Source organism: Streptomyces spinoverrucosus (genome assembly GCF_006539505.1).
Taxonomy (GTDB): Bacteria; Actinomycetota; Actinomycetes; order Streptomycetales; family Streptomycetaceae; genus Streptomyces; species Streptomyces spinoverrucosus.
Map to the genome: position 1 here is coordinate 223,313 of NZ_BJND01000017.1, position 57,671 is coordinate 280,983.

The 57,671-nt window shown below is 69.4% G+C and carries 49 protein-coding genes and 2 pseudogenes (1 of these 51 cut by a window edge); 34 read left to right on the plus strand and 17 right to left on the minus strand.

Annotation, left to right across the window (positions count from 1 at the left end; genetic code table 11):
• The first annotated feature begins 76 nt into the window (after positions 1-76).
• The 5 genes from rpsM to truA all read left to right on the plus strand — a co-directional run bounded on the left by rpsM (position 77) and on the right by truA (position 3,714).
• Positions 77-457, plus strand: a complete 381-nt coding sequence (gene rpsM / locus SSP24_RS12845) for a 30S ribosomal protein S13 (RefSeq protein ID WP_037858429.1) — start codon at positions 77-79, stop codon at positions 455-457.
• A 65-nt stretch (positions 458-522) separates the two neighbouring features.
• Entirely contained in the window at positions 523-927 is a 405-nt protein-coding gene (gene rpsK / locus SSP24_RS12850) for a 30S ribosomal protein S11 (RefSeq protein ID WP_003956432.1), read from the plus strand.
• A 143-nt stretch (positions 928-1,070) separates the two neighbouring features.
• Positions 1,071-2,093, plus strand: a complete 1,023-nt coding sequence (locus SSP24_RS12855) for a DNA-directed RNA polymerase subunit alpha (protein WP_003966937.1) — start codon at positions 1,071-1,073, stop codon at positions 2,091-2,093.
• Between the two features lie 85 nt (positions 2,094-2,178).
• The gene (rplQ, locus tag SSP24_RS12860) at positions 2,179-2,685 is read left to right on the plus strand and encodes a 50S ribosomal protein L17 (protein WP_141309634.1); all 507 of its coding nucleotides are present in this window, start codon (positions 2,179-2,181) and stop codon (positions 2,683-2,685) included.
• Between the two features lie 168 nt (positions 2,686-2,853).
• The gene (gene truA / locus SSP24_RS12865) at positions 2,854-3,714 is read left to right on the plus strand and encodes a tRNA pseudouridine(38-40) synthase TruA (RefSeq protein ID WP_141309635.1); all 861 of its coding nucleotides are present in this window, start codon (positions 2,854-2,856) and stop codon (positions 3,712-3,714) included.
• 8 nt (positions 3,715-3,722) lie between these two features.
• Here truA and SSP24_RS12870 read toward each other — a convergent pair whose 3' ends face one another.
• Positions 3,723-4,607, minus strand: coding sequence for a hypothetical protein (locus SSP24_RS12870; RefSeq protein ID WP_141309636.1), 885 nt, complete (start codon positions 4,605-4,607; stop codon positions 3,723-3,725).
• Positions 4,608-4,681: 74 nt separating this feature from the next.
• Between SSP24_RS12870 and SSP24_RS12875 the strand changes: the two genes are divergently transcribed.
• From SSP24_RS12875 to glmM, 4 genes are all read left to right on the plus strand, one after another.
• Positions 4,682-4,930 (plus strand): hypothetical protein, encoded by a 249-nt coding sequence (locus tag SSP24_RS12875; protein ID WP_141309637.1) that lies wholly within the window; start codon positions 4,682-4,684, stop codon positions 4,928-4,930.
• 284 nt (positions 4,931-5,214) lie between these two features.
• Positions 5,215-5,658: a 50S ribosomal protein L13 gene (rplM, locus tag SSP24_RS12880; protein ID WP_076087999.1), complete on the plus strand. Its 444-nt coding sequence runs from the start codon at positions 5,215-5,217 to the stop codon at positions 5,656-5,658.
• 42 nt (positions 5,659-5,700) lie between these two features.
• On the plus strand, positions 5,701-6,213 hold the full coding sequence (gene rpsI / locus SSP24_RS12885) for a 30S ribosomal protein S9 (RefSeq protein ID WP_129799256.1): 513 nt from the start codon (positions 5,701-5,703) through the stop codon (positions 6,211-6,213).
• Positions 6,214-6,420: 207 nt separating this feature from the next.
• Complete coding sequence (glmM, locus tag SSP24_RS12890) at positions 6,421-7,779, plus strand: phosphoglucosamine mutase (RefSeq protein ID WP_141309638.1); 1,359 nt, start codon at positions 6,421-6,423, stop codon at positions 7,777-7,779.
• Between the two features lie 104 nt (positions 7,780-7,883).
• Here glmM and SSP24_RS12895 read toward each other — a convergent pair whose 3' ends face one another.
• Both SSP24_RS12895 and coaA read right to left on the minus strand, forming a co-directional pair.
• On the minus strand, positions 7,884-8,825 hold the full coding sequence (locus SSP24_RS12895; RefSeq protein WP_141309639.1) for a DUF389 domain-containing protein: 942 nt from the start codon (positions 8,823-8,825) through the stop codon (positions 7,884-7,886).
• A 23-nt stretch (positions 8,826-8,848) separates the two neighbouring features.
• Positions 8,849-9,835, minus strand: a complete 987-nt coding sequence (gene coaA / locus SSP24_RS12900) for a type I pantothenate kinase (RefSeq protein WP_141309640.1) — start codon at positions 9,833-9,835, stop codon at positions 8,849-8,851.
• 171 nt (positions 9,836-10,006) lie between these two features.
• On the opposite strand from coaA, the gene glmS reads away from it, so the two are divergent.
• The 7 genes from glmS (at position 10,007) to SSP24_RS12935 (ending at position 26,904) form a co-directional block, all read left to right on the plus strand.
• Entirely contained in the window at positions 10,007-11,854 is a 1,848-nt protein-coding gene (gene glmS, locus SSP24_RS12905; RefSeq protein WP_141309641.1) for a glutamine--fructose-6-phosphate transaminase (isomerizing), read from the plus strand.
• 198 nt (positions 11,855-12,052) lie between these two features.
• Positions 12,053-22,573 (plus strand): LamG-like jellyroll fold domain-containing protein, encoded by a 10,521-nt coding sequence (locus SSP24_RS12910; RefSeq protein ID WP_141309642.1) that lies wholly within the window; start codon positions 12,053-12,055, stop codon positions 22,571-22,573.
• Between the two features lie 18 nt (positions 22,574-22,591).
• Positions 22,592-23,074, plus strand: coding sequence for an SMI1/KNR4 family protein (locus SSP24_RS12915; protein WP_141309643.1), 483 nt, complete (start codon positions 22,592-22,594; stop codon positions 23,072-23,074).
• 499 nt (positions 23,075-23,573) lie between these two features.
• Positions 23,574-24,044 (plus strand): SMI1/KNR4 family protein, encoded by a 471-nt coding sequence (locus tag SSP24_RS12920; RefSeq protein ID WP_244951792.1) that lies wholly within the window; start codon positions 23,574-23,576, stop codon positions 24,042-24,044.
• Between the two features lie 361 nt (positions 24,045-24,405).
• A complete protein-coding gene (locus SSP24_RS12925) occupies positions 24,406-24,876 on the plus strand; it encodes a hypothetical protein (RefSeq protein WP_176605069.1) in 471 nt (156 codons plus the stop codon).
• 45 nt (positions 24,877-24,921) lie between these two features.
• Positions 24,922-25,446, plus strand: coding sequence for an SMI1/KNR4 family protein (locus SSP24_RS12930; protein ID WP_141309646.1), 525 nt, complete (start codon positions 24,922-24,924; stop codon positions 25,444-25,446).
• A 1,110-nt stretch (positions 25,447-26,556) separates the two neighbouring features.
• On the plus strand, positions 26,557-26,904 hold the full coding sequence (locus SSP24_RS12935; protein ID WP_141309647.1) for a hypothetical protein: 348 nt from the start codon (positions 26,557-26,559) through the stop codon (positions 26,902-26,904).
• A 74-nt stretch (positions 26,905-26,978) separates the two neighbouring features.
• Here SSP24_RS12935 and SSP24_RS12940 read toward each other — a convergent pair whose 3' ends face one another.
• Positions 26,979-27,581: an SMI1/KNR4 family protein gene (locus tag SSP24_RS12940; protein ID WP_141309648.1), complete on the minus strand. Its 603-nt coding sequence runs from the start codon at positions 27,579-27,581 to the stop codon at positions 26,979-26,981.
• Between the two features lie 86 nt (positions 27,582-27,667).
• Positions 27,668-27,935, minus strand: a pseudogene (locus SSP24_RS12945) (transposase); the annotation flags it as partial.
• A gap of 219 nt (positions 27,936-28,154) precedes the next feature.
• On the opposite strand from SSP24_RS12945, the gene SSP24_RS12950 reads away from it, so the two are divergent.
• A complete protein-coding gene (locus SSP24_RS12950) occupies positions 28,155-28,817 on the plus strand; it encodes a response regulator (RefSeq protein WP_141309649.1) in 663 nt (220 codons plus the stop codon).
• A 143-nt stretch (positions 28,818-28,960) separates the two neighbouring features.
• The gene (locus tag SSP24_RS12955; protein ID WP_229864983.1) at positions 28,961-30,202 is read left to right on the plus strand and encodes a sensor histidine kinase; all 1,242 of its coding nucleotides are present in this window, start codon (positions 28,961-28,963) and stop codon (positions 30,200-30,202) included.
• Here the strand turns inward: SSP24_RS12955 and SSP24_RS12960 are convergent.
• From SSP24_RS12960 to SSP24_RS12975, 4 genes are all read right to left on the minus strand, one after another.
• Positions 30,177-30,401, minus strand: coding sequence for a DUF2283 domain-containing protein (locus SSP24_RS12960; protein ID WP_141309651.1), 225 nt, complete (start codon positions 30,399-30,401; stop codon positions 30,177-30,179). The genes SSP24_RS12955 and SSP24_RS12960 overlap by 26 nt on opposite strands.
• A gap of 24 nt (positions 30,402-30,425) precedes the next feature.
• The gene (locus SSP24_RS12965; RefSeq protein ID WP_189986250.1) at positions 30,426-31,220 is read right to left on the minus strand and encodes a DUF4258 domain-containing protein; all 795 of its coding nucleotides are present in this window, start codon (positions 31,218-31,220) and stop codon (positions 30,426-30,428) included.
• A gap of 278 nt (positions 31,221-31,498) precedes the next feature.
• Entirely contained in the window at positions 31,499-31,693 is a 195-nt protein-coding gene (locus SSP24_RS12970; RefSeq protein ID WP_141309653.1) for a DUF397 domain-containing protein, read from the minus strand.
• Positions 31,694-31,701: 8 nt separating this feature from the next.
• A complete protein-coding gene (locus SSP24_RS12975) occupies positions 31,702-32,538 on the minus strand; it encodes a helix-turn-helix domain-containing protein (protein ID WP_141309654.1) in 837 nt (278 codons plus the stop codon).
• Positions 32,539-32,761: 223 nt separating this feature from the next.
• Here SSP24_RS12975 and SSP24_RS12980 point away from each other — a divergent pair, with 223 nt between their 5' ends.
• Together SSP24_RS12980 and SSP24_RS12985 are read left to right on the plus strand one after the other, a co-directional pair.
• On the plus strand, positions 32,762-33,178 hold the full coding sequence (locus SSP24_RS12980) for an ATP-binding protein (protein ID WP_141309655.1): 417 nt from the start codon (positions 32,762-32,764) through the stop codon (positions 33,176-33,178).
• Between the two features lie 788 nt (positions 33,179-33,966).
• Positions 33,967-34,338 (plus strand): holo-ACP synthase, encoded by a 372-nt coding sequence (locus SSP24_RS12985; RefSeq protein ID WP_141309656.1) that lies wholly within the window; start codon positions 33,967-33,969, stop codon positions 34,336-34,338.
• Between the two features lie 21 nt (positions 34,339-34,359).
• Here SSP24_RS12985 and SSP24_RS12990 read toward each other — a convergent pair whose 3' ends face one another.
• A complete protein-coding gene (locus SSP24_RS12990) occupies positions 34,360-35,598 on the minus strand; it encodes a hypothetical protein (RefSeq protein ID WP_373306680.1) in 1,239 nt (412 codons plus the stop codon).
• Positions 35,599-35,757: 159 nt separating this feature from the next.
• Between SSP24_RS12990 and SSP24_RS12995 the strand changes: the two genes are divergently transcribed.
• From SSP24_RS12995 to SSP24_RS42810, 6 genes are all read left to right on the plus strand, one after another.
• The gene (locus tag SSP24_RS12995; RefSeq protein WP_141309658.1) at positions 35,758-37,197 is read left to right on the plus strand and encodes an NAD(P)H-hydrate dehydratase; all 1,440 of its coding nucleotides are present in this window, start codon (positions 35,758-35,760) and stop codon (positions 37,195-37,197) included.
• 272 nt (positions 37,198-37,469) lie between these two features.
• Positions 37,470-38,417, plus strand: coding sequence for a L,D-transpeptidase family protein (locus SSP24_RS13005; protein ID WP_141309660.1), 948 nt, complete (start codon positions 37,470-37,472; stop codon positions 38,415-38,417).
• A 70-nt stretch (positions 38,418-38,487) separates the two neighbouring features.
• Positions 38,488-39,750 carry an alanine racemase gene (gene alr / locus SSP24_RS13010; protein WP_141309661.1) on the plus strand — a complete coding sequence of 421 codons (1,263 nt, stop codon included), beginning with the start codon at positions 38,488-38,490 and terminating at the stop codon, positions 39,748-39,750.
• A 123-nt stretch (positions 39,751-39,873) separates the two neighbouring features.
• A complete protein-coding gene (locus SSP24_RS13015) occupies positions 39,874-41,121 on the plus strand; it encodes an alpha/beta fold hydrolase (protein WP_141309662.1) in 1,248 nt (415 codons plus the stop codon).
• A complete protein-coding gene (gene tsaE, locus SSP24_RS13020) occupies positions 41,087-41,599 on the plus strand; it encodes a tRNA (adenosine(37)-N6)-threonylcarbamoyltransferase complex ATPase subunit type 1 TsaE (protein WP_141309663.1) in 513 nt (170 codons plus the stop codon). Before SSP24_RS13015 ends, tsaE begins: the two co-directional genes overlap by 35 nt.
• Before the next feature lie 151 nt (positions 41,600-41,750).
• Entirely contained in the window at positions 41,751-41,918 is a 168-nt protein-coding gene (locus tag SSP24_RS42810) for a hypothetical protein (protein WP_167529574.1), read from the plus strand.
• A gap of 388 nt (positions 41,919-42,306) precedes the next feature.
• Here SSP24_RS42810 and SSP24_RS13025 read toward each other — a convergent pair whose 3' ends face one another.
• The gene (locus SSP24_RS13025) at positions 42,307-42,867 is read right to left on the minus strand and encodes a hypothetical protein (protein ID WP_141309664.1); all 561 of its coding nucleotides are present in this window, start codon (positions 42,865-42,867) and stop codon (positions 42,307-42,309) included.
• 184 nt (positions 42,868-43,051) lie between these two features.
• Between SSP24_RS13025 and tsaB the strand changes: the two genes are divergently transcribed.
• Genes tsaB through SSP24_RS13045 form a run of 4 tightly spaced genes read left to right on the plus strand, consistent with a single transcriptional unit; the run spans position 43,052 to position 45,549 of the window.
• Positions 43,052-43,705: a tRNA (adenosine(37)-N6)-threonylcarbamoyltransferase complex dimerization subunit type 1 TsaB gene (gene tsaB, locus SSP24_RS13030; RefSeq protein ID WP_141309665.1), complete on the plus strand. Its 654-nt coding sequence runs from the start codon at positions 43,052-43,054 to the stop codon at positions 43,703-43,705.
• The gene (gene rimI / locus SSP24_RS13035) at positions 43,702-44,211 is read left to right on the plus strand and encodes a ribosomal protein S18-alanine N-acetyltransferase (RefSeq protein ID WP_189986251.1); all 510 of its coding nucleotides are present in this window, start codon (positions 43,702-43,704) and stop codon (positions 44,209-44,211) included. The genes tsaB and rimI overlap by 4 nt, the downstream gene beginning before the upstream one ends.
• Positions 44,204-45,295 (plus strand): tRNA (adenosine(37)-N6)-threonylcarbamoyltransferase complex transferase subunit TsaD, encoded by a 1,092-nt coding sequence (gene tsaD / locus SSP24_RS13040; protein WP_141309666.1) that lies wholly within the window; start codon positions 44,204-44,206, stop codon positions 45,293-45,295. The genes rimI and tsaD overlap by 8 nt, the downstream gene beginning before the upstream one ends.
• Entirely contained in the window at positions 45,292-45,549 is a 258-nt protein-coding gene (locus SSP24_RS13045; protein WP_141309667.1) for a hypothetical protein, read from the plus strand. The genes tsaD and SSP24_RS13045 overlap by 4 nt, the downstream gene beginning before the upstream one ends.
• Positions 45,550-45,565: 16 nt before the next feature.
• Here the strand turns inward: SSP24_RS13045 and SSP24_RS13050 are convergent, their stop codons facing one another.
• From SSP24_RS13050 to SSP24_RS13075, 6 genes and pseudogenes are all read right to left on the minus strand, one after another.
• Positions 45,566-46,561 carry a hypothetical protein gene (locus SSP24_RS13050; RefSeq protein WP_141309668.1) on the minus strand — a complete coding sequence of 332 codons (996 nt, stop codon included), beginning with the start codon at positions 46,559-46,561 and terminating at the stop codon, positions 45,566-45,568.
• Positions 46,558-48,003, minus strand: coding sequence for a M48 family metalloprotease (locus tag SSP24_RS13055; protein WP_141309669.1), 1,446 nt, complete (start codon positions 48,001-48,003; stop codon positions 46,558-46,560). Before SSP24_RS13055 ends, SSP24_RS13050 begins: the two co-directional genes overlap by 4 nt.
• Positions 48,004-48,106: 103 nt before the next feature.
• Positions 48,107-50,413, minus strand: coding sequence for a beta-xylosidase/alpha-l-arabinosidase (locus SSP24_RS13060; protein WP_141309670.1), 2,307 nt, complete (start codon positions 50,411-50,413; stop codon positions 48,107-48,109).
• Positions 50,414-50,474: 61 nt separating this feature from the next.
• Positions 50,475-51,146, minus strand: a pseudogene (locus SSP24_RS13065) (carbohydrate ABC transporter permease); the annotation flags it as partial.
• A gap of 67 nt (positions 51,147-51,213) precedes the next feature.
• Positions 51,214-52,074, minus strand: a complete 861-nt coding sequence (locus SSP24_RS13070; RefSeq protein WP_229864992.1) for a carbohydrate ABC transporter permease — start codon at positions 52,072-52,074, stop codon at positions 51,214-51,216.
• Positions 52,071-53,417, minus strand: a complete 1,347-nt coding sequence (locus tag SSP24_RS13075) for an ABC transporter substrate-binding protein (protein ID WP_141309671.1) — start codon at positions 53,415-53,417, stop codon at positions 52,071-52,073. The genes SSP24_RS13070 and SSP24_RS13075 overlap by 4 nt, the downstream gene beginning before the upstream one ends.
• 161 nt (positions 53,418-53,578) lie before the next feature.
• On the opposite strand from SSP24_RS13075, the gene SSP24_RS13080 reads away from it, so the two are divergent.
• From SSP24_RS13080 to SSP24_RS13095, 4 genes are all read left to right on the plus strand, one after another.
• Positions 53,579-54,637 carry a LacI family DNA-binding transcriptional regulator gene (locus tag SSP24_RS13080; RefSeq protein WP_141309672.1) on the plus strand — a complete coding sequence of 353 codons (1,059 nt, stop codon included), beginning with the start codon at positions 53,579-53,581 and terminating at the stop codon, positions 54,635-54,637.
• A gap of 83 nt (positions 54,638-54,720) precedes the next feature.
• The gene (locus SSP24_RS13085; protein WP_141309673.1) at positions 54,721-56,097 is read left to right on the plus strand and encodes a glycoside hydrolase family 10 protein; all 1,377 of its coding nucleotides are present in this window, start codon (positions 54,721-54,723) and stop codon (positions 56,095-56,097) included.
• A gap of 73 nt (positions 56,098-56,170) precedes the next feature.
• Positions 56,171-57,229 carry an LCP family protein gene (locus SSP24_RS13090; RefSeq protein ID WP_229864993.1) on the plus strand — a complete coding sequence of 353 codons (1,059 nt, stop codon included), beginning with the start codon at positions 56,171-56,173 and terminating at the stop codon, positions 57,227-57,229.
• Positions 57,230-57,325: 96 nt separating this feature from the next.
• Positions 57,326-57,671: the 5' end (the start) of a WD40 repeat domain-containing protein gene (locus SSP24_RS13095; RefSeq protein ID WP_141309674.1), read on the plus strand. 3,002 nt of this gene lie beyond the right edge of the window; only the first 346 of its 3,348 coding nucleotides appear in the window; it begins with the start codon at positions 57,326-57,328; its stop codon lies beyond the right edge, outside the window.

A 57,671-nucleotide genomic window follows, 5' to 3' on the forward strand; every position in this document is an offset into this window, starting at 1 on the left:
GACCCAGTTCGTACCTGATACGGCGGCTGGGAACCGGTCCTGTGGAAGACCTCCGAAGATCACCAGGAGCCATTGAATGGCACGCGTTTCCGGTGTCGACATCCCGCGCGAAAAGCGCGTGGAGGTCGCCCTCACCTACGTGTTCGGCATCGGCCGGACCCTTTCGCAGCAGACGCTGGCCGCCACCGGCGTCGACCCGAACACCCGCGTTCGCGACCTCTCCGAGGAGCAGCTCGTCGCGATCCGCGAGTACGTCGACAACAACATCAAGACCGAGGGTGACCTCCGTCGCGAGATCCAGGCCGACATCCGCCGCAAGGTCGAGATCGGCTGCTACCAGGGTCTGCGGCACCGCCGTGGCCTGCCCGTCCGCGGTCAGCGCACCAGCACCAACGCCCGCACCCGCAAGGGCCCGCGTCGCGCCATCGCCGGCAAGAAGAAGCCGGGCAAGAAGTAGTCCGCAGCGGACCACCGTCCACGGTCTTCGCTGTAGGACCGACCACCTCCCGTAGGAGTTAAGAGATGCCCCCCAAGGGACGTCAGGGCGCTGCCAAGAAGGTGCGCCGCAAGGAAAAGAAGAACGTCGCTCACGGCCACGCGCACATCAAGAGCACGTTCAACAACACGATCGTTTCCATCACGGACCCGTCCGGCAACGTGATCTCCTGGGCCTCCGCCGGCCACGTCGGCTTCAAGGGCTCCCGGAAGTCCACGCCGTTCGCCGCGCAGATGGCCGCCGAGTCGGCCGCCCGCCGCGCCCAGGAGCACGGCATGCGCAAGGTCGACGTGTTCGTGAAGGGTCCGGGTTCGGGTCGTGAGACCGCGATCCGTTCGCTCCAGGCGACCGGTCTCGAGGTCGGCTCCATCCAGGACGTCACCCCGACCCCGCACAACGGCTGCCGTCCGCCGAAGCGTCGTCGCGTCTGACCTCGCTTCGCAGGGCTTTTCGGGCGGTACGGCTCTTCGGGGCCGTATCGCCCGTACCCTTGCAGTACCCGTCCCTTTTGCCGGGGACGGTCCCGTCGGGCGTCAAATAGCGGGCGTCCACGACAGAAGGATCTGATCCACACATGCTGATCGCTCAGCGTCCCTCGTTGACCGAAGAGGTCGTCGACGAGTTCCGCTCCCGGTTCGTGATCGAGCCGCTGGAGCCGGGCTTCGGCTACACCCTCGGCAACTCCCTCCGCCGTACGCTCCTGTCGTCGATCCCCGGCGCTGCTGTCACCAGCATCCGCATCGACGGTGTCCTGCACGAGTTCACCACCGTGCCGGGCGTCAAGGAGGACGTCACCGACCTGATCCTCAACATCAAGCAGCTGGTCGTGAGCAGTGAGCACGACGAGCCCGTGGTGATGTACCTGCGCAAGCAGGGTCCGGGTCTGGTCACCGCCGCCGACATCGCGCCGCCGGCCGGTGTCGAGGTGCACAACCCCGACCTCGTCCTCGCCACGCTCAACGGCAAGGGCAAGCTGGAGATGGAGCTGACGGTCGAGCGCGGCCGCGGTTACGTCTCCGCCGTGCAGAACAAGCAGGTGGGCCAGGAGATCGGTCGTATCCCGGTCGACTCCATCTACTCGCCGGTTCTGAAGGTCACGTACAAGGTCGAGGCCACGCGTGTCGAGCAGCGCACCGACTTCGACAAGCTGATCGTCGACGTCGAGACCAAGCAGGCGATGCGTCCGCGTGACGCCATGGCCTCCGCCGGTAAGACGCTGGTCGAGCTGTTCGGTCTCGCCCGCGAGCTGAACATCGACGCCGAGGGCATCGACATGGGTCCGTCCCCGACGGACGCCGCGCTCGCCGCAGACCTGGCGCTGCCGATCGAGGAGCTGGAGCTCACCGTTCGGTCGTACAACTGCCTCAAGCGTGAGGGCATCCACTCCGTGGGTGAGCTCGTCGCCCGCTCCGAGGCCGACCTCCTGGACATCCGTAACTTCGGTGCGAAGTCCATCGACGAGGTCAAGGCGAAGCTGGCCGGCATGGGCCTGGCCCTGAAGGACAGCCCGCCCGGATTCGACCCGACCGCTGCCGCCGACGCCTTCGGTGCGGACGACGACGCGGACGCGGGTTTCGTGGAGACCGAGCAGTACTGATCGGTCGTTGCCGGTGAGCATCCGCTCATCGGGTTCCTGACCCCGGTACCTGATACGGCCGGGGCAGACACACAGGAGAAGAACAATGCCGAAGCCCACCAAGGGTGCCCGTCTGGGCGGCAGTGCCGCGCACGAGAAGCTGATGCTCGCGAACCTCGCGAAGTCGCTGTTCGAGCACGGCCGTATCACCACCACCGAGGCGAAGGCCCGCCGCCTGCGCCCGTACGCCGAGCGTCTGATCACCAAGGCGAAGAAGGGTGACCTTCACAACCGCCGTCAGGTGCTCCAGGTCATCACGGACAAGGGCGTCGTCCACACGCTCTTCACCGAGATCGGCCCGCGCTACGAGAACCGTCCGGGTGGCTACACCCGCATCACCAAGATCGGTAACCGCCGTGGCGACAACGCGCCCATGGCTGTCATCGAGCTGGTCGAGGCGCTGACGGTTGCGCAGCAGGCCACGGGTGAGGCCGAGGCCGCGACGAAGCGTGCGGTCAAGGAGGCCGAGGCTGCGGAGGCTACCGAGGCTGCTGAGGACAAGGTCGATGTGACCAAGGCCGAGGATGCCGCCGAGGAGTCGAAGGACGCGTAAGCGTTCTGCCGGGGGCTGTTTCGTTGGCGGGTGCGGCTTTCGTCGTGGCTTGTCGCGCCCACGCGGCGGAGCCGCATATCGATGCAGTCCCGCGCCCCTTGAGGGCGTTGCGGGCCCGTTCCTTTTCGAGGAGCGGGCCCGCTCTTGTGTTGTTGAGAGGATCTGTACGTGAGTGATGTAGCAGCGCCCGGGTTCGTTCGTGTTCGGCTCGACCTGTCCTATGACGGCAGCGCGTTCCATGGGTGGGCCAAGCAGGCCGGTGGGAAGCGGACCGTGCAGGGGGAGATCGAGGACGCCCTGGCGACCGTGACGCGGTCGCGGCACACGACGTACGAGCTGACCGTGGCCGGGCGGACCGACGCCGGCGTGCATGCGCGGGGCCAGGTGGCGCACGTCGATCTGCCCCGGGAGGTGTGGGCGGAGCAGAACGGGAAGCTGCTCAAGCGGCTCGCCGGGCGGCTGCCGAAGGATGTGCGGGTGTGGGCCCTGCGGGAGGCCCCGGCCGGTTTCAACGCCCGCTTCTCGGCGATCTGGCGCCGTTACGCCTACCGCGTCACCGACAACCCGGGCGGCGTGGACCCGCTGCTGCGGGGCCACGTCCTCTGGCACGACTGGCCGCTCGACGTCGACGCGATGAACGAGGCGGCCCGGCGGCTGCTGGGGGAGCACGACTTCGCCGCCTACTGCAAGAAGCGGGAGGGGGCCACGACCATCCGGACGTTGCAGGAGCTGAGCCTCGTCCGGGGGGACGACGGGATCATCACCGCCACCGTCCGCGCCGACGCCTTCTGCCACAACATGGTGCGCTCGCTGATCGGCGCGCTGCTGTTCGTGGGGGATGGGCACCGCCCGCCGGACTGGCCGGGGAAGGTGCTCGCCGCCGGCGTACGGGACTCCGCGGTGCACGTCGTACGGCCGCACGGGCTGACGCTGGAGGAGGTCGGCTACCCGGCGGACGACCAGCTGGCCGCGCGCAACAAGGAGGCGCGCAACAAGCGGACGCTGCCGGGTGCGGCGGGGTGCTGCTGACCGGCGTCCTACTCGTTCGCCGCCGCCGACGCCTGTGCCTCGCCGCGCCTGCGGATCTGGCGGAAGGTGAACTCGGCCAGGTCGTCGCCGGTGGAGAAGACCGCCGTGTCCTTGGGGGTCACGTCGTTGCCGTTGGTGAAGCCGGCGATGGTGAAGTAGGCGTAGCGGCCGTAGGAGTTGGTCGTGGAGCGGCAGACGGCGGCGTTGCAGAAGGCCTTGATGCCGCCTCCGGACAGGGACTCCACGATGCTCTTGCTGTCGGCCTGCTCCTTGGCCTTGGCGGCCTGCGCCTCGGTGTCGAAGACGGCCACGCCGACCGTCACCGCGATGCCGTCCTTGGTGTAGGTGACGCGCAGCATGCGGGTGCAGTCGTTGGCGTTGAGGACCTTGGGGAGGGTGCCCGCGGCGGCCGTGGCGCAGCTCTTGGTGTCGGCCGTCGGGCCCTTCTTGTAGACCGTCTCGCCCATGGTCAGCTGGGTGCCGGGGAAGAGGCCGGTCACGCTGAGCGGGGCGGTGTCCTTGGTCTTGCTGGCGACGAAGTCCTTCGGGTCCAGCGGCGGCGGGGCGCTGGTCGGCGCGAAGGACGGGGCCGGGGCGCTGGACTCGCTCGGGATGTCGGCGGTCGCGGGCAGCTGGGAGGTCGGGTTGTTCGACGCCCGGCTGTTGCCGTCCGCGGAGACGACGGCCACCGCGACGGCGGTGCCGACCGCGACGGTCGCGAGCGCACCGCCGCCGATGAACAGCAGTCGGCGCCGCTTGTTGCGCGCCTCGGAGGCCTCGGCGAGCGCGGCCCAGTCCGGCGTCTGGTCGCTGCTGCCGCTGTTCCAGGGCTGCTGCGAATGCGGTTTCCAGGGATCCCACTGGGACTGGGGTCCCCCCTGCCCATAGCTCATGGGGCGCAGTTTAGACGGGCCGAGGGGTGTGCTGGTCCGTCTCAACCAGCCCTGGAACCCCTAGCGTTCGCTCCATGAGCACGGGCAAATACGGCATCTGTGGGTGGTTGGTACGAAGGGTCGCGGGCGGCCTGTGGGGGGTGCTCGTCGAGATCGCGGTGGGTGTGGTGCTCTCCGGGACACGGATGGCGGGTCCGTCGTACGACCTTCTGTTGCTGGTCGTGCCGCGTTGCTGCTCGGCGCGGGCGCGCCGGCGGGCGCGGCGGGCGCTCACGTTCTGTGTGGCGGCCGTGACCGTGCGGGGTGAGCGGGCGGGGCTTTGAGTGTGGCCCCGAACACGTTCGAAAGTGGGCCGTAAAATGGGGCGTGGAGCGGGTTCTCCGACCGTCGTCCACCCGTTTTGACCGGGTGGACACGCCCCGGGTATCCTGCTTCTTCGTTGTGTATTGGCTTGCTCATTCTCACGGGACGGGCCCTTACACCGGTCCACCGGGCCGATGACCAGCGACCAGCACGCGGTTTGCGTCACCGCTGTGCGGTCAGGGCTGTCGTGATCGTTTCGGTGACCTTGTCTAGGACCATTCACTCGAAGCGAAGGCTACGAACCGTGCGTACGTACAGCCCCAAGCCCGGCGATGTGACGCGCCAGTGGCACGTCATTGACGCTCAGGACGTCGTCCTGGGCCGACTCGCCACCACCGCCGCCACCCTCCTCCGGGGCAAGCACAAGCCGATCTACGCGCCGCACGTCGACGCTGGTGACTTCGTCATCATCATCAACGCCGACAAGGTGCACCTCTCCGGCAACAAGCGGACCCAGAAGATGGCGTACCGCCACTCCGGCTACCCGGGTGGTCTGCGCTCCGTCCGTTACGACGAGCTGCTCGACAAGAACCCCGAGAAGGCCATCGAGAAGGCCGTCAAGGGCATGCTCCCCAAGAACACCCTGGGCCGTCAGATGCTCTCCAAGCTGAAGGTCTACCGCGGCGAGAACCACCCCCACGCTGCCCAGCAGCCGGTTCCGTTCGAGATCACCCAGGTCGCGCAGTAAGTCCGGCCACCCCCTAAGACTGAAGAGAATCTGAGGAGAATCGTGGCCGAGACCACTGCCGAGCAGCCGCTCGAAGAGCTTGACATCGACAGCTACACCACCGAGTCCGAGGTCCCCGTCGAGGGCGAGTACACCTCGGAGTCCATGGCCTCCCGCTTCGGCGAGCCCCAGCCGGCCGCCGGCCTGGGCCGCCGCAAGAACGCCATCGCCCGCGTCCGGATCGTTCCGGGCTCCGGCAAGTGGAAGATCAACGGCCGCACCCTTGAGGACTACTTCCCCAACAAGGTGCACCAGCAGGAGGTCAACGAGCCCTTCAAGGTGCTCGAGCTGGAAGGCCGTTACGACGTCATCGCCCGCATCGCCGGTGGCGGTGTCTCCGGTCAGGCCGGTGCGCTCCGTCTCGGTGTCGCCCGTGCGCTGAACGAGGCCGACGTCGACAACAACCGCGGTCCGCTGAAGAAGGCGGGCTTCCTGCGCCGCGACGACCGTGCGGTCGAGCGCAAGAAGGCCGGTCTGAAGAAGGCCCGCAAGGCTCCGCAGTACAGCAAGCGCTAAGCGCGGGCCGTACTCCGAACGCCCCGACGGCACGCCACTGTGCCGCCGGGGCGTTCGTTTATCAACAGACACAGGCGTATAACGGCACAAGACGCTCAAAGTTTTGTGTGATCGGATGGTCAGGCATCGTATGCCTGAGACTCGGGAGCCGCATGCGCGGGCCGCACCCGCAGGGCTACCCGAACTGACGTTTCCTCAGGAGGACAAGTGGGACGACTCTTCGGCACGGACGGCGTGCGCGGTGTCGCCAACGCGGATCTGACGGCCGAGATGGCGCTCGGTCTGTCCGTCGCGGCGGCCCACGTACTGGCCGAGGCGGGCACCTTCGCGGGCCACCGGCCGACGGCGGTGGTCGGGCGGGACCCGCGTGCGTCCGGGGAGTTCCTGGAGGCCGCGGTGGTCGCCGGCCTCGCCAGCGCGGGCGTGGACGTCCTGCGGGTCGGTGTGCTGCCGACGCCTGCGGTGGCGTATCTCACCGGCGCGCTGGGGGCCGACCTCGGCGTCATGCTCTCCGCCAGCCACAACGCCATGCCGGACAACGGCATCAAGTTCTTCGCGCGCGGTGGGCACAAGCTGCCGGACGACATCGAGAACCGGATCGAGTCCGTCTACGAGGAGCACCGGCGCGGTGAGCCCTGGGAGCGGCCGACCGGGGCCGGTGTCGGACGGGTGCGGGAGTACGAGGAGGGCTTCGACCAGTACGTCGCGCATCTGCTGGGCGTTCTGCCGAACCGGCTCGACGGGCTGAAGATCGTCCTCGACGAGGCGCACGGCGCCGCGTCGCGGGTGTCACCGGAGGCGTTCGCGCGGGCCGGGGCCGAGGTCGTCACGATCGGCGCCGAGCCGGACGGGCTGAACATCAACGACGGGTGCGGGTCGACGCACCTGCAGCAGCTGAAGGCCGCGGTGGTCGAGCACGGGGCCGACTTCGGTATCGCGCACGACGGTGACGCGGACCGGTGCCTCGCCGTGGACCACACCGGTGAGGAGGTGGACGGCGACCAGATCCTGGCCGTGCTCGCGCTGGCGATGCGGGAGCGTTCCGCACTGCGCTCCGGCACCGTTGTCGCGACCGTGATGTCGAATCTGGGCTTCAAGCTGGCCATGGAGCGCGAGGGGATCCAGCTGGTCCAGACGGCGGTCGGGGACCGGTACGTCCTTGAGGAGATGAAGGAGCACGGCTACGCGCTCGGCGGTGAGCAGTCCGGGCACGTGATCATCCTCGACCACGCGACGACCGGGGACGGCACGCTCACGGGGCTGATGCTGGCGGCGAGGGTCGCGGAGAGCGGGCGGTCCCTGCGGGAGCTGGCCGGTGTGATGGAGCGGTTGCCGCAGGTGCTGATCAATGTGCCGGATGTGGACAAGTCCCGGGTCGGGAGTTCGGCCGAGCTTGCTGTTGCCGTTGCTGAGGCGGAGCGGGAGCTTGGGGCTACCGGGCGGGTGTTGCTGCGGCCTTCGGGGACTGAGCCGTTGGTGCGCGTGATGGTTGAGGCTGCGGATATTGATCAGGCTCGGTCTGTGGCGGGGCGGTTGGCGGATGCTGTGAAGTCGGCGTTGGGCTGATTTCCGGGTTCGGGGGTGGGGGTTCTGTTGGCGGCGGGCTGCGGGTTGTGTGTGGCTTGTCGCGCCCACGCGGCGGAGCCGCATATCAGCAGAGCCCCGCGCCCCTAAGCGGCGTTGCTCTGGCGGCGTCGTTGGGTTGACCACAGCCACTTCTGCGCCAGCAGGGTGAGGGTGCCGGCGAGGATGATGCCGAGCAGGTTGAGCAGGAGTTGTTCGGTGGAGCCGACCGTCTGGTTGGTGTCGCCGTAGCTGAGGGCGACCGCCGCGTTGGCGGCGGCCGGGACCGTGGTCACCGAGATGGCCACGCCCACCAGGGCACCCGACTTGGCGGAGGTCAGGGAGAGGGTGCCCGCCGCTCCCGCCAGGACCGCTACGACGAAGGAGAACGCGTCGGGGGCGTAGACGAAGCCGGTCTGCGGGCGGTCGGCCTCCAGTTGTGCCTCGGTGAACAGGCCCAGCGAGTCCATGAAGAGGCTGAAGAGCACCGTCACCGCCATCGCCACCGCGAAGCCCACGAGCAGCGCGATCAGTGAGCGCAGCGCCAGGCGGGGGCGGCGCTGCACCACCGAGGTGGAGATGCCCGCCAGCGGGCCGAACTCCGGGCCGACCGCCATCGCGCCCACGATCAGGATCGCGTTGTCGAGGACGACACCGCAGGCCGCGATCATCGTGGCCAGGGTGATGAACGCGAGGTACGTGATCGACAGGGTCGATTCCTCGTGCGTCGCGTCGGTCAGGTGTTCCCACAGCACCGCGTCCGCGGCCTCGCCCGGAGCCTCCTTCTCGGCCTTCTCGGCACGCTTGGACAGCGACAGGTCGATGTTCTCGACGGCGATCGAGCCGCTCACGTCGAGGCCCAACTCCTGCAGCGCGCTGATGAGTTCGTCACCGGCCTCGCGCGCGACGTCGCACATCACGACGTCCCCCGAGGGATTGCGGGCGGCGCCCGGCATGACGACGAGGTGCGTGGTGCCGACCGTCTTCTCGATCAGTCGCACCACGGCGTCCGTCCGGTCGGCCGGGGTGATCAGGCGCAGATGCAGCATGACGCCTTTTTAACAGCCCCGGGTTACAGCTTGCGCAGGCTCAGGCGCTGGACCTTGTGGTCCGGGCCCTTGCGGAGGATGAGGGTGGCGCGGCCGCGGGTGGGGGCGACGTTCTCCATGAGGTTGGGGCGGTTGATCGTACGCCAGGTGGTGCGGGCGTAGTCGAGGGCCTCCTCCTCGGAGACCTGGGTGTACTTGCGGAAGTACGAGGACGGGTTCTGGAAGGCGGTTTCGCGCAGTTTCCGGAAGCGGTTCAGATACCAGCGCTCGATGTCCTCGGGGCGGGCGTCGACGTACACACTGAAGTCGAAGTAGTCGGCGAGGCCGACCCGGGTGCGGCCGTCCTTGCCGGGGAGGGCGGGCTGGAGGACGTTGAGGCCCTCGACGATCAGGATGTCGGGGCGGCGTACGACGAGCCGCTCGCCGGGGACGATGTCGTAGATGAGGTGGGAGTAGACGGGGGCGGTGACCTCGTCCTTGCCCGCCTTGATGTCGGCGACGAAGCGGGTGAGGGCGCGGCGGTCGTACGACTCGGGGAAACCTTTCCGCGACATCAGGCCGCGGGCTTCCAGTTCCTTGGTGGGCAGCAGGAAGCCGTCGGTGGTGACCAGCTCGACGCGCGGGTGCTCGGGCCAGCGGGAGAGCAGGGCCTGCAGAAGGCGGGCGACGGTGGACTTGCCGACCGCGACCGAGCCGGCGACGCCTATGACGAAGGGGGTGCCGGACTGGGAGCCCTGTTCGCCGAGGAAGGTGTTGAGCGCGCCTCTGAGGCCGTCGGTGGCGGCGACGTAGAGATTGAGCAGCCGGGAGAGCGGGAGGTAGATGTCCCGCACCTCGTCGAGGTCGATGACATCGCCGAGGCCGCGCAGCTTCTCGACTTCCTCCGCAGTCAACGACAGCGGGGTCTTGTCGCGCAGCGCACTCCACTCGGCGCGGGTGAGGTCGACGTAGGGAGTCGCCTCCGGCCGGGGCCGGTGGGCGCTCCGCATCGGGGAGACCGGAGAGATCACAGTCCATTGTTACGGGAGTCTGAACGGGCGGTGGGGTGGGATGCGTCACGCGGGTGTGCCGGTCAGCGGCAGCGGAACTCCCCACCGATACGTTCGTACCCTCGTGGGAATTTCCGATTTCGGGCACGCGGAAGCCTTTTCGGGCGGCCGGCGGACCGTAGGCTGCCGCTCATGTGCGGAATCGTGGGATACGTGGGGTCGCAGTCGGCGCTCGAGGTCGTGACGGCCGGGCTGAAGCGGCTGGAGTACCGGGGGTACGACTCGGCGGGCGTCGCCGTGCTCGCGGACGGCGGGCTGGCGGCGGCCAAGCGGGCCGGGAAGCTGGTCAACCTGGAGAAGGAGCTGGCGGAGCGGCCGTTGCCGACCGGTTCGACGGGGATCGGGCACACGCGGTGGGCCACGCACGGCGGTCCCACGGATGCGAACGCGCATCCGCATCTGGACAACGCCGGGCGGGTCGCCGTCGTCCACAACGGGATCATCGAGAACTTCGCGTGTCTGCGCGCCGAGCTGGCGGAGCGGGGCCACGACCTGGCGTCCGAGACCGACACCGAGGTCGTCGCTCATCTGCTCGCCGAGGAGTTCTCCTCGTGCGCGGACCTCGCGGAGGCGATGCGGCTGGTGTGCCGGCGGCTGGAGGGCGCGTTCACGCTGGTCGCGGTGCATGCGGACGAGCCGGATGTGGTCGTGGGCGCGCGGCGGAACTCGCCACTGGTGGTGGGCGTTGGAGAAGGCGAGGCCTTTCTCGCCTCGGACGTGGCCGCGTTCATTGCCCACACGCGGTCGGCGATCGAGCTGGGTCAGGACCAGGTGGTGGAGCTGCGCCGGGACGGCGTGACGGTGACCGGCTTCGACGGCCGGCCGGCGGACGTGCGTTCGTACCACATCGACTGGGACGCGTCGGCTGCGGAAAAGGGGGGTTATGACTACTTCATGCTCAAGGAGATCGCCGAGCAGCCCAAGGCGGTCGCCGATACGTTGCTGGGGCGCATCGACGCGTCCGGCTCGCTGACGCTGGACGAGGTGCGGATCCCTCCGGGGGTGCTGCGGGAGGTCGACAAGGTCGTCATCGTTGCGTGCGGTACGGCCTTCCACGCGGGGTTGATCGCGAAGTACGCCATCGAGCACTGGACGCGCATCCCGTGCGAGGTGGAGCTGGCGAGCGAGTTCCGGTACCGGGATCCGATCCTGGACCCGCAGACGCTCGTCATCGCCATCTCCCAGTCCGGCGAGACCATGGACACCCTGATGGCGCTACGGCACGCCCGCGAGCAGGGCTCCAAGGTGCTGGCGATCTGCAACACCAACGGCTCGACGATCCCGCGCGAGTCGGACGCGGTGCTGTACACGCACGCCGGGCCGGAGGTCGCGGTGGCGTCCACGAAGGCGTTCCTGACGCAACTCGTGGCCTGCTATCTCGTCGCGCTGTATCTGGGTCAGGTGCGGGGCACCAAGTGGGGGGACGAGATCCGGGACGTGATCCGGGATCTGTCGCACATCTCCGGTGCGGTGGAGCGGGTCCTGGAGACCATGGAGCCGGTACGGGAGCTGGCCCGCACGCTCGCCGACAAGAAGACGGTGCTCTTCCTGGGGCGGCACGTCGGGTATCCGGTCGCCCTCGAAGGCGCGCTGAAGCTCAAGGAGTTGGCGTACATGCACGCCGAGGGCTTCGCGGCGGGTGAGCTCAAGCACGGGCCGATCGCGCTGATCGAGGAGGACCTGCCGGTGGTCGTTGTCGTGCCCTCGCCGCGGGGGCGGTCCGTGATCCACGACAAGATCGTGTCCAACATCCAGGAGATCCGGGCGAGGGGTGCGCGGACGATTGTGATCGCGGAGGAGGGGGACGAGGCGGTGGTGCCGTACGCGGACCATCTCGTACGGATCCCGGCGACGCCGACGCTGCTGCAGCCGCTGGTGGCGACGGTGCCGTTGCAGGTGTTCGCGTGCGAGTTGGCTACGGCGCGGGGGAATGAGGTGGATCAGCCTCGGAATTTGGCGAAGTCCGTGACGGTGGAGTGAGAGGGCGGCGGCGTACGGGCGGTGGCAATGGCAGCGTTTTACCGGTAAATGACCTGTGGTCATTATCACTTCACTAATGGACTTCTTGTGGACTCCATGTGAAGTTGCTTAGAACTACCTCCACTCTTGGTTCATGCGGTGGGGGGTTCCGTGCGTCCGGCACGTTCATTTGTCGTTGCTGTCGCCTTCGTGCTGGCCGTGCTGACTGGTACCGAGCAGGCTGCCCTGCCGCTCGGCCGGCCGGGCACGGGCTCCACGGCGGACGCACCCGAGCAGCGATGGGGTTCCGCCGCCGGGCGTAGCAACAGCGCGTCCGGGGAGGTCACGGACGCGGCCGCGAAGGGCGGCAACACCGAACCGCTGCCCGGGCGGGGAGAGTTGCCCGCCGACCGGGAGCCCGGTGTCACCCGGTTGCCCAGCACCTCCCGGCTGCCCGAGCCCGGTCCGGTCCGTCGGACCGACGCGCCGGAGACCTCCACGCCTCAGGGCTTCGACTCCAAGCGCAGCCAGGAGGTGAAGAGCGAGCGGAGCGAGCGGCAGCGGACGTACCGGAACCCGGACGGCACGTACACGACGCGGTTCTACACCGAGCCGGTCAACTTCCGCGCCGAGGACGGGGGCTGGCAGGCCATCGACAGCACGCTCGTGCCTCGGGAGAACTCGGGTCCCAGCACCATGAGCGCGGAGGGGGAGGGCTGGGAGACCAGCTCCACCGAAGCTCCGATCGAGTTCGCCGGGGCCGCCGACGCCGACCCGGTGGTCCGGATGGAGGTCGGGGAGGGCCTCGCGGTCGCGTACGGCGTCGACGGCGCCAGCTCCGCCGCCGGGCGGGCCGACGGCAGCACGGTGACGTACGAGGATGTGCGGACCGACTCCGACGTGGAGTTCATCGCGGGCAGCGAGTCGGTCAAGGAGACCTTGGTCCTCAAGGGCGCGGACGCCCCCACCGAGTGGCGCTTCCCGCTGCTGCTGGAGGGGCTCACGGCACGTATCGACGAGCACGGCGGCGTGGTGTTCAGCGACGCCGAGGGAGTGGTCCGTGCGTGGACACCCGCCGGGTGGATGCAGGACTCGAACTTCGCCCCGGACTCCAACGAGGGGGCGATCTCTTCCGGGGTCACCTACAGCCTGGCGGAGGAGGGAGGCCGTCAGGTTCTGGTCGTGAAGCTCGACAAGGCCTGGCTCACCGCGCCTGAGCGGGTCTTCCCGGTCCGTGTCGACCCGTCCGTGAAATCGGTCGACGCCACGTCGGGCACGTACGTCGAGTACCCGTACAACACGAACTTCGCTTCCGACACGGTGCTCAAGGTCGGCACGTACGACGGCGGCAGCCACAAGGCGTCGGCGTTCCTGCGCTTCGCCGGCCTGGAGACCACGCTCAAGAACGCGTGGGTGATCGGCGCCAACCTCTCCCTGTACAACTCCTGGTCGTACTCATGCACCGCCCGCCCGGTGACGGTGCACCCCATCACGTCGAACTGGTCGGAGACCACCACGTCGAAGTGGCCGGGACCGTCGACCGGTGCGTCGCTGGCATCGAAGCCCTTCGCGCACGGCTGGCGGCCATCGGGCTCCAGCAGTTGGTCGTGCGGCCCGGCCTGGGAGAGCATCAAACTCGGCTCGGCGGGCCGGGATTTGGTCGACGACTGGACGCATGGCCGGAAGAAAAACTACGGACTGGCGGTCAAGGCCTCGACCAGTGACTCCAAGGGCTGGAAGCACTTTGGTTCGGACGACTATCCGAACGGCAAGCCCAGCCTGGACGTCACCTGGACCAAGTACGGAGCCACCTACAAGCTCGGTGACTTCACCGCCCCGGTGACGGCCACAAGTGAAGGCGTGCAGAAGGTCACCGTAACCAACCAGGGGCAAGAGACCTGGCCTGCGGGCGGTAACTACAACCTGCGCTACAACCTGTTCGACTCCTCCGGCAAGGAGATCACCGAAAGCGCGAAGATCCGCTGGACGGAGATGCCGGAGGCGGTCTCGCCGGGCGAGAGTGTGACGCTGAACGCGCGGATCGCGCCACTCCCGCCCGCCACGTACACGGTGCAGTGGACCATGAACGACCTCGGTGTCAGCCGCTTCACGGCCGCAGGTGTACCGGGCCCGGCCGTGAAGATCGCCTCGGTGAACATACCGCCCCAGTTGACGGCGGAGTCGCCGGCCAGTGGCGTCACTGTCGACACGCTCACGCCGACGCTGTGGGCCAAGGGCACGGACGCCGATCGCTACCCGAAGTCGGCGCTGCAGTACACCTTTGAGATCTGCGAGGTCGAGGGCAACAACCTGCGCAAGAACTGCAAGTCGGGCACACGCGGCAGCGCGCAGCAGTGGGCGGTGCCGTCCGGCTGGCTTTCCTGGGGCAAGTCGTACGCCTGGTACGCGTACGCCTATGACGGCTCCGCCACCTCAACCCGCCCGGGTCCCGCTCTGCTGACCACGCAGGTGCCCCAGCCGACGGTCACCGGCCACCTGGGCGGTGCAGACGGCGGCAAGGAGATCGGCACCCGGGCTGGCAACTATGTAACTGCCGCGACGGACGCAGCGATCGCCACGGTCGGCCCCGAGCTGTCGGTCACTCGGACCTACAACTCCCTCGACCCGCGGCGTGACGGCGTATTCGGTGGTGGCTGGTCGACGCGCTGGGACATGCAGGTGCGTGAGGAGCCCGACACATCGACGGTCTTGGTGACGCTCGCGGATGGATCACAGGTGCGGTTCGGGCGTAACACCGACGGGACGTACACGGGGCCGACGGGTGGTTCTCTCACGCTCATCGAAGAGGCGGGGGAGGGCTGGACTCTCCGGGAGCGCTCCGGCACGACGTACCAGTTCATGCCCAGCGGTGTTCTCGCCCGGATCAGGGACGTGGCCGGTCGGACCCAGTCCGTCACGCACGAGTCAGAAGACGGCGGTCCGGTCAAGAAGGTCACCGACGACCTGTCGGGCCGCTCACTGACCTTCGGCTGGGCCGACGGACGCGTCGAGACGGTGACCACGAGTGCAGTCGACACGTCCGCGCCCGGGCTGACCTGGTCGTACTTCTACACCGAGGGTCGACTGACCAAGGTGTGCCCGCCGTCGTCGACGACCAAGTGCACGGTCTACGAGTACGCAGACGGCTCGGTCTACCGCAGCGGCATCCTGGATGCGGCGCCCACTTCGTACTGGCGTCTTGGTGAGCGAGAGGGCTCCGCGGCGGCCAGCGAGTCGGTCTCGACCACCGGCCTGAATGCGGCCGTCTACCGGGACGTGCAGCTTGGCACGGACTCCGCCGTCGCGGGGACTACGGACACATCGGTCAGCTTCGACGGCACGGACTCTGTGATCGAACTGCCCACCGACACGCTGAAAGGTGCTGCCTTCCCGGCCGTCGAGTTGTGGTTCAAGACGAGTACGCCGTCCGGTGTCCTCGTAGCCTTCCAGGATGCCGAGTTGGGTGAGAAGCCGACTTCATGGCGGACCACGCTGAACATTGATGGCGAGGGCAGGTTGCGCGGCCAGTTCTATCTGTCCGGTGTTTCCGGGGCGACGCCGATCGTGTCGCCGCAGGCCGTGACGGACGGCAAATGGCACCACGCGGTCCTGTCGGCGGGTGCCACCACCCAAACTCTTTATCTCGACGGTGCGAAGGTCGGTTCGCTGAGCGGTGCCCTCGCCGAGCAGGCCCGCGAATACGCTTATCTCGGCGCGGGCTACAGCAGCCCCGGTTGGATAGGCCTGCCTGCGGACATGTACCACTTCAAGGGCCAGATGGATGAAGTGGCCGTCTACAACCACCCGCTGGACGCCGCAACTGTCGCCGAGCACTACGCTTCGCGCACGGCGATCGGCCAGATGACGAAGGTGAACCTGCCCTCCGGCCGGGTGCATGCCACGGCCTCCTACGACCCGGTCAGCGGTCGCCTCACCGAGCACAACGACAACAACGGCGGCACCTGGAAGGTGTCGGCCCCCTCCTACTCGACCGCGTCCTCGTCCTACGCGGAAACGATCCAGCGCAGCGGCCCGACCGGATATTGGCGCCTGGGTGAGCGTGGCGGCGCTGAGGCCGTGAGCCCTCTTGGCGAACCGCTGACCGGCAGCTACCTGGACACCGTACGGCTGGGCAGCGCGGGCATCTTCGCCGACGGCGACGACACGGCGGCGAGCTTCACAGGCGAAGGCGCGGTGGAAGTGCCCGTCGAGTCACTCGGCACCGGTACGTCCATGTCGGTGGAACTGTGGTTCAAGACGTCCGGGTCCGGCGTGCTGGTCACCAACCACGATGCCGAGTTCGGTGAGGTTGCGCACGGACGTCCCATGCTGCTGATCGACTCGGACGGCAAACTACGGGGCAGATTCTCGAACGCGGCGGCGAGCATCTTCTCCCATGAGACCGTCACGGACAACAAGTGGCACCACGTGCTCCTCACCGGCAATGAGGGCATACAGGCGCTCTTCATCGACGGCCAGTACCAGGGCAGCTCGAACACCGGCGTCGAAGCGAGCCGCCACTCGCACGTATTCGTCGGCGGAGGCTTTTCCTCGCCCGGCTGGGACGGACAGGCCGACGGCTATCGCAACTTCACCGGTCAGATCGACGAGGTGGCGTTCTACGACAAGCCGTTGGCGACCTTCTGGAAGGTCACGAACGCCACCGGTGAAGAGAGGTGGGTGTACCTGCGCTTCCCGGTCGGCGCGGCGGACCGTCACGTCCAGGCCCGTACCGCCTTGGTCCGAGGCACGGGTGACCAGTACCAGGGCGTGGCCGTCGCGGACGCACCCGCTGCCTACTGGCGGCTCGGCGAGGAAGACGGCACGGTCCTGCGCAGCGAGGTCGGCGGTACCGGCATGAACGCGACGTTCCACCCGAACAACACAGTCGTGATCAATTCCGCGCTGTACAAGCCCGGCGTGTTCGGGCTCGGTGACGACCGGGCCCTAGGGGTCGCCGACGGCGGTCACGTCCAGGTGCCCGGCTCGATCCTCGCCGGTGCCACCGATCTGTCCGCCGAGATGTGGTTCCGTACCACCACACCGTCCGCCGTACTCCTGGGCTTCCAGGACAAACCCATCGGACAGACCCCGACCTCGTGGCGGCCGGTACTGAACATCGACGGTTCCGGCAAACTGCGCGGTGAGTTCTTCCGCTCCGGCTCCACTGCGACCCCCATCGTCTCCGCCCAGACGGTCACCGACGGTGCCTGGCACCACGTCGTGCTCTCCGGCTCCGGCACCACCCAGACTCTCTACCTGGACGGCGTCAAGGTCGGCTCCCTGGTCGGCGCCATCGCCGACCAGGCCCGCCCGTACGCCTACATAGGCGGCGGCTACACCAGTGCCGGCTGGAACGGACTGTCCTCCGGTACCTACTACTTCAACGGCCAGGTCGACGAGGTCGCCCTGTACCGCGGCGCGCTGACTGCCGACCAGGTCTCCGCCCACTACCGGGCGCAGGCCGAGGCGCCCGGCTCGGGCCTGACCGCCACCGTGACGGTCACGGACCCCGCCGGGCGCACCAGCACCGCCGGCTACGACGCGCTGCGCGGCCAACGGGTGGTGTCGAGGAAGGACGCGACCGGCGCGGTCACCTCGTACGCCTACGACACCGACGGCAACCTGCACACGGTCACCGACCCGAATGGGCATGCCACGGTCACCGGTCATGACGCGCGCGGGAACGTGGTGTCGACCACGACCTGCCGGGACGCCGACTCGTGCTGGACGAGCTTCTCCTCGTACCACCTCAACGCGAGCGATCCGCTGGACCCGCGCAACGACAAGCCGCTGACCTATCGCGACCAGCGGTCGAGGGACCACAAGGACGACCGCTACCGCACCGAGTACACGTACAACTCCCTGGGCCTGCCCACGAGTACGGTCCGGGCCGACGGCAGCACCGCCTCGACCACGTACACGGCAGGCACCGAGGCCGCGGTGGGCGGCGGCACTGTCCCGGCGGGGCTCGTGCTGACCCAGACCACGCCGGGCGGCGCGAAGACGGCGTATCGCTACTTCGCGAACGGTGACCTGGCCGAGGTCGCCTCCCCGTCCGGGCTCGTCACCGCGTACACGTACGACGGATTGGGCCGGAAGACTTCCGAAAAGCAGGTCTCCGACTCGTTCCCCAACGGCGTGACCACCACGTACGGCTACGACAAGGCCTCGCAGGTGGTGACCGAGACCGGCGACGGCGTGCGGAACGAGATCACCGGCACCACCCACACCGCGAAGATCACGCGCGGCTACGACGAGGACGGCAACCTGCTGTCCGAGACGACCGAGGACACCACCGGCGGCGACGCGGCCCGCAGCACGACGTACCACTACAACGCGTACGGCCTGAAGGACAGCGTCACGGACGCCAAGCAGAACACCACCGGCTTCGAGTACGACGCCTTCGGCCGGGTCAGTGGCATGACCGACCCGGCAGGTACGCACCTCACCTACACGTACACCCCGCGTGGCCAGCACGCCGAAACGATTCTGAACGACTGGACCGGCGATCCTTCGGGCACCGTGCGGGACCTGACGCTCGTGTCCAACGCGTACGACCCGGCCGGGCGCGTGGCGTCCAGCACGGACGCGATGGGCGCGACGACGGCGTACACGTACTTCGACGACGGGCTGCCCGCCACGACCACGGCCAGGCAGGTCACCCAGTCCGACGGCAGCCGGCGCGACATCGTGCTGGAGGCCAACACCTACGACCCGGCCGGCAACCTGACCAAGCAGGTCACCGGCGGCGGCAAGACCACCGAGACGTTCACGGTGGACGCCCTCGGGCGCACCGAGACCAGCGTCCTCGACCCCGGTGGCCTGAACCGCACCAACACCTACGCCTACGACGGCGACGACCGGGTGAAGGAGCAGACCCAGTCGATCACCGGGGACAGGAAGCTGACCACGACGTCGGACTACGACGCGGCGGGCAACGTCACGAAGGAGACGGTCACCGACGGCACCAGCACGCACACGACCACGCACACCTACGACGACCGCGGCCTGCCGCTGACGACTGTCAGCCCGCGCGGCAACCTCACCGGCGCCGACGCGTCCGCGTACACCACCACCTACCGGTACGACGCCCTGGGCCGCCTGGTGCAGGACACCGCCCCCGCCGTGCAGGCCGAGGAGAACGGCGCTGCGGCGACGACGGTGCGGCCCACCACGCTGACCGGCTACAACACCTTCGGCGAGGCGACCGAGAGCAAGGACGAGCGCGGCAAGGTGACGCGTACCGAGGTCGACCGCCTCGGGCGTACGACCGCGGTGACCCTGCCGGACTACAGCCCGCCGGGCGTCGCGGCCGCCCTCACGGCAACGACCCGCGCCACCTACAACGCGCTCGGCCTGCCGCAGACGGTCACCGACCCGCTGGGCCGTGTCACCCGCTACGGCTACGACCAGTTCGGCCAACTGACCAGCAGGACGGACCCGGTGGCCGACGCCGCAGCGGCATTCGCGGCGACGGAGAGCAGTGACCCGGACCTGCTCGCCTCAGCGGGTGCGGACGGTGGCGGCGTCACCCGCTACACCTGGACCCCGACCGGCCTGCAGCTGTCGGTGACCGATCCGACGGGCGCGCGCAGCGAGGCCACATACGACCAACTCGGCCGACAGCTCACCGCGACCACGGTCGAGCGGTACCCGAGCCTTCTGAACCTGACCAGCCGCTACACCTGGGACGACGCAGGCAACCAGACCGTATCCGTCAGCCCCTCGGGCCGCACCACCTCCGCCACCCACACCCCGGCAGGCGAGGTCCTGTCGGTGACCGACGCGGCCGGCACCACCCGGTTCGCCTACGACGGCCTCGGCCGTCAAACGGAGACCACCGACGCGACGAACCGCCGGACCACGACGACGTACGACGCCCTCGACAACGTCACCGCCAACACGGACTACGGCACCGGTACGAGCGCCCTGCGCACGTCCGAAGCCGAGTTCGACGCCGAGGGCAACCGCACCGCCGTGATCTCCCCGCAGACCAAGGCGCGCACGACATACGCGTACGACGCGCTCGGCCGGATGACCCAGCAGGTCGAGCCGGTCACCGGCAGCCAGTCGATCACGACGACGTTCGGCTACGACGCTGCCGGCAACCGCACCCGGCTGACGGACGGGCGCGGCAACACCACCGTCCACACCTTCAACGCCTGGGGCCTGCCCGAGTCCACGATCGAACCGTCCACGAGCGCCCACCCGGCCGCCGCCGACCGCACCTGGACCACCGCCTACGACCAGGCCGGACAGCCCGTCACCGAGCTGCTCCCCGGCGGGGTCAAGCGCGAGCGCACCTACGACGGCCTGGGCCGCCTCGTCCACGAGACCGGCACCGGCGCGGAGGCGGCCACCAGCGACCGCATCCTGGGGTACGACCTGACCGGCCGCCTCACCGCCGTCGCCACGGCGGACGGCCTCACCCGGAACACCTACACCTACAACGACCGCGGCCAGCTGCTGACCGCCCAGGGACCGGGCGGCACCTCCAGCTACACCTACGACGCCGACGGCAACATGACGGAACGCAGGACCGGCCAAGTCTCGACGAGCTACGGCTACGACAGCGCCGGACGCATCGACTGGGCCTGGGACTCCATCACCGGAAAGGACATCTGGTACGACTTCGACGCCGCCGGCCGGCCGCGACTGGAGCAGTACGCCACGAAGGCCGCCGACGGCACGTCATACACCGTCACCGCCAAGCGCACCTATACGCATGACGCGCTCGGCCGCCTCGACGGCGACACCGTCACCAGCCCCGACGGCACGACGACCGTCGCCTCCCTCACCTACGGCTACGACCTGGACGACAACCTGACGTCCAAGCAGACGACCGGCACGGCGGGCGCCGGGAACAACTCCTACGGCTACGACCACGCGGGCCGCCTGACCTCCTGGACCAAGGACGGCACGACCACGTCCTACGAGTGGGACGCGGCGGGCAACCGCACCAAGGCCGGGGCGACGACGGCGACGTTCGATGCCCGGAACCGTCAACTGACCGACGGCGAGAAGCAGTTCACGTACACCGCACGTGGCACTCTGGCGTCGGTCACGGGTGGCGGCGGCAGCGCGCGCACGCTGACCTTCGACGCCTTCGAACGCAAGATCAGCGACGGGGGCACGGCGTACACGTACGACTCCCTGGACCGGGTCCAGACCCGTGGCTCCACGACCTTCACCTACGACGGCGGCTCCAACAACCTCGCGGGCGACGGCACCAGCACGTACAACCGCACGCCGGGGGGCACGCTGCTCGCCCTGTCCACGGGCACGACCAGGCAATTGGCCGTCACGGACCAGCACACCGACCTCGTCGCCGGCCTCAACGCCGACGCCACCCAGGTCACCGGCTCCACGGCCTACGACCCGTTCGGCACGGAAACCGCCACCAACGGCACCACCCCCGCCGTCGGCTACCAGTCCGGCTATACCGACCCCGCCACCGGCGACGTCAACATGGCGGCCCGCTGGTACCAGCCGGGCACGGGCTCCTTCGCCTCGCGGGACACCTGGCAGCTCGACCCGAGTCCGTCGGCCCAGGCCAACCGGTACGCCTACGCCAACGACGATCCGGTCAACGGGACGGATCCGACGGGGCATGTCTGTGCGTGCGGAGGCGGGAGCACGTACAGCTCTCGGCTGGTGGGCTCCGGGGTGGGGCGGGGCGGCAGGGGCTACGACATCGCTCCGAAGAGACACAACGGCCGCAGTCCGAGCAGCCGGACGCGCACCTCCACCAGCGGCGGCCGCACCACCTCCATCTACCGGGCTCAGGCCCGCAGGAACCAGATGGAGCTGAAGCGCATCGAGTCCCGCTACTCGGTCCGGCCGAGCACGAGGATTGGCGCGGGCCGAGGGGGTGGAGGTTACCGGGGCTGTACGTACGGATGCACCACGTACAGCCCGTACCGCGGCAGCGCAACCACCCGCAGCAGCAGCGGAACCACGCGCACCGGCACCACCCGCCCGCCCAAGCCGCCGACCCCGCAGAATCCGAACCGCGGCAAGAACCCGACGCCGGCGCCCACGAGACCTGCCCCCAAGCCGCGCGTCGACGTCGCGCGCATTCAGCAGCGGTCGCTGGACCGGGCCGTCGTGGTGGGCCAGAGGCTCTTCAAAGACATGGCTCTGGGAACGGCGGCGCCATTCGAGCCGGGTGATCTTAATGCGCTCGATCCGATCGTTGCGCAACCGGCTGCTCCAGCAGGAGGCGGCGAGGTCGCCGTCGAAGGGCCTGACAGCAACCGCAGCAACAGGTGTGATACGGGGGCGGGCTTCAACTCCAAGGGCAACATGGTGTATCTGCCGCGCCGAGAGCATGCAGGTCAGTGTGTTGCGACAGGAGCGTTCGCCAGCCTGACCCTAGCGGATTACACTCCACCTCCCCGGCCAGCCCTGTCTTTCCCATTGCCGGGACTGCTTGACCTGCCAAAGAGAAACCGAGCACGCGGCCACCTCATTGGGTTTGCGATGGGCGGTTCCAACAAGGACACTCGGAACTTCGTACCTATGTATCAGAGTGCGAATAACCGCATGTACGCGGAAGCAGAGGAAGTTGTTGTCAAGTCAATCAAGGGTGGTGGTCGACAGTTCGTTCAAGTCACGCCGGTGTACGGTGATCCGAATTCTGTGATCCCGACCAAGGTCAGATTCATTTCATTCGGAGCGAAGGAAGTTCGGTGTGAATTCGATAACGTTGCTGCAGCCACATACAGTTGTTGGTGAACTTGAGATGGAGGAAGAGTGTCTTCGGTAGAGCGGCTGAAGGATTTGCTGGGGGTGCCTCCCCGGGGAAGTGAGAGCGGCGGTTTCGGTGCGATAGAGGCCGCGCTGGGTGTCGAGTTGCCGCAGGAGGTGAAAGGGGTATGTTCCCTCTACGGAGATGTGATGATCTCTGATTTCATCTTCGTCTTCGGGCCTGAGTGCATGGTCGAAAAGAGTCTATGGATGAGTGAATTTGTTCGGGAGGGTCATCCTGCGATCCCGAAAGCTGTGCTACCTGAAGCCGGTGGAATGCTTCATTGGGGACACTCTATCGAAGGGGACCAGTTCTTCCTTGAGGATCAAGGAAGCGGTAAATGGACTGTCTCTGCTTTTCGGCGAAACTGGGGAGACTGGTACGAGTCTGATGAGTCCCTCGCCGATTGGCTGGTGGGAGTGTTTGCGGGCCGGTTGGCTGTGGACTGGATGCCGGAATGGCCTACTTCGCATTGGTTTGAAGTCTGAGGCTGGCCGGTAAGGTGCGCGACGTTGGGCACGGTGGGGCTGGTGTCGGGTCTGGCCAGGCTGGGAGTGGTTTGGGTGTTGCGCTGATCAAGGCGTGCGGCCCGGGCAGACGCACGGAGTGGCGGCGGTAGCGCGCGAACGCTGACCTTCGACGACTTCGAGCGCAAGATCACCGACGGGCGCACGGCGTATACGTACGACTTCCTGGACCGGGTCCAGACCCGCGGCTCGACGAGCTTCACCTACGACCGGAGGCTCCAACAACCTCGCGGGCGACGGCACCGACACAACAACAGTGCGCCGGAAGGCACGTTGCTCTCCCTGTCCACGGGCACGCCCCGGAAACTGGCCGTCAGGAACCAGCACACCGCCCTCGTCGCCGGCCTCAACGCCGCCGTGAGACTGGCCTTCCACCTACCCGAAGGGACCTCGTTTGCTCCACCCCGCTGTTGCCCGCCTGTGCGAGTTGCTTCCACCCCCTATCTCCGGCGGGGACGCGGTGGTGTGGGAAGAGGTCGAGCGGACGGCGCGTCTGGTGTTGCCGGCCGACTACCGCGAGTTCGTGGAGTCGTACGGTGGCGGCGAAATCGACGAGTACCTGTCCGTCAGCACTCCGCCGGTTCCCGGCTCGGCGTACGGGGATCTTCTGGACAGAGTCGATCCTGCTCTCTCAGACCGGGACCGCGAAGAGTTGGGCGCCCTCTTGCCGGGTAGTGCACGGCCTTCACTGCTGCCTTTTGCGGACTCGGCGAGCAGCGATGTCGCGTTCTGGCTGCGCGATGGCGCTCCCGACGACTGGCGGGTGGCCGTCTTCAGGAGGCAGGCGCCGCACGGGATGAACCGCTGGACGGTGTTCGCGGGCGGTATGGCGTCGTTCTTGGTGGCGGTCATGACCGGCGAGGTGAGCCCTTTCAGCGAACGGCTCTCGGTCGGGGACCGGCATGAGTTCGTGAGCTGGCGTAACGTGTAATGACCGGGGCGGCTGGATGAATGAGTTCGATGTCTTCTTTTGAGTCGCTACTGGGCGGGCGGCAGCGACTTCGTCCAGCAGCGCCGCAATCATGGCGCGCTGTGGAAGAGTGGCTTGGGCGTGATCTGCCTGCGGACTACAAGGAATTCGTGAACGGCTACGGTGACGCCCTCTGGAGAAAACTAGGTACCGTCGCGCACAGCGGTATCCCTCAGCGGATCGGATCCATGCCATGAGTTCAGTTCCGCCTGGCGACCTGGCTCGCCTCTTGTCGGTCATGCCAACCGACCAGGGTGAGGACGAGCAGGTCGATTGGGGGGCACTCCGGTCAGCTTGGGGGTTCGGGTTCCCCTCGGACTATGTGGCGTTCATGTCGCACTATGGGGCTGGGGGCATCGATGATTCATTTTCAGTGCTGGTGCCCAACGCGCCGGACCTCGTTGGCCAAGGGGGCGTCGCGGGCGAGACACGTAACGCCAACGGCTTGTGGACTGCGGGTACTGCGCATGTCCTGGCCTGGGGAGTGACTGTTGCCGCGGACGTCATCTGCTGGAAAACGGAGCATGAGGATCCCGACCGGTGGCCCATCCTTGTCTGGCGGCGTCAGAAGTCCTCGCCGCGGTGGGTCGAATACGACCTGACCATGAGCGGATTCCTGTGTGGGTTGTTTTTCCAGGAGTTCGACGATTGCCCGCTGAGCGACTCGACTCTTTGGGGAAGCCGCTCTCCTCGGTTCATCAACAACAGGCAAGAACAGCGACTTTATGACGCCGGAATAGGTCCATGGACGGGAAGACCTGATCCCTATGCGGACCTTTCGTTTGACGACTGACAGGAGGATGGGCCCTCGATGTTTGACTGCAGGTCCGGGTGCCTAGTGCATGTTTCTCAATTTCGTGAGCTTTTGGGGCGGCCGTTTGTCAACGGTGATGTGGAACAGGACTGGGCGGTGGTCGAGGCGCGTTCCGGCGTGGCTTTCCCTGATGACTACAAGTGCTTTGTCACGGCATATGGACCCGGGTGTCTAAATGATCAGTTGTATCTGTTTCACCCCAGAGCGGTCGGCGGGGATGAAAGGCTTCGCCTCGAGTCGCTTTGGGAGCAGACTTCCTACGCCTACTCGGAGCTGTCCCGGAATGCTCCGGAGCTGTACACGTATTCTGTCCATCCAGAGCCTGGCGGATGTATTCCTGTTGCACGCTCGGTGTCAGGAAACCACGTCTTCCTGGCTCCGCCGGATGCTGGATACACGGATTGGTTCGTCATCGTTGAGATGGGGCAGTGGGTGTTGTTGCGGATGTCGTTCACGGATTTTTTGTGGAAGGCGCTCCGGGGGGAGCTGGAAGTGCCACTGCTCCAAGGCCCACCGACATTCGAGCCAGTAGGCACGGTCGAGCCGTGATTTCGGCAACTACGTTGAAAGGACGCTTGGTGGGGATGTTCTGGGCTCGCCGACGGAGTGTTGTCGGTGGTCGTGCGTCGCAGGTGGGGGCGGTGGGGCTGGTGTCGGGCCTGATTGTGCTGGGCTTGGCTGGGTGTTCCGCTGGTGAGAGGGCTGGTACTGGCCAGGAGACCGGGGTGGGGCAGTCGGTGATGCCGTCTGCTTCGGTGTCGGGGACGGGGAAGAGCGGCATGGCTTCGCCTTCCTCCTCGCCCAGTCCGTCCAAGTCGGCGGCGCGTGTGGCTGCGCCTACGCATACGCCTACGCCGTCGAAGGCTGCTTCCGTGGGGCGGGCGCCGGCTTCTTCGGTGGGGGACGGGGGTTCCGGGGGGTCGGGGGGCTCCGCTGGTGCGGTGGAGGGAGCCGGTGAGGGTGCCGATGTGCCGCAGAATCCGAACCGGGGGCCGAATCCCGTGCCTGCGCCGCCGCGGCCGTCGCCTACGCCGGAGTGGAGTTCGGCGGAGTGGGAGCCGGGGGATCCTGTGGAGATGACGGCTCCTGAGGTGGTGCCGTCTGATCAGGGGTGAGGTGTGCTGGGGGCTTTCTGGCGCAAGTCAGAGCTTGAACAGGGTTCCTCGCCAGGTCCAGCCTGCGGCGAGGGCTGTGTCCCGCAGGGGGTTCTGCATTTTCCAGACCCGGATTGCGGCCAGTGGCGGGTTTCCGTTGCATTCCGTCAGTGCCCGGAGTTCCTGGTGCTCGACGGAGGTGTCACCGAATTCCTGATGGAACTATTGGTGGCGCGGAGGCTCCCTCGGGGCTGGCCACCACGGGAGCCGCTGTGGCAGTCCATGCCGGAAAGCCCGGTGATATGAGCTTTCAAGCATTGGGGCTGGGTGTCGAGTCTGGCCACGAGTGGTTGGGTGGTGCGTCCGATGTGATTCGACAATGACGTCGATGGGACTCACAGGTGCTGGTCGGGTGATTTAAGTGGGCTCAAATCTGGATGAACTGCGGCGTATTCTGGGACCGTCTCCCTGGAGTGAAGGGCGAAGTTTCGCGGCCGTTGAGCGTGAGTGGGATATCACGGTCCCTTCCGATGTCAAGGATGTCGGTCTCCTGTACGGAGACTGTATGGTGAGCGACTTCTTGTTCATCTTCGGGCCGGCCTCCATGGTTCCGAAAGGTGACTGGATGAGCTCCTATGTGAGGGAAGGGAAGTCGTGCAAAATCCCGCGGCCTGTGATCCCCGACGCCGATGGGATGTTGCACTGGGGGCACTCGATCGATGGAGACAGGCTTTTCCTTGAAGATCGCGGAAGTGGATTTTGGACCGTCTCCGCATTTCGTAGGGACTGGGGTGACTGGTACGAATCTGACCTAGCTCTGGCTGACTGGCTCGTGGAAATTTTCGAAGGGAGGCTGGCTACAGACTGGATGCCTGAGTGGCCTGCCACTCACTCGCTTGAGACGCTTGATTGAACGCGCAGCGGTACCACCCGCCCGTCCTTAGAGGTCATCTCGTTGGGGCTGTCCCTCCGGTGAGTGGCAGCGCCTCACATCCCGCGGTCTGGGCCGTACCAGGGTTCGGGATGATGTTCGCCAGCAGACATAGGGAGATGCTGTAGTTTCACAGGGCCTGGATAGAAAGCCGAGCTGTTGGGGCCGGTCATGTCTTCGCCGATCAGGTAGCGATAGAGCCATTCGGTGAAGCTCATGCGGTGCTCTGCCCAGGTTTCGCCATAGTTGACCACGAGCCTCGTGGCATCGGCGGCTGCGTCAAGGAAGATCGTCTCTCCTCGGTCGGTGCACGCGATCGGCCATAGGCCGTTGCGGGTGCCGAAGCTCAGCTCCTCGAGTCCGAAGAGCCGGCGGGGGTCCTCGTCCGCGTCGAGGTCAAGCTCATCCCAGGGCACTTCTGACCACGCGTGGATGGTGTCCCCGATCCACTGGACCAGGTTCCAGCTCTCGGTCGCGGGGTGGGACAGGTACAGGTGGCCGTTGAGCTTGATCGGGGCGTATGCGTCGACGATCACCCGGTAGTCGGGCGGCAGCTGTATGCCGAGATCGGCGTGGAGGCGCTCCCATGCCGACGGCTGTGCATAGCGGTTCTGGGCCGGTCCAAGCATCGCCATGGTGGCAGCCAGGTAATCGGTCATGGGATACCTCGTTGGTATGGGGCGATGCTGAGCAACATGCCAGCGGCAGGGGGCATCGCCGAAGTGCGCTATGGATCATGCCAGCCTTCGATGCCCTTGCGAGCGGTGCGCGGGACGATGCGTCGGGTGCGGAGCCAACGGCGCAGGTGGTCGTGGTCGTAGCCCTTGTCGGCGTGGAGCTTGGCGGGCCGCCGACGGCGCGGTCCGCAGCGGGAGCGGATCGGCGGGACACCACGTACCAGGGGTTCCAGGGCCCTGACTGTCATGCGTGTTCGCTGCGGAGATGCCGATGGAGAGGGGCAGACCGGTCCGCTCGGTGATCAAATGGATCTTTGAGCCCTTCTTTCCGCGATCTATGGACGCCTGGTGCTGGCCGCCGACGTCACCTGCTGGCTGCGTCCCGACGCCCACACCTCACCGCAGCGGATCCTGTGCCACACCTGCGGACGTGGCAAGGACCAGCACATCCCCGTCCCCGGCCGGCCGACCAAGTCAGCGGTTCATCGCGCTGCGGGGGTTGTCGTAATCTTCGTGACTTCGTGATTTGTGGGGCAGGGGGAAGGGGAGTCATCGGTGATTCAGGTGGTTGTTGTGGATGACGAGCCGTTGGTCCGATCCGGTCTTCGGGCGATCCTCGGCTCCGCCACGGACATCGGCGTGGTGGCCGACTGTGGGGGAGCCGAGGCGGTCATGACAGTCGCGAGGCATCGCCCGGAGGTGGTGCTGCTCGACATCCGCATGCCCGATGTGGACGGCCTGACCGTGCTGACGGGCCTTGCCGCCATGACACCGCCCCCGGCGGTCGCGATGCTGACGACGTTCGATGCGGGGGAGTACGTCGACCGGGCACTGCGCGCGGGAGCGGCGGGCTTCCTGATGAAGAACGCATCCCCCGAGCAATTGCTGCATGCGGTACGGGTACTTGCCGGTGGGGGCAAGGTTCTTGCGCCCGAGGCCGCGGGCCCTGTCATCGGGGGCTATCTGGCCTCGGCACCGGCGGATGACGCGGCCCGACTGGTGTCGGCCCTGACCGAGCGGGAACGGCATGTGCTGGCTCTGGTGGGCCGGGGCATGTCCAACCGGGCCATCGCCGGGCGGCTGCACCTGGCCCATGGCACCGTCAAAGACCACGTCAGCGCGCTGCTGGCGAAGCTTGGCGGTATCAACCGGGTCCAGGCGGCTGTGATCGCCGAACGCGCCGGGATGATCCACCCGTCTTCCGGGGCACGGCGGTGACGGGTCCCGGGACTGCACCGACACCGCGGACCGCCCCGCATGCGGAGAAGGGGCCCGTCGCCGCCGTCGGACGGCCTCGGTCCGCCGCCCTCCCCGGTGCCGCTGCCGAGCGGCTGCGGCGCCTCGGTCCGGCAACCCTTCCGGTGTGCGTCGCCGCAGCGGACGGACTGGTCGTCAATGGCCCCCATGCCGGACCGGAGTTGTGGCTCGCGCTCGCCGCCGCGGCCGCTCTCGTGCTGCGCCAGCGCCTGCCCGAGGCGGCGCTGGCCATCGGACTCCCGGGTCTCTACCTCGGCCACCTCGCCTTCGCGCCGCTGATCGCTCTGTACTGCCTGGCCGCGAAGCGCCGTAGCGCACTCGTGGGAGGCGTCGGCGCAACCCTGGTCGCACTGGCGCAGTTTCTCCCCCACCCGCCCGGCGACGTGGCCCTGCTCGGCCTCGACCAGGAGACGCTGCTGACCGCGCTCGACTCCTGCGCGCTCGGCGCCGGAGCCTTCGTCCTCGGACGGTCCACCCGTCAGCGGCGTGACCGGCTGCGCGAGGTCGCCGAGAGCCGGGAACGCGAGCACCGGCTGCTGGCGGAGCGCACACTGGCCACCGAAAGGGCCCGGCTGGCACGGGAGATGCATGACGTCGTCGCCCACAAGGTCAGCCTCATCAGCCTGCAGGCGGGGGTGTTGCAGGTCACCGAGCCGGATGCGTCCGAGGTCCGGGAGACCGCGGACTTGATCCGCGAACTGTCGGTCAGCACGCTGACCGAACTCCAGCACCTTGTGGGGGTGCTGCGCGCAGGCGACGGCACGGTCGGCGAACTCGCCCCACAACCCCGCATTGCCGACCTGCACACGCTGGTCGACGGCAGTGCCCTGCCGGTCGGACTCCACCTCGGGGACCTCCCGGCCGACCTGCCCGAGGCCGTTGAACGCGCCGCCTATCGCACGGTCCAGGAGGCGCTCACCAACGTCCGCAAGCATGCTCCCGGAGCCGACGCCGACGTGCGCGTGTGGTTCGACGCCGGGACCTTGCACGTCGAGGTGCGCAACACGGCCGCCGACCGGACGACCGCTCCCCTCGGACTGCCCGATGGCGGGCACGGCCTGGTCGGTCTGCGGGAACGGGCCGAGCTGCTCAGCGGTTCGTTCAGCGCGGCCCCGCTGCCCGACGGAGGATTCCTGGTCCGCGCCGGGTTCCCCGTCCGGCCGCGCGGTGCCACGGAATGCGTACCCGTGGCCGTTCCGCCGGACGGGGAACCCGGCGGGGCCGCCACACGGCGCCCGCCCATCGAGGCCGAGGCCGAGGCGGAGGCCAGTGCCGGGCCATGGCCCGGGGACAGGGGCACGGCCGGAGTCCGGACGAAACCTAGGCGCGGGGCGCCTCCCGGCTGAGGAGTTCGGCGGGGAGGGCGGCCCGGGCGCCGATGACCTCGATGCCGAGCAGACGCCCCGACTTGTCGAAGTCGAGGGTCAGATCCGCCTCTCCACCCGGTGCCTCGACCGCGACCTGCCGGACGGCGGCCCCGTCCGCGATGTGTGCGACGAGGCAGACGTACGCGGTGTCGTTCTCCTGGTCGTACTCAATGTGCATGGCTTCGCTCCCCGGGAGTTCGAATCAGTTGCGGCCGACGGAGACGACGTTCCCGGCCTTGTTGATCACGACCCAGATCTTTCCGCTGGTGTACTTCCAGGTGCCGGCCGTCTTGCCCCTGGACTTCTTCCCATTCTTCACGGCGTTCGCGACCATCTGCTGGCTGATGCCCCGCTGCGCCATCCGCTGCGCCGCGTGCCGGGAGATGCTCTTCACACCGGTGGACAGCAGCAGGCGCCCGGCGACGATGGCCAGGGGGATGAACCACGCCGGGTCGGCCACCACCGGGAAGGCGGTGTTCGGCCCGGTGCGCACCGTCTGCACCAGAGCGCCGCCCTCGATCCGGTAGTCGGTGGGCACGGCCTCGCCGTTCGCGTCCTTCGCCCACGGCGCGTCGAAGGTCCCCAGGTACTCGTCGCCTCGGCTGACCAGGACGCTGCCGTCCTCCAACTGCTCGGTCACCGCGTCGGCGGGCAGGCCGAGCGGGAAGCGGTACTCGGTCGGGGCGTCAGCGTCCCTGAGCGTGATCAGGGTACGTACGCCGTCCCGGTTGGGCTGGACGGCGAGGTCGTAGCCGTCGGCCGCGCCGGCGTACACCACGGTGCCGCTGGCGCTGGCCGAAGCAGGGGCGTGGGCGGTGCCGGGCAGACCGAGCCGGACGACGTCGTCGCCGTAGGAGGACTCCACCGAACCGGCCGCGGTGGCGGGCGCGGTGATCCGCGCGGCGTGCAGGTCGGTGGGCACCTCGGCGCGGGTGGCTCCGTTACCCAGTGCGGTCCCCGCGACGAGGTCCGCGGTGCCGGTGACGCGTTCCACCACCTCGGCCGCCTGCGTGGCGCGGCCGACGGGCGCGGTGCGAGTGTCTGCTTGGGCGACCGCAGCGGTGAGGAGTACGGATGTGGCGGTACATCCCGCGATGAGTATCCGGGCCGTGACCCGGTGACGTCAGGGGAATCGGTTCATGGTGCGAGGCATGTGCGTCCTTGCTGACGGCCCGGAACGGGCCCGTGGTGAACAACAACGCCCGCAAGCCTCGCGATTGCCGTGCGCCACGGGTATCCGTCCGTCGGCGTGAAGTACCCCCGCCGACCAGCGGGTCAGGGGATGGGGGTGTTCTTGAGGGCGCGTATGAAGGTGGCGAAGGCTTCGGTCGGGAAGGTGAGGGTTGCCCTGGTCGGGGCCTTGGAGTCGCGGATGGCTGTGTGGGTGGGGGAGTTCGCGATTTCCACGCAGGCGTTGCCGTCGCCCTCGCCCGAGTAGGACGACTTCCGCCAGTTGTCGAGGGTGGTCATGGGGTGCCTCACAGCTCTTTCGCCAGCTCGTGGATGAAGTCACGCGATCGTTCGGGTTCGAGTGATACAGCTTCTACCCTACGGAAGCGCGTTCGATAGGCGATGAGCTGAGCTTCGGAATCGAGGAAGACCGAGCCATGGGGTGCGTCGCGTACCACTGTGTCCAGCCTGGGATGGGGGCCACCTACGTATGTCATCGTGCTTGAGGCTGTTGCGAAGTCATCCAGGTCGAAGGGGATGACGCGTAGGGTGATGTTGTCCGCGTCGGAGAGTTCCAGGACCTTGGTCAGCTGAGCTCGGGAGGCGGCACGGTCGCTGACCCTGATCCGTAGGGCCGACTCGTGGATCACCAACTCGTACGGGAGAGTGACCTGCTGTCGCCTCAGTCGGTGGCAAACGCGCAACTCAAGTTCCTCGTGGGTGAGTTCGGGGATTCTTGAAGAGAAGACCGCTCGGGCGTAATCCTCCGTCTGCAGCAGGCCCGGTACGTACAGGATCGCCACCTCGTGCAGGAAGGTGGCGTGGTATTCGAGTTCGGCGAGGTCCAGGAACGACGTCGGCAACAGACCCCGGTACTCCTCCCACCAACCGCGTGTCCGGTCGGTGGCCTTGGCAACCAAGGCGTCGATGAACTTCTCGTCCGTGCACGCGTAGTGGGACGCGAGGCGGCGGAGTCGCTCCTCGCTGACGCCCGTGAGTCCGGATTCGATGTGGCTGATCTGCACACGGCCCGTCCCGAGCAGTGCTGCCGCTTCGCGGGCGGTGAGTCCTGCTGCCTCACGGAGTTTGCGCAACTCGACACCCAGGCGCACCTGGCGTGCCGTTGGTTCACGCCTCAGGACCATCGATTGCTCCTCGGTTCAACCCGCCTGACGCTGTGGCTCGTTCGGCGTCAGGTTACGCGATCAGGTTGCTTGGGATGACAGGTTAGCCCTACCGTCAGTGATGCGACGCACACGCTGTGGAGCGCCGGGGTGCCGGAAGCGCACCGCTTCGTCCTGCCATGACGGACGCGGCAATGACACCGCCCCCCACGACGACCCCTCTCCCGCCGAACGGAGTTCACGCATGCCCGAAAACGAGTCCTGGGAGTACTCCATCTACATCCCGAACGACCTGCGTGCGGTCACCGTCAGCCGCCGCACGCTTCGGTTGATCCTCACCCTCCACGGCCTGATCCGGCTCGTCGACGTCGCCGAGCTGCTGGCGACCGAGCTGGTCTCCAACGCCGTACGTCACACCAAGGGGCCGGCCGCTCTGCGGGTGCGCTGGTCGGACGGTGTGCTGCGGATCGGGGCGTGGGACGCGGACCCTGAACCGCCCGAGCCCCCGCGGCCGTTCGACGAGGTCGGCGAGGTGGAGGACGGCCGGGGGCTGGCGCTCGTGCGGGCCTGCGCTGACGTGTGGGGGTGGCAGCCGCTGGCCAGGGACGGGCACCGGGGCAAGTTCGTGTGGTGCGAGCTGGCCGCGATGGCCGCGGCGTGAATCCGGAACTGCAAGAGGAGATCTCGGGGATGGCCACATCACTGGTGGCAGCCATCGCCATGGGGCTCCCACCCGAGAAGGCCATGGCCGAACTCCACAGAGGGTTCAAGCGGATCATCAAGCGGGAGGGCCTGTCTCCTGGGGACATCGCGTATCTGCGGGAAAGGTCTACGCCGTCAGCCTGGCGAACGGGAAGGCGAAGGGGACTGGAGCGTTCCCGCACGGTCGAGCGGGCAGAGGATCTGTGCGCCGACGGCCCGGACGTTCCACGGGTCTGTTGTCCAGCCGTTGGCGGTGGTGTGGCTGTCGGGGCCGCCCGCTTCTTTGCCAGTGTCGTGCTTCCACGGCCCGCCTCAAGGGCGCTTCGCGTCGCCTGACGGCGATCGGCCTTCGGCCGCCCCTTGACCCGGTCCGTTCCAGCACGGGTGAGAAGCGAGCGAGCGGCCCGGAAAGGCGGGTGCCCCAGGTCGGCCGACCATGCGGGTGGGCTGGGCAGCCGGCCGGGGTTGGGGCGCGTCTGCGCTTCGCATGCACGCCGGGTGGGCTTGGCGGCTTGCGGGCAGTTGGTAGCAGGGGTGGTCGCAGCAGCCGGTCCGGGCACGCCGGGGCGGCATAGCGGCGATCGGTTCAGGGGCGCCAGTGTCGTGCTTCCACGGCCCGCCTGGCCAAGAAGCGGGCGGCCCCGGCAGCCACCTGAAAACGCCGGGTAGCAAGGTCGGCCCCGAGGTGCCCAGCTCAGCCGCCGTGACCAAGCGGCATCGGTGCCGTAGCCCCGTAGAGTGCCCGCCATGAGCATCATCGGGGTCGGTATCGACGTGGCCGAGATCGATCGGTTCCAGGCGGCGTTGGAGCGTACGCCCGGGCTGGCCGATCGGTTGTTTTTGGAGAGTGAGTTGCTGTTGGCCAGTGGGGAGCGGCGTGGGATCGCCTCTCTTGCCGTGCGCTTCGCGGCCAAAGAGGCGCTCGCCAAGGCGCTCGGCGCTCCGGCCGGGCTGCACTGGACCGATGCCGAGGTCTACGTCGAGGGCAGCGGGCAGCCGCGGATCCGGGTGACCGGGACCGTGGCCGCCCGCGCGGCCGAGCTGGGGGTGCGGTCATGGCATGTGTCGCTCAGCCATGACGCCGGGGTGGCTTCGGCTGTCGTTATCGCCGAGGGGTGAAACCGCCCTCGGTGACAGCCCTCAGCAGATCGACTGGCTACTGTTGATCAGGCGGTTGTTGGGGAAGGACGTGTTCTCGCCGCAGGGGCTTTCCCGAATCGCCGAGTTGGTCACCGTCAGGTTCTGGATGGTGATGTCCCTGTTGTTCGGGAACTCCGAGCGGGCGGCCAGGCGGATCTCGCCGCCGCCCGTGACGCTGCCGCTCTGGGCCGCGAGGTTGACGTTGTAGCAGTTCTCGATCAGGACCGAGTTGTTGCCGGTGTTGGAGATCGTGACCCGGTCGATCGTCGCGCCGCCGCTCTCCGAGACGCAGAAGACGCCTCGGCCGCCGCCCCGCGCGATCACCTCGCCTACGCGGATGTTCGTGGGGTAGCCGCTGCCCACCCGGCCGTTGCGGTTGGCCATGCGGAAGGCGGCGTAGCCGGTGCCGGTGCCTGCGTTCTCCGCGTCGACCTTGGTGACGGTGGCGTTGATCGTTTGGTTCAGGAGCAGGCCCGACTCGCCTACATTGCGGGCCGTTACCGTGCCGATCGTTATGCCGTCCACGCCGTAGGTTTCGACCGCGTGGCTTGATGCGCCGGAGACGTACACGTTGTCTATGCGGACGTTGCGTGTCCACTGGGACGTGTCGCCGCGGTTGTCTATGCGGATGCCCAGGCCGCGCGACAGGCGCATGTCTATCTGGCCGAGGATCACGTTCTGTACGTTGCGCATGAAGACGCCGTACAGGGGCGTGCCGGTGACGTTGAGGTGCTGGACCTCCACGTCCCGGGTGCCTCGCGAGTAGATCGGGGCCTGGTCGCCGCTGCCGCTGCCGGTGACGTTGATCGTGCCGCAGACGTCGAGGGTCGTGTAGCTCGGGAGCGAGATGCGGGAACCGGCCGACATCGTGCCTGAGCCTCGTACTACTACTCGCTCCTTGGTGGTTCGGCCGGCTGTGAGGCTGTTGACCGCTGCCTGGACCGCGGAGCGGAGGTCCGTGCCGGTGTAGACCGTGGTGCTGCCTCGGCGGGCGGTCCAGGTGTTGCCGTTCAGGACCGCCTCGGCCTGGTACGAACCCTCGCCGCAAGCCGCCGCGGGGGCGGATGTGGCTGCCGTGGCCTTGGCCGGGGCCGTCAGGGCGCCTGCGGTGGTGAGGAGGGCGATGGCGGTGGTGGCTGCGGCGGTGGCCAATGCTGCGGGCCTTCGCCTGGAGCGTGCGGGGAGTGGGGGGAGTGCGGGGCGTGCGGCGACTGCGGGGCGTGCGGCTCTGCGTCCCATGGGGGGTGGGTCCTCCGCTCGAGTGGGTTGTGAAGCGATTCGGGTGTCGAAAGCGTTCGACTGAATCGATTCATCCTGTGGGGGTGGTGAGTTTGGCAATGGCGTGGCAAAGCGTCAATGGGTGCGACGGTGTCAGTGGTGTGCGGGAGACTCGGGCGTATGCGTACTGCGTACAACGTGGAGACGGTCCGGGCGGCCGAGCGGGAGTTGATGGCGCGGCTTCCGGAGGGGGCGTTGATGCAGCGGGCGGCGGCCGGGCTTGCCGCTGCCTGCGCGGAGTTGCTGGGGCGGGTGTACGGCAGCCGGGTGGTGCTGCTGGTCGGGAGTGGGGACAACGGGGGCGACGCGCTGTACGCCGGGGCGCGGTTGGCTCGGCGGGGGGCGGGGGTGACGGCTGTGCTGCTGTCGGCGGAGCGGGCTCATGGGGGTGGGCTTGCGGCGCTGCGGCGGGCGGGGGGTTCTGTGGTGGGGGTGGCTGGTGCTGAGGGGGTGATTGAGCGGGCTGATCTGGTTGTTGACGGGATTGTGGGGATCGGGGGGAAGGGCGGGCTGCGGGCCGAGGCCGTGCCGTTGGCGGAGGCGGCTGCTCGGGCGCGGGCGGCTGTGGTTGCCGTTGATCTGCCGAGTGGTGTTGATGCCGATACCGGGGAGGTGCGGGGGGCGGCTGTCCGGGCGGATCTGACCGTGACCTTCGGGACGCACAAGCCGGGGTTGCTGGTGGATCCTGCGCGGGAGTACGCCGGGTCGGTACGGCTTGTCGAGATTGGGCTGGAGTTGCCGGGTGGGGGCGCCGAGTTGGAGGCCCTGCAGCATGCGGATGTGGCTGCGCTGTTGCCGGTGCCGGCTCCTGAGAGTGACAAGTACCGGCGGGGGGTTGTGGGGATCGCTGCCGGGTCGGCTCGGTATCCGGGGGCTGCTGTGCTGGCCGTGGCCGGGGCGTTGCGGGGTGGGGCGGGGGCCGTGCGGTACGTGGGGCCTGCTGCGGATGCGGTGATCGCTCGGTTTCCCGAGACGTTGGTGTCGGATCAGGGGCCTCGGCGGGCGGGGCGTGTGCAGGCGTGGGTCGTGGGGCCGGGGGCCGGGGACGACGCGGGCACGGTGGGCGAGGTGTTGCGGGCCGATGTGCCGGTGTTGGTGGATGCGGACGGGTTGCGGTTGGCGGAGGTCGGGGCTGTGCGGGGGCGGAGTGCGCCGACGTTGATGACTCCGCATGCGGGGGAGGCGGCGGCGTTGTTGGGGGTGAGTCGGGAAGAGGTCGAGGGGGCTCGGCTCGCTGCTGTGCGGGAGTTGGCGGGGCGGTATGGGGCGACTGTTTTGTTGAAGGGGTCTACGACGTTGGTGGCCGAGGCGGGGGGTGGGGTGCCCGTGCGGGTGAATGCGACCGGGACGGGGTGGCTGGCAACGGCCGGGAGTGGGGACGTGTTGTCGGGGCTTACGGGGTCGTTGCTGGCGGCGGGGCTTTCGGCTCGGGATGCGGGGAGTGTGGGGGCGTATCTGCATGGGTTGGCCGGGAGGTTTGCGGCGGATGGGGCGCCGGTGGGGGCGCTGGATGTGGCGGGGGCGGTTCCGGGGGCTTGGCGGGATGTTGTGAGCGGGTAGTTGTGGGGACCGGTTGGGGTGTGGGTCTGGTTGGGGCGCGGGCTTGAGGGTTTCGCCCCCGCCGCCCCTACCCGTCCCGTCCCTGGGGGCTGCCGCCCCCAGACCCCCGCTTCGGCCTGGACGGCCTCGTCCTCAAGCGCCGGACGGGCTGATTGTGCGGACCGGTATCGGCGGGGCGCCCCGCTCCCACGGCGGTGCCGGACGGGCTAATTGCGTCGGCCGGTACTGCGCGGCATCCCCGGTTCACCTCCCCACCAGGTTTCTCTGATCGCATGATCATCCGACCTGCCGCCTCCCGATCAACCGCCCGCACCCTCGCCGTACTCCTCGCAGCCAGCGCCACCCTCCTCCCCACCGCCCCCGCCATCGCCGTACCGCCCGCACCCCCACCACCAGCACCGGCCGCCGAACGCAAACTGGTCCCCGGCATCGCCCCCACCCCCGAACGCGACCTGGTCCCCGGCATCGCCCCCGCCCCCGCTCAGCCCTGGCAGATCGACACGCCGGACCAAGTGCTCGCACCCACCCCCTACCAACCCACCCCCGAAGAAGACGCCGTCGAGCCCCGCGACGCCCCCGCCGAGGCCTACGCGCCCATCGAGTACGTGCCGTTGGGGGAAGCCGCCGCGCGCGTGGCGTGCAGTAAGCAGGCCGGGCCCTATCAGCGGCAGGTCGAGCGGTGGTTGAAGTTGAAGGTGGACGGGAAGCAGTCGGCGGCGGACTGCAGGGCCATTCGGGCGTTTCAGAAGAAGTATGGGATCAAGCCCGCGATCGGGTTCGCCGGGCCCGTGACCTGGGCGCACATGCAGCTCATCTCCGCCCGGAAGAATCCGAACGCGGCCAGGAAGTGCCCCGTCCGGACGTACAACGTCGCCTGCGTCGACCTCAGCCGGCAGCTGACCTGGGTGCAGAAGGGGAAGAAGGTCGTCTTCGGGCCCGTGCCAGTGCGCAGTGGGCGGGCCGGGTATCGGACCCGGACCGGCTGGCACAAGATCTACTGGCGGCACAAGAACCACGTGTCGACGCTGTACGGCACGGCCATGCCCTACTCCCAGTTCTTCAGCGGCGGGCAGGCCCTTCACGGCGTCTACGGGTCCATCTTCACCACGGTCGGGTCGCACGGATGCGTCAATCTGCGGGTGGGGGACGCGCGCAGGCTGTGGGGCGTACTGAAGAAGGGGGACCGGGTTTACGTGTGGGGGCGGAAGCCGGGGACGTAGGTCGCTCCCTGGGGCCGGCGGTGGGGCCGGTGTCGAAGGGATGTCCGACCCCTCTGAGACACTGGGCGCGATGAGTACCACTGCACCGCTGCCGAGCACCGCCCCGCTGCGCGCTCGCGCCGAGATCGATCTTGCCGCGTTGCGCGCCAATGTGCGGACGCTGCGTGCCCATGCGCCCGGCGCGGCCCTGATGGCCGTGGTGAAGTCCGAGGCGTACGGCCATGGGGCGCTGCCGTGCGCGCGTGCGGCCGTGGCGGCGGGGGCCGGCTGGCTGGGCACGGCCACGCCCGAGGAGGCCCTGGCGCTGCGGGGGGCCGCAGGGATTCCGGCGGATGTCCGGATCATGTGCTGGCTGTGGACGCCCGGCGGGCCCTGGCGCGAGGCCATCGAGGCCGATCTCGACGTCTCCGTGAGCGGTATGTGGGCCCTGCGCGAGGTCACCGAGGCCGCCCGGCGGGCGGGGCGGCCCGCGCGCGTGCAGCTCAAGGCCGACACGGGGCTCGGGCGCAACGGCTGCCAGCCCGGCGACGACTGGGCCGAACTCGTAGCGGAGGCGGCGCGGGCGGAGGGCGAGGGGCTCGTCCGGGTCACGGGGCTGTGGTCGCACTTCGCCTGCGCCGACGAGCCGGGGCATCCGTCCATCGCCCTCCAGCTGGGCCGCTTCCGGGAGATGGTGTCGTACGCCCAGGGGGAGGGCCTCAGCCCCGAGGTGCGGCACATCGCCAACTCGCCCGCCACCCTCACCCTTCCCGAGGCCCACTTCGATCTCGTACGGACGGGAATCGCGCTCTACGGGATCTCGCCCAGCCCCGAGATCGGCACCCCGGCCGACTTCGGGCTGCGGCCGGTGATGACGTTGTCGGCGTCGTTGGCGCTGGTCAAGCATGTGCCCGGTGGGCACGGGGTCAGTTACGGCCATCGGTACACCACCGCCGGGGAGACCACCCTCGGCCTCGTCCCGCTCGGTTACGCCGACGGCATCCCGCGGCACGCCTCGGGGACCGGGCCGGTGCTGATCGGCGGCAAGTGGCGGACCGTTGCCGGGCGGATCGCGATGGACCAGTTCGTCGTCGACCTGGGGGGAGACGAGCCGCCGCCGGGATCGGAGGCCGTGCTCTTCGGGCCCGGTGACCGGGGGGAGCCCACCGCCGAGGACTGGGCGCAGGCGGCGGGGACGATCGCGTACGAAATCGTGACTCGCATCGGAACGCGTGTTCCGCGCGTCTATGTCGATAGCGATGTCGATGCGGAGATCGGTGCGGAGATCGGTGCCGAGCAGGCCGTCGGCCGGGAGCACAGGTCGGCCGGGAACAGCCCCTCGGGGGATAGGTGAACGGGGAACAAGACGGGTAACCCGTCCCGGGGTTCGACCATCAGAGGCACCAGCACCACCTGACCCAGCGACTGAACCTGACCCACTGACCAACGACAACAATCCGGCGAAGAGGAGCGGTACGTGAGCGAGAGCAGTGCGGAGGGCGTCGTCAACGCCGCCGCGGCCGTCGCTTCCGCCACGGGGGTGGCCGGAAACTGGCGCAAGGTGACCGGTATCGCCGGCGCCGCCATAGGGGTGATCGCCGCGGGCGCGGCCGCCGGGGTCGCGATAGAGCGGATGACCGTCGGCCGGGGGATGCGGCAGAAGGCCCGGCTCGCCCTCGACTCGGCGGGGCCGTACGGCGCGCTGCGCGGCACGCCCGGGCGGGCGACCGCCGATGACGGCACGGAACTCTACTACGAGGTCGACGAGGTCGAGGCCGAGGCGGGCGTGTCACCGCGGCGGCGCCGGCTGTTCGGTCGCAAGGCGCCCGCCCCGGTCACCGTCGTCTTCAGCCACGGTTACTGCCTCAACCAGGACTCCTGGCACTTCCAGCGGTCGGCGCTGCGGGGTGTTGTACGGACCGTGCACTGGGACCAGCGCAGCCACGGCCGTTCCGAGCGCGGGGCGGCGCAGGTCCAGGACGGTGCGCCCGTCACCATCGACCAGCTCGGCCGGGATCTGAAGGCCGTGATCGACGCGGCCGTGCCCGAGGGGCCGATCGTGCTGGTCGGGCACTCCATGGGCGGCATGACGATGATGGCGCTGGCCGCGCAGTTTCCCGAGCTGATCCGGGAGCGGGTGGTCGCGGTGGCGCTCGTCGGTACGTCGTCGGGGAAGCTCGGCGAGGTCAACTTCGGGCTGCCCGTCGCGGGCGTCAACGCCGTGCGGCGGGTGCTGCCCGGGGTGCTGCGGGCGCTGGGGCAGCAGGCGGAGCTGGTGGAGAAGGGGCGGCGGGCGGTCGCCGATCTGTTCGCCGGGATCATCAAGCGGTACTCGTTCGCCTCCCGGGACATCGACCCGGCCGTGGCGCGGTTCGCCGAGCGGATGATCGAGGGCACGCCGATCGACGTGGTAGCCGAGTTCTATCCGGCGTTCACCGACCACGACAAGACCGAGGCGCTGGCCCACTTCGCGGATCTGCCGGTGCTGGTGCTGGCCGGACTGAAGGACCTCGTCACGCCGAGCGAGCACAGTGAGGCCATCGCCGATCTGCTGCCGGACGCGGAACTGGTCCTCGTACCGGACGCGGGGCATCTGGTGATGCTGGAGCACCCGGAAGTGGTCACCGACCGGCTCGCCGACCTCCTCACCCGCGCGGGTGCGGTGCCGGCAGGGGCTACCGTGGGTGGCTATGGAAGCACCAGCGGCACCGCACAACCCGGCTGAGACCGAGCTGATCGTCCATTCGCCCGAGCAGATGCGTGACCTCGGGCGCCGGCTCGCCAAACTGCTGCGCGCCGGTGACCTGGTCATGCTCAGCGGGGAGCTCGGCGCGGGCAAGACAACGCTTACCCGGGGGCTCGGCGAGGGGCTCGGGGTGCGCGGGGCGGTCACCTCGCCGACGTTCGTGATCGCGCGCGTGCATCCGTCCCTCGGGGACGGGCCGCCGCTCCTCCATGTCGACGCGTACCGCCTGGGCGGCGGGCTGGACGAGATGGAGGACCTCGACCTCGATGTCTCGCTGCCCGAGTCGGTGGTCGTGGTGGAGTGGGGCGAGGGCAGGCTCGAGGAGCTGACCGAGGACCGGCTGCACGTCACGATCCACCGGGCGGTGGGGGACACGACGGACGAGGTACGGCACGTGACGCTCACCGGCGTCGGCGAGCGGTGGACGGCGGTGGATCTGGGTTCGCTGTCGGCGTGAGGCACGGGCCGGGGCGCCCGGATTTTCCGACGAGACGTCGGCAACATATTGCGTCCGAGGTCTCGGGCGTGGTCACATGGTATCCAGCCGGTAGTTAGGTGTACCTAAGTTGCGCCCGACCACCTCCGCCCCCGGCCCTCAGGAGGCGTCCATGTCGACCACGGACCGCACGCCGCAGCCGCGGCCCAGCGCGCCCGCCGGGGTGTCCATGCGCGATCTGCTGGCGTCCTGCGCCGCCGCGCAGGCGATCTCCACGCCGCCGCGCGCACCCGAGCCTCCGGCTCCCGAACAGCCGGTGGACCACCGCGAGGCCGCGTAGCGCGGCTACGGGGTGAGGTTGCCGGCATGGGCTGCCGGATGAGGCCGTAAGCACGGGCTGCTGCCGATGAGGCCCCGAGCGTCGGCTACCGGATGAGGTCGCTGGCATGGGCTGCCAGAGAGGCGCAAGCGCCGGCCCCCCCAAGAGCCGCTCGCGCGGCCTGCCGGATGAGGCGCGAGCGTCGGCTACCGGATGAGGTCGCTGGCATGGGCTACCGGATGAGGCGCAAGCGCCGGGCCCCCCGATGAGCCGCTCGGGCGGCCTGCCGGATGAGGCGCAAGCACCGGCCCCCGATGAGCCGCTCGGACGGTCTACCAGATGAGGCTGCAAGCCCCGGCCCCCCATGAGGCCGCAAACACGAGTCACCCGAGGAGGTCGCTCGCACGGCCTACCGAATGACGACGACCTTCTGCCCGATCGTCGCGAACTGCCACATCGCGTCCCCGTCCTTCCGCGTCTCCCGGATGCCCCCCGTCCGCACCGCCGGGTCGGGTGGCGGCGCCGAGCCGTCCACCGCCGCGCTGAAGCCGATGACCACGCCGTCGACGCTGGTGAAGCGGACGACATGCTCGACGGGCGTGCCGTCGGAGCCGGTGGTCGCGCCCGTGCGGGACGTCACCGCGTAGGTGCCCGGCGCCGGGTCGACCGGGCTGGGCATGACCTTGAAGGTGCGCTGGACCCTGTTGCGCGGGCCGACCAGCCACACCCGGTCGTCGTCGAGCGAGTACACGACCCGTTCGCCGGTGCCGGAGTCGCCGGGCAGGGCGGTGGGGTGCCGTCTGTCGCGGGGGGCCTTGGACGCGGTCGCCGCGGGTGAGCCGCCCAGGCCGCGCGGCGACGCGCTCAGCTCGGCCGGTACGGTCGCCGCCGCTTGGTAGGCGAGGAACCCGACCGCCGTGAGGGCGGCCGCCGTCAGCCCGGTCACGATTCCGGCGCTGGTGCTGGCCACGGCGCCCTCCTCTGCGTCGTATGTCTCGTATGTCCTGGCATGTGATTACTGTAGGTGACGGTAGCAGTACGCGTGGCGTGGATCCGGACGGCTGTGCCCGCCATCGGGCGCCGTGTCGGAGCGTCCGTGGCCCGCGGGCGCCACGGCGTCCGCCACCGGGCACCAGGAGCCGTACGCTGTTTGCGTGCTCTTGCTCGCTCTGGATACCGCCACCCCCGCCGTGACCGTCGCCCTGCACGACGGAACGGACGTCATCGCCTCGTCCAGCCAGCTGGACGCCCGCCGGCACGGTGAGCTGCTGCTTCCGGCCGTCGACCGCGTCCTGACGGACGCCGGGCTGAAACTGGACGCCGTCACCGGCATCGTCGTAGGGATCGGCCCGGGGCCGTACACCGGGCTGCGCGTCGGGCTGATGACCGCCGACACCTTCGGGCTCGCGCTCGGTGTGCCCGTGCACGGTGTGTGCACCCTGGACGGCCTCGCCTACGCGTCCGACATGGAGGGCCCCTTTGTCGTGGCGACCGACGCCCGGCGCAAGGAGGTCTACTGGGCGCGGTACGCCGACTCGCGCACCCGCGTCACCGACCCGGCCGTCGACCGGCCCGCCGACATCGCCGAGCAGGTCAAGGACCTGCCCGCGATCGGCGCGGGCGCGCTGCTGTACCCGGACGCCTTCCCGGTCGCGCACGAGCCGGAGCATGTGTCCGCCGCCGCACTCGCCCGGCTGGCCGTCGAGCGGCTGGAAAAGGGCGAGGAGCTGCCGCCCGCCCGGCCGCTGTATCTGCGCCGACCGGACGCCCAGGTGCCCAAGAACTACAAGGTGGTCACCCCGAAGTGACCGAGTCCGTGACGCCCGTGCTGCGCGAGATGCGCTGGTGGGACATCGATCCCGTACTGGAGCTGGAGCGGGATCTGTTCCCCGACGACGCCTGGTCGCGGGGCATGTTCTGGTCCGAGCTCGCCCACTCGCGCGGACCCGGGGCGACCCGGCGGTACGTCGTCGCTCAGGACGGCGACCGGATCGCCGGGTACGCCGGGCTCGCCTCCGCCGGGGACATCGCCGACGTCCAGACGATGGCCGTCGCCCGCGACTACTGGGGCACCGGCCTCGGCGGGCGGCTGCTGACCGAACTGCTGCGGGCGGCGACCGCGTTCGAGTGCACCGAGGTGATGCTCGAATGCCGGGTCGACAACGTCCGCGCGCAGAAGCTCTACGAGCGCTTCGGCTTCGAGGCCATCGGTTTCCGGCGCGGCTACTACCAGCCCGGCAACGTGGACGCCCTGGTGATGCGCCTGACCGACCCAGCAACCTCTGTACAAGGAACCGAGATCCAAAATGGCTGACGAACCCCTGGTCCTGGGGATCGAGACCTCCTGCGACGAGACCGGCGTCGGCGTCGTCCGCGGCACCACCCTGCTGGCGGACGCCGTCGCCTCCAGCGTCGACGAGCACGCCCGCTTCGGCGGTGTGGTGCCCGAGGTCGCATCCCGCGCGCACCTCGAGGCGATGATCCCGACCATCGACCGGGCGTTGGAGGAGGCCGGGGTCAGCGCGAGGGACCTCGACGGCATCGCGGTGACGGCCGGTCCGGGGCTGGCGGGCGCGCTGCTGGTCGGCGTATCGGCGGCGAAGGCGTATGCGTACGCACTCGGCAAGCCCCTCTACGGCGTCAATCACCTCGCCTCCCACATCTGCGTCGACCAGCTGGAGCACGGGGCGCTGCCCGAGCCGACGATGGCGCTGCTGGTGTCCGGCGGCCACTCGTCGCTGCTGCTGTCCTCCGACATCACCTCGGACGTACGGCCGATGGGCGCGACCATCGACGACGCGGCCGGTGAGGCCTTCGACAAGATCGCCCGGGTGCTGAACCTGGGCTTCCCCGGCGGTCCGGTCATCGACCGGTACGCGCGCGAGGGCGACCCCGAGGCGATCGCGTTCCCGCGCGGCCTGACCGGGCCGCGCGACCCGGCGTACGACTTCTCCTTCTCCGGTCTGAAGACGGCCGTGGCCCGCTGGATCGAGGCGAAGCGGGCGGCCGGGGAGGAGGTGCCGGTGCGGGATGTGGCGGCGTCCTTCCAGGAGGCGGTCGTGGACGTCCTCACTCGGAAGGCCGTACGGGCCTGTCGCGACGAGGGCGTCGACCACCTGATGATCGGCGGCGGCGTCGCCGCCAACTCCCGGCTGCGCGCCCTCGCCCAAGAGCGCTGCGAGGCGGCCGGCATCCGGCTGCGGGTGCCCCGGCCCAAGCTGTGCACCGACAACGGCGCGATGGTCGCGGCGCTGGGCGCGGAGATGGTGGCGCGGGGGCGCGCGGCGTCGAGCTGGGACCTGTCGGCGGACTCGTCGCTCCCGGTGACGGACCCGCACGTGCCCGGACACTCCCACGACCATGTGCACGAGGTCAGCAAGGGGAACCTGTACTCATGACGGTCGCGCTGATGTGGGAGGCGCGGGCGGTGCCGGGGCGGGGGGAGGAACTGCTGGCGTGGGCACGCGAGCAGCGGCTGGAGCCCGGCCCGCTGCGCCGGGAGACCTTCCGCGCGCCGCAGGATCGGGTGCTGGTCATCACGTGGTGGGATGCGGAGTATGACGCCGAAGTGCCCGAATTGCCGGAGCCGGACGATGAGTTGGTGACTCGGGCCGTGCATCGGTGGCGTTTCGAGTCGGTCGGGGCCGCATAGCCGCCCGTCGCCACGGCTACGGCTGCGGCTGTGGTGCCGAGAGGGCCCAGACCGACGCGGACAGCGTTCCGAGGGCCAGGGCGAAACCGACGACGGAGGTCGGGGTGCCCTCGGCCATCAGAAAGGCCAGGACGATGCCGGCCCCGGTGCCGTACGCGGCGGTCAGTGCGCCCGGGCGCCATCCCGGGCGGGCCGGGCGCGGGACGGCACCGGCGGGGAGGACGAAGTAGTCCCGGGGGCCGGGGCGTACGGCCTCGTCGGCGTCGAGGAGTTCACCGGCCGGCCGGTGGTCGCGCAGTCGGCCGAGGGGGACCAGCCGGGTGCCGTCGGCGAGTTCCACCACGACCGGACGGCGGCGGCGACCGTACCCGCGGACGGTCACCGGGATCGGGCCGGAGCAGTCGTCCAGCGCCGGATGCCACATGACGCGCTGCCAGCGGGTCGTCGTCCCGCCCTCGCCGTCGGGTCCGGTCAGGACCAGCCAGGTGGTGGTCGTCTCGCGGGCGAGTGCCACGAGGCGCTCCACGGTCCGCACGGTCGCCGTCATGGCATGCCCCGGACGCCGTGTCGTCAGCCGGAAGCGCAGGCCGCGCCAGGCCCACACGCACAGGAGAGACAGGGCGACGACGCCGGCGAGGAAGACGGGGACCAGCAGGTCGTCCTCGGCCGCGGTTTCCTCGGGATCGGCCGGGAAGCCCCGGGGGGCCGAGGCGGCGGGGTCGTAGGCGACCGGGAACCGCTCACCCTCGACGTAACGGTCGGTGTCGTAGATCCCGAAGCGCTGCACGTGCACGTGGCCGGCCGCGTCGCTCCACCGCACGCGGATGTCGCCCTCGTCGCCGATGCCGTCCTCGACGACGACACCGGAGGCCGTCGCCGTGGCCCGGTCGCGGGCGGTGACGTAGCCGTGGGCGTGCACACCGAGCCAGCCGGCGAACAGGGCGTAGCCGAGCAGCGTCACGGCCACGCCGAGGAGGGCGACGCGAAGGGCGGGGCGAGGCGCCGGGTTCATGCGGCCGCCTCCTTCCGCGTCTTCGCGGCCGCCGTCAGCAGCGCCCGCAGCGGCGCCGGATCGCCGGCGCGTACGGCCTGCGCCGCCAGCTCGTGGAGGTCGGTCACCGTGCCGTCGGGCGCGGTGAGCACGGTGGCCAGCCAGCGGTGCGCGCGGGTCCAGCCGGCCGGGCGCAGCACGGCGTGCAGCGTCTGGGCGAGCGCGGCGGTCAGTACCGCTTGGGCGACCGTCGTGCGGGCGGCGGCGGGCATCCGGCGCAGACCGGGCTCCAGCAGCCCGGCCAGCCGCAGCCAGGTGCCGTCGGCGAGGGCGTCCAGGGCGGCGGACAGCGCCCGCTCGGGGGATTCCTCGCCGGTTGCGAGCAGCAGGAGGTCCTTGCCTGTTTCGTCGCCGAGGGCGTGGAGCTGGTCCGGCGCCATGTCGAGGAGCCGTACGGGGCGCGGGTCGTCGTCGAGGTCGGGGTCGTCCAGCCCGGCCAGTCCGCCGAGGCACCAGCGCTCGATCGACGCGGCGGCGCGCAACGTGACGGGTTCGGCGCCGTACGCGGCGGCAGCCACGGCGTCGGGCGGCAGCGCGGCGAGGCGCTGTTCGGCGGGTGGGTGGTCGGCCGTGGCGTACGGGGCGACGGCGTCCTCCTCGGCCACGCCACGGGCCGCGCGGGCCGCGACGTAAGGGTCGCGCACGGCGGTTTCGAGGGCGTCGTAGAAGTCCACGGGATACGTGTCCTCCTCCGTGAGTGCGGACCACCACGTGCTGCCGAGCCCCTCGAACGCCTCGTGCAGCAGCCCGGTCCGCCGCAGCGCCTGAGCGGTCGCCGCGCTTCCGGTGACCCGGGCGGCGTCGGCGTCGGCGGCCAGCTCCGCCCGCCACATCGGCGGCTGGGATGCCCGCAGCAGTGGTGCGGCCAGTCTGGCGAGCGGGCGGAAGCGGCGTTCCATGCGGTCGGCGAGCACCTGGCGCGCGAAGCGCAGGGCGGCGGTACGGCGGTCGCGTACGTGCTCTTCGTGCGCCAGCTCGTGCGCCACCACCGACGCCAGCTGGTCCGCGCTCAGCAGGCGCAGCAGCGGGTAGCCGAGGAGCAGGGCGTAGGCGCGTCCCCCGGCGGCCCTGGTGGGCGCGAGCGACGCGTCGACGGTCGGAACGACCCGGACGAGGAGCGGTTCCCGGAAGCCGATCCGCCCCGCCACGTCCCGCACCAGCGCCGCCAACTCCGGCTCGTCACCTGGGCGGAGGGCCTTCCCCGGGAGCCGTTCGCGCCGCATGGCCTCGCCGACGAACCCGGCCACGAACAGCGTCAGCGGCACCAGCACGACCGCGTGCGGCGCCCACGCCAGCCCGGCGAGGACCAGCGCCACGCCGACGACGGCCGTCGGCAGCCAGGCCACGACCAGCATGGCGGCGGCGAGCATCCACGCACGCAGGGGTGACGTTCGTATGTCCATGCTGGTCCCGTGAGGTTCGCGCCGGGCGGGGCTGAGGTGTCGAGGGATTGTGTCACGGGGCCGGATGTGAGGAGGGGGTGGACAGGATGTGCGGATGTGTTCGTCAGCCCTCCGTCGAAGTGGGGCACAGCAACCGCCGGTCCCGCCCCAGCACCCGTGCCGGACCCGTCAGCCGCACCGGCGCCGTGTGCCGTACGTCCCCGCTGGACGCCGCCAACCGCAGCTCCAGCGCGCCGGGTTCGACGATCCGGTCGCCCGTGCGGTCGGTGAACGACGACAGGTCGGCGTGGAAGTGGAAGGTCACCCGGCGCGATTGCCCAGGCTCCAGTTCCAGTCGCCGGTAGCCGATCAGGCGGACGTCCGGGCGCGTCACCGACCCCACCGGGTCGTGGAGGTAGAGCTGGACGACCTCCGCGCCCGGCCGGTCGCCCGTGTTGCGGATCGTGACGGAGAGGTCGTACGAGCCGTTCGTGGGGATCGTCGTCTCCGGGGTGCCCTCGGCCTCGCTCCACTCGAACGTCGTGTATGAGCGGCCGTGTCCGAAGGGGTACAGCGGCGTCGGGTCAAGGTTGCTGACCTCGCCCGCCAGGCCCAGTGGGGGCTGGAGGTAGGTCCACGGCTGGCCGCCCGGGTCTCGCGGCACGCTCACCGGGAGGCGGCCCGAGGGGTTGACGCGGCCGGAGAGGACGCCTGCCACCGCCGGGCCGCCCTCCTCGCCGGGGAAGAACGCCTGCACCACTGCCCCCAGACGGCCGTGCCAGCGGCCCAGCGCGTACGGGCGGCCGGTGAGCAGGACCAGGACCACCGGGACGCCCGTCGCCACCAGGGCGTCCAGCAAGTCGGCCTGGATTCCCGGGAGTTGGAGGTCCGTCGCGTCGCAGCCCTCGCCCGACGTGCCGCGGCCGAAGAGGCCCGCTCGGTCGCCCAGTACCGCCACGCACACATCCGCCTCCGCCGCCCGCGCCACCGCCTCCTCGATGCCGGACGGGTCCGGGTCCGCGACCCCGCAGCCCTCCGCGAACGTCACCTTCGCGTCCGGGAGTTCCGCGCGCAGGGCCTCCAGGAGCGGCGGGATCTCGATGCCGGTGGGGGTCTCGGGGTGGCGGGGGAGGACGTGGGAGGGGAAGGAGTAGCAGCCGAGCATCGCCAGGGGGTCCGCCGCTCGGGGGCCGATCACCGCGATACGGGTGTCCGAATCCAGCGGCAGTGCGCCGTCGGGGTTGTCCAGGAGGACCACTGACTCCTCCGCCAAGCGGCGGGCCAGGGCTCGGTTCGCCGTCGAGTCCAGGTCGACCGGCCCCTCTGGCGGCTCCGGCTGCCAGTCCTCGTCCAGCAGGCCCAGTTCGCACTTCTGGAGCAGGACCCTTCGCGCCGCCCGGTCCACCAGTGACTCCGGTACCTCGCCCGCCCGCACCGCTTCCACCAGCGGCTGTCCGTAGCACTTCAGGGTCGGCAGCTCTACGTCGATCCCGGCAGCCAGCGCCGCGTGCGCGGCCTCGGCGGGGGTGCCCGCCACGCGGTGCAGGGTCTGGAGGAAGCCGATGCCGAAGTAGTCCGAGACGACCGTGCCGGTGAAGTTCCATTCCGTGCGGAGGAGTTCGGTCAGCAGGCCCGGATCCGCCGAGGCCGGGACTCCGTCCGTCTCCGTGTACGCCGCCATCACCGAGCGCGCGCCGCCCTCGCGCAGCGCCAGTTCGAAGGGCGGGAGGGTGACGTCCGCGAACTCGCGGGTTCCGGCTCGTACGGGAGCGAGGTTGCGGGCGCCGGCGGAGGAGGCGTAACCGGCGAAGTGCTTCAGCGTGGCCACGATGCCGGTCGACTCCAGGCCCCGTACGTACGCCGCGCCGATCGTGCCGACCAGGTACGGGTCCTCGCCGATCGTCTCCTCGACCCGTCCCCACCGCGGGTCGCGGACCACGTCAAGGACGGGCGCCAGGCCCTGGTGCACGCCCACCGAGCGCAGGTCGGCGCCGATCCGCCGGGCCATCTCCTCGACCAGGGCGGGGTTGAAGGTCGCACCCCAGGCGAGCGGGACCGGGTACGCCGTCGCGCGCCATGCCGTGAAGCCGGCGAGGCACTCCTCGTGGGCGATCGCCGGGATGCCGAAGCGGCCGGACGCGGCGATCCGGCGCTGGGCGCGGGCCAGGGCGCGGGCGCCGGACTCCGGGTCGACGGGGGCGGTGCCGAAGGGGCGGGTGAGCTGGCCGAGGCCGTGCCGGATCAGGTCGTCGAAGTCGTAGTCGGCGGTCATGTCGTGCTGGTGGGGGGCCACTCCGTCGCCGTCCGCGGTGGCGCCGACCCACACGCCGTACAGCTGTGCGGTCTTCTCTTCGAGGGTCATCCGGGAGAGCAGGTCCGTGACCCGGACGTCTGCGGGGAGGCTGCGGTCACGCCAAGGGGCGGTGGTCATGAAACTCCTGTCGTTGAACGCCTACGAAGAGGTTGAACACCTACGAAGAGCACGAAGAGCGCTACTTGCCGCCGACGCCCATCAGGCCGCCCACCAGCGCCCGCCGCGCCACCAGGTAGACGGCGAAGATCGGGACGCCCGAGAGGACGACCGAGGCGAGCAGGGCGGGGATGTTCACGCCGAACTGGCTGACGTAGTTGAACAGGCCGAGGGTGAGGACGCGCGGGCCGTCGGACTGGGTGAAGATCAGCGGGAAGAGGAAGCCGTTCCACGCCTGCAGGGCGGCGTAGATGACGACCGTACTGATGCCGCCCTTGGCCAGCGGGATCGTCAGCTGGAACAGCATGCGCAGCGGGGAGGCACCGTCCAGCGCCATCGCCTCGTACAAGTCCTCCGACACGTCTCGCAGCGTGCCGACCAGGACCAGTACCGACACCGGCATCGCGAAGGCCGCCGTGGGGAGGATGACGGCGAGCAGGGTGTCGTACAGATCGAGTTGGGCGATCAGGAGATACAGGGGTACGACCACTGCCTGCGCCGGGATCGCCACGCCGAGCAGGAACAGCCGGAACGCGGCGCCGGACCAGCGGTCGCGGGTGCGGACGGCGACGTAGGCGAGGGGGATCGAGAGGACCAGGACGATGGTGACGACCGCCACCGCCACGATCGCCGTGTTGGTGAGGAGGTGGCCGAAGCCGCTGTTCAGGACGGTGTTGTAGTTGTCGAGGGTGGGGGCGGGGTCGCATGGCTGTTCGTGGTCTTCGCCGGGCGCGGCAGGGTGTCGTAGGTCATGGAAGCCGTCACATCCCTTCCCGCGTGCTGCGCATGGCGCCGAAGCCGGACAGCCGGACCAGGAGGAGGGACAGGCCCGTCGCCGCCAGGACCAGGAAGGACGCGATGGCGCTGGCGTAGCCGAAGTCGTAGCTCTTGAAGCCCGCCTCGTACATCAGGTACGGCAGGATCGCCGTGTCCGTGCCGGGGCCGCCCTTGGTGAGGATCAGCACCGTCTCGAAGTACGTCAGCGAGCCGACGACGATCAGCACGGTCGACGTGATGACGGTGTTGCGCAGCTGGGGCAGGGTGATCGAGAAGAACTGGCGGTAGCGGCCGGCGCCGTCGATGGCCGCCGCCTGGTAGAGGACCTGCGGGATCTGGCGGGCCCCGCCCTGGTAGATGAGGGTGTGGAAGGGGATGAACTGCCAGCCGCCGACGAAGACGATCGCGAGGAACGCGCCGCTGGAGGAGCCCAGGATGTCCTTCTGGATGATGCCGAAGTTCGGGTCGAGGAGGGCGTAGAAGAGCAGGGCGACGGCGGTGGAGGAGAGCAGGAGCGGGACGAAGAAGATCGCGGAGAGGACGGCGCGGTTGCGTTGCGGGCCCGCCGCCCAGACGCCGAGGAGCAGCGCCACGACCGTCTGGAAGGCCCAGCTCGCGGCGGTGAGCAGGATCGTCAGCCACAGGGACTGGGTCATGCGTGGGTCGTCGAGGAGCTTCTGCCAGTTGGCCAGGCCGACGGGCCGCGGGTCGCTCAGGCCGTCCCAGGTGGTGAAGGAGAGATAGAAGGCGAGGGCCATAGGGACGACCGCGAAGAAGGCGAAGAACAGGACGCCGGGGAGGGCCCAGACGGCGTGCGGGCGGCCCACCCTCGTCCGGGTGCTCACTTCTTGAGCTCCTTGCAGGCCGCCACGAACTCGGTCGGCGACGACTTCCCCGCGAACAGCTTTCCGATCTCCGTGTGCATCGGGGTGCCCAGCTCGCCGAGCGCCTGGTCCCAGGAGAGCGTGAAGGCGGGGGCCTGCTGGACCATGTCGTACTGGAACTTGGCGTACTCCGGGTTGGGGGCGGAGTCGAGGAGCTGGGCCGCGTTGGAGGTCGTCGGGACGTCTCCGAGGTCGATCAGGTCCTTCGCGTACGCCTCCGAGGCGGCGTCCTTGAGGAACGCGATCGCCAGGTCCTTGTTGGGGGTGCGGGAGTTGACGGACCAGTAGTTGGTCGGGTTGCCGACGACGTTGCGGACGTCGCCGGTGCCGCCCTCGACCTCGGGGAAGGCCGCCCAGCCCAGGTGCTGCTTGGCGAAGTCGGGGAACTTGCCGAGCTGCGTCGAGTACTCCCAGGAGCCCATCAGGTGCATCGCGGCCCTGCCCCTGGCGAAGACCGCGGGCGCGCCGCCGTTGACGTACGACACGGACGTGAACTTGTCGCCGAAGGCGCCGTCGTCGACCAGTTCCTTCACCATCTCGGCCGCCTTGAGGACGGCCGGGTCGCCCCAGCCCTCCGCGTCGCCGTCCTGGATGCGCTGGAAGACCTCGGGGCCGCCGAGGCGGTCGACCAGGTACTCCAGCCACATCAGCTCGGGCCAGATGTCGGAGCCGCCGAGCGCGAAGGGCGTGATGTTCGCCCTCTTCAGCTTGGCGTTGATGTCGAGGAGCTGGTCCCAGGTGGTGGGCGGCTCAAGTTTGTGCTCGGCGAAGACGGACTTGTTGTAGAAGAGGATCACGGGCTGCATGCCGCGCATCGGGATGCCGTAGTGGCGGCCCTTCAGGTCGCCGGCCGCGAGCACGGAGGGCAGGAAGCCGTCCTTGAGCACGGGGTCGTTGTTGATCGTGTCGGTGAGGTCGAGGAGCTTGCCCGCCTCCTCGTACGCCCGGATGGAGCCGCCGCCCCAGTTGAAGAACACGTCCGGGGCGCTGGGCGAGCCCATGGCCGTGCGCAGCTTGGGGGAGTAGTCGGAGCCGGGGACCTTCTCCAGCTTCACGGTGCCGCCCGCCTCCTTGGCGGCCGCCGACTTGTTGAAGCGTGCGACGCCTGCCTCCTGGACCTTCACCGCGTCGTCGCCGTACACGAAGGCGGTGATCGTGCCGCCGTCGCCGCCGCCCGCGCCGCTGCCGGAGCCGCACGCGGTGAGGCCGGGGAGGCCGGTGGTGAGCAGGGTGGTGGCGCCGGCGCCGAGTATCCAGCGCCTGCTGAACGTTCGCCCGCCTGCGGACGACGTGGTGGACCCCATGAGACAGCACCTCTCGGGAGGACGTGCGTGTGGACAGGCCGGTCGACAGGTCGGTCGACAGGTCGATCGGCGAATGTTTCGGGGAGTAACTCGAATGTTCCGGGAACGTAGGGTGCCGCAGGAGGCCCGTCAAGGGGTCGCGCAGGGATACGATCGCCGCCATGACTCCTCCGGAACACCCGCAGACCCCGACGGCACGCCGGTCCGCGCAGACCGCGACCCTCGCCGAGATCGCCCGCGAGGCCGGGGTCTCCGCGCCGACTGTTTCGAAGGTGCTCAACGGCCGGGCCGACGTCGCCCCGGCCACCCGCAACCGCGTCGAGGAGCTGCTGCGCACCCACGGCTACCGGCGGCGCCGGGCCGAGGCCTCCCGCTCGCCGCTGATCGACCTGGTCTTCCACGAGCTGGAGAGCGCCTGGGCGCTGGAGGTCATCCGGGGTGTGGAGAACGTGGCGCGTCAGGCCGGGCTGAGCGTGGTGCTCTCCGAGAGCGCGGGGCGGCTGACGCCCGGACGGACCTGGGCCGACCAGGTCGCCGCCCGCCGTCCGCACGGCGTGATCCTGGTGCTGAGCGAGCTCGACGAGTCCCAGCGGGCGCTGCTCACCAGTCGTTCCGTGCCGTTCGTCGTGATGGACCCGGCCGGTGACCCGGGCACCGACGTGCCCTCGATCGGCGCCACCAACTGGCAGGGCGGCCTCGCCGCCACCCGGCATCTGGTCGAGCTGGGTCACACCCGGATCGGCGCGATCACCGGGCCGTCGCGGATGCTGTGCAGCCGGGCCCGGGTGGACGGCTACCGGGCGGCGCTGGAGACCGCGGGGCTGCCGGTGGACGTCGGCTTGATCAAGACCGGGGACTTCCACCACGAGTCCGGCTACCGGCTGGGGCTGGAGCTGCTGCGCCGCCCGGACCGGCCGACCGCCGTCTTCGCGGGGAACGACCTCCAGGCGCTCGGGCTGTACGAGGCGGCGCGCGAGCTGGGGCTGCGGGTGCCGGACGACGTGAGCGTGGTGGGGTTCGACGATCTGCCGGTGGCGCGCTGGGTGGGGCCGCCGCTGACGACCGTACGACAGCCGCTGTTGGAGATGGCGGAGGCGGCAGCCCGGCTGGTGCTGGAGCTGGGGCGCGGGGAGGGGGCCGCCGCCGCGACGCGGGTGGAGCTGGCCACGAGCCTGGTGGTGCGCAGCAGTACGGCGGCGCCGGGGGTGGCCGAAAGCTGACGTATTGACGGGTGGGGCCGGCGCCTCAACACTCCTCCGAAGTCAATCGGATGCACCACCGAAACTTTCGGAGGCACCCGCACATGAGACTCACGAGATGGGCGTCGCTGTTCACCGGGGTCGTCGCCCTCGGCGCCCTGCTGGTCGCAGCCCTCGGCGCCGTACTGGTCGCCGCCCCCTCCGCGCACGCCGCCGACCCGCCGCTGCGCGACCTCGCCGCCGCCAAGGGAAAGATCATCGGCACCGCGGTCACCGGAGGCAAGCTCACCGGAACCTACGCCGACATCGCGGGCCGGGAGTTCAACTCCCTCACCCCCGGCAACGCCATGAAGTGGGAGTCGGTCGAGCCGAGCCGGGGCACGTACAACTGGGCCGAGGCCGACCGGATCGTCGACTTCGCCGAGGCGCACGGCCAGCAGGTACGCGGGCACACCCTGGTCTGGCACAGCCAGAACCCGGGCTGGCTGACAGGCGGCTCCTGGACACCGGCCCAGTTCAGCGCCATCGTCCAGGACCACATCACCACCGAGGTCGGCCGCTACAAGGGCCGCCTCGCCGCCTGGGACGTCGTCAACGAGCCCTTCAACGAGGACGGCACCTACCGGCAGAGCCTCTTCTACAACCACCTCGGCCCGGACTACATCGCCCAGGCCCTGACCTGGGCCCGGGCCGCCGACCCGGACGCCAAGCTCTACATCAACGACTACAACGTCGAGGGCGTCAACGCGAAGAGCACCGCGCTGTACAACCTGGTCAAGTCCCTGAAGGAGCGCGGGGTCCCGATCGACGGCGTCGGTCTGCAGGCCCACTTCATCCTCGGCCAGATCCCGTCGACGCTCCAGCAGAACATCCAGCGCTTCGCCGACCTCGGGGTCGACGTGGCGATCACGGAGCTGGACATCCGGATGCAGGTTCCGGCCACGGACGCGAAGCTCGCCCAGCAGGCCGCCGACTACAAGGCCGTCATGAACGCCTGTGTGGCGGTCGCCCGCTGCACCGGCGTCACCGTGTGGGGCTTCACCGACTCCGACTCCTGGATCCCGGACTTCTTCGAGGGATACGGGGCGGCGACACCGTACGACGAGAACTTCGCGCCGAAACCGGCGTACTACGCGATCGCGCAATCGCTGGGCGGCACCGGTGACGGTGGCGGTGGCGATCCCACGGACGGCTGTACGGCGACGTATCGCGTCGTGAACCAGTGGAACACCGGCTTCACCGGCGAGGTGACGGTCTCCTGCGCGGGCGCCTCGCTCTCGTCCTGGAACGTGAACTGGACGTACGGCGCGGGTCAGCGGATCACCCAGGCCTGGAACGCGAACTGCACGCAGAGCGGGGCAACGGTCAGCTGCTCCAACGCGTCCTACAACGGGGCGGTGCCGAACGGCGGTTCGGTGACCTTCGGCTTCAACGGCTCCTGGAGCGGCAGCAATCCGGTGCCGACGGTGGCGCTGGGCTGAGAAGTCTGAGAATTTCGGAAGAAAACCGGGTTCGCGTCCCCGCCCGTAATAATTCGGACGTACGTTCCTGCCCGTGACGGGACACATAACGGAGCACGACGGAGACGGGGACGAGGTTCGAAGAGGGGGAGGCCGGCGGACGAGCCCGCTGAAGGCCGCCGGTCTCGCCCTCGCCGCCGTCCTGGCGCTCAGCGGCGCCGGGGCGGGCTGGGTCTACTGGCAGCTGAACGACAACATCAACAGCGTCGACATCAACAGCGCCCTCGGCGACGACCGCCCGGCGAAACCGACGCCCTCCGTCTCCACGTCCGCCGCGACGCCGCCCGCAGAGGCGCTGAACATCCTGGTGCTGGGCTCGGACTCGCGCAGCGGCGCCGAGAACCAGGCCCTCGGGGGCGGCGACAGTACCGGCGCCCGGTCCGACACGGCGATGGTGGTGCACCTCGGCGCCGGGCGCACCGAGGCCACCGTCGTCAGTATCCCGCGCGACACGCTGGTCACCCGTCCGTCCTGCCCGCTGGAGTCGGGGGGTGAGTCGGCCGAGGCCTCCAACGTCATGTTCAACAGCGCCTATTCGGTGGGCGGTCCGGTGTGCGCGGTGAAGACCGTCGAGTCGATGACGAACGTCCGGATGGACCACTACGTCGAGATCGACTTCGCCGGCTTCGCCAGGCTGGTGGACGCGCTCGGCGGGGTCACCGTCACCACCGAGGAGGACATCGACGACGAGGACAGCCACCTGACCCTGCCGGCCGGCACCCATCACCTCGACGGCGAACAGGCCCTGGGCCTGGCCCGCACCCGGCACGGCATCGGGGACGGCAGCGATCTGGGGCGCATAGGCCTGCAGCAACAGCTGGTGAAGGCGCTCATGGAACGGATCGCGGCGACCAGCCTGCTCTCCGACCCGACCCGCCTGTACGAGGTCGCGGACGCGGTGACCGGCAGCCTGACGACCGACACCGGCCTCGACTCGCTGACGGAGCTGGTGGGGCTCGGGCAGAGCCTGCGGGGGCTGTCGGCGGACGCCATGGAGACGGTGATGATGCCGGTGGTCACGGCGGCCTGGGACCGGAACCGGGTGGTGGCGGACGAGCCGGAGGCGGGGGAGTTGTGGGAGTCGTTGCGGTGACGGGGGCGCGCGGCCCATCAGTGAACCGGCCCATCCGTAAACAGAGGGACACGGAGAGTTTCCAGCACCCATAATGGGCCTGTGCTTCGGGGGCCGTTGAGACGGGCGCGTGCGCGCCGGCGCCTCGTCCGCGACGGCCTCTTCGCCGCCGTCGGACTGGGGTCGACCGGCCTCGCCGTGTGGATGCTGGCGGGCGGAAACGCCAATGAAATCGCCACGGTGGCCAGCTTGTTCGTGGGTGTCGCGGCACTGCTCCTCGCCCTCGCGGACTACTTCCGCCCGGAGCCCACCTCACCCGACCCGGCGGAGTACGCCGACGACCTCGCGCGCACGCTGCGGGAACAGTGGCTGGAGGAGGCGGAGGCGAGGCGGCTGCGCGACCCCCGTGTCCTGCCGCTCGCCTGGGCGGCGACGGCCCGTGAGGTCGCCGACGAGCCACGCG

Bases quoted from the DNA above. Each gene is read 5' to 3' on its own strand.
- SSP24_RS13075 (WP_141309671.1), bottom strand. From the start codon at position 53,417: ATGGGGTCCACCACGTCGTCCGCAGGCGGGCGAACGTTCAGCAGGCGC.
- rpsM (WP_037858429.1), top strand. From the start codon at position 77: ATGGCACGCGTTTCCGGTGTCGACATCCCGCGCGAAAAGCGCGTGGAG.
- tsaD (WP_141309666.1), top strand. From the start codon at position 44,204: ATGGCTGACGAACCCCTGGTCCTGGGGATCGAGACCTCCTGCGACGAG.
- SSP24_RS12940 (WP_141309648.1), bottom strand. From the start codon at position 27,581: ATGACCGATTACCTGGCTGCCACCATGGCGATGCTTGGACCGGCCCAG.
- SSP24_RS12875 (WP_141309637.1), top strand. From the start codon at position 4,682: ATGAGCACGGGCAAATACGGCATCTGTGGGTGGTTGGTACGAAGGGTC.
- glmS (WP_141309641.1), top strand. From the start codon at position 10,007: ATGTGCGGAATCGTGGGATACGTGGGGTCGCAGTCGGCGCTCGAGGTC.
- SSP24_RS12935 (WP_141309647.1), top strand. From the start codon at position 26,557: ATGGTGAGCGACTTCTTGTTCATCTTCGGGCCGGCCTCCATGGTTCCG.
- SSP24_RS12975 (WP_141309654.1), bottom strand. From the start codon at position 32,538: ATGGTCCTGAGGCGTGAACCAACGGCACGCCAGGTGCGCCTGGGTGTC.
- SSP24_RS12960 (WP_141309651.1), bottom strand. From the start codon at position 30,401: ATGCACATTGAGTACGACCAGGAGAACGACACCGCGTACGTCTGCCTC.
- SSP24_RS12855 (WP_003966937.1), top strand. From the start codon at position 1,071: ATGCTGATCGCTCAGCGTCCCTCGTTGACCGAAGAGGTCGTCGACGAG.
- SSP24_RS42810 (WP_167529574.1), top strand. From the start codon at position 41,751: ATGTCGACCACGGACCGCACGCCGCAGCCGCGGCCCAGCGCGCCCGCC.
- SSP24_RS13050 (WP_141309668.1), bottom strand. From the start codon at position 46,561: ATGAACCCGGCGCCTCGCCCCGCCCTTCGCGTCGCCCTCCTCGGCGTG.
- SSP24_RS13060 (WP_141309670.1), bottom strand. From the start codon at position 50,413: ATGACCACCGCCCCTTGGCGTGACCGCAGCCTCCCCGCAGACGTCCGG.
- SSP24_RS12995 (WP_141309658.1), top strand. From the start codon at position 35,758: ATGCGTACTGCGTACAACGTGGAGACGGTCCGGGCGGCCGAGCGGGAG.
- SSP24_RS12985 (WP_141309656.1), top strand. From the start codon at position 33,967: ATGAGCATCATCGGGGTCGGTATCGACGTGGCCGAGATCGATCGGTTC.
- SSP24_RS13080 (WP_141309672.1), top strand. From the start codon at position 53,579: ATGACTCCTCCGGAACACCCGCAGACCCCGACGGCACGCCGGTCCGCG.
- rplQ (WP_141309634.1), top strand. From the start codon at position 2,179: ATGCCGAAGCCCACCAAGGGTGCCCGTCTGGGCGGCAGTGCCGCGCAC.
- SSP24_RS13085 (WP_141309673.1), top strand. From the start codon at position 54,721: ATGAGACTCACGAGATGGGCGTCGCTGTTCACCGGGGTCGTCGCCCTC.
- SSP24_RS12990 (WP_373306680.1), bottom strand. From the start codon at position 35,598: ATGGGACGCAGAGCCGCACGCCCCGCAGTCGCCGCACGCCCCGCACTC.
- SSP24_RS12870 (WP_141309636.1), bottom strand. From the start codon at position 4,607: ATGAGCTATGGGCAGGGGGGACCCCAGTCCCAGTGGGATCCCTGGAAA.
- tsaE (WP_141309663.1), top strand. From the start codon at position 41,087: ATGGAAGCACCAGCGGCACCGCACAACCCGGCTGAGACCGAGCTGATC.
- SSP24_RS13045 (WP_141309667.1), top strand. From the start codon at position 45,292: ATGACGGTCGCGCTGATGTGGGAGGCGCGGGCGGTGCCGGGGCGGGGG.
- SSP24_RS12970 (WP_141309653.1), bottom strand. From the start codon at position 31,693: ATGACCACCCTCGACAACTGGCGGAAGTCGTCCTACTCGGGCGAGGGC.
- SSP24_RS13005 (WP_141309660.1), top strand. From the start codon at position 37,470: ATGATCATCCGACCTGCCGCCTCCCGATCAACCGCCCGCACCCTCGCC.
- rpsK (WP_003956432.1), top strand. From the start codon at position 523: ATGCCCCCCAAGGGACGTCAGGGCGCTGCCAAGAAGGTGCGCCGCAAG.
- SSP24_RS12895 (WP_141309639.1), bottom strand. From the start codon at position 8,825: ATGCTGCATCTGCGCCTGATCACCCCGGCCGACCGGACGGACGCCGTG.
- alr (WP_141309661.1), top strand. From the start codon at position 38,488: ATGAGTACCACTGCACCGCTGCCGAGCACCGCCCCGCTGCGCGCTCGC.
- SSP24_RS13055 (WP_141309669.1), bottom strand. From the start codon at position 48,003: ATGGACATACGAACGTCACCCCTGCGTGCGTGGATGCTCGCCGCCGCC.
- SSP24_RS12980 (WP_141309655.1), top strand. From the start codon at position 32,762: ATGCCCGAAAACGAGTCCTGGGAGTACTCCATCTACATCCCGAACGAC.